General features: G+C 70.4%; 53 protein-coding genes and 1 tRNA gene (2 of these 54 only partly in view). 30 read left to right on the top strand and 24 right to left on the bottom strand.

The window, feature by feature from the left end; all coding sequences use genetic code 11:
• Positions 1 to 259, top strand: the 3' end of a protein-coding gene (locus B4V04_RS11040) for a glycerophosphodiester phosphodiesterase (RefSeq protein ID WP_498231611.1). 656 nt of this gene lie to the left of the window's left edge; only the last 259 of its 915 coding nucleotides appear in the window; the start codon falls outside the window, past its left edge; it ends in the stop codon at positions 257 to 259.
• Between the two features lie 57 nt (positions 260 to 316).
• Here B4V04_RS11040 and B4V04_RS11035 read toward each other — a convergent pair whose 3' ends face one another.
• Entirely contained in the window at positions 317 to 1,672 is a 1,356-nt protein-coding gene (locus B4V04_RS11035; protein ID WP_498231609.1) for a sodium-dependent transporter, read from the bottom strand.
• A 193-nt stretch (positions 1,673 to 1,865) separates the two neighbouring features.
• Between B4V04_RS11035 and B4V04_RS11030 the strand changes: the two genes are divergently transcribed.
• Positions 1,866 to 3,254: an NAD(P)/FAD-dependent oxidoreductase gene (locus tag B4V04_RS11030; protein ID WP_498231607.1), complete on the top strand. Its 1,389-nt coding sequence runs from the start codon at positions 1,866 to 1,868 to the stop codon at positions 3,252 to 3,254.
• 25 nt (positions 3,255 to 3,279) lie between these two features.
• Here the strand turns inward: B4V04_RS11030 and B4V04_RS11025 are convergent, their stop codons facing one another.
• Positions 3,280 to 4,413, bottom strand: a complete 1,134-nt coding sequence (locus B4V04_RS11025) for a M24 family metallopeptidase (protein ID WP_498231605.1) — start codon at positions 4,411 to 4,413, stop codon at positions 3,280 to 3,282.
• 204 nt (positions 4,414 to 4,617) lie between these two features.
• Here B4V04_RS11025 and B4V04_RS11020 point away from each other — a divergent pair.
• From B4V04_RS11020 to B4V04_RS11000, 5 genes are all read left to right on the top strand, one after another.
• Positions 4,618 to 4,692 (top strand) — tRNA-Val (locus B4V04_RS11020).
• 95 nt (positions 4,693 to 4,787) lie between these two features.
• Complete coding sequence (locus B4V04_RS11015; protein WP_498231603.1) at positions 4,788 to 5,405, top strand: LysE family translocator; 618 nt, start codon at positions 4,788 to 4,790, stop codon at positions 5,403 to 5,405.
• Between the two features lie 135 nt (positions 5,406 to 5,540).
• On the top strand, positions 5,541 to 6,272 hold the full coding sequence (locus tag B4V04_RS11010; RefSeq protein WP_498231601.1) for a haloacid dehalogenase type II: 732 nt from the start codon (positions 5,541 to 5,543) through the stop codon (positions 6,270 to 6,272).
• Between the two features lie 76 nt (positions 6,273 to 6,348).
• Complete coding sequence (locus B4V04_RS11005; protein WP_498231599.1) at positions 6,349 to 7,428, top strand: aminopeptidase; 1,080 nt, start codon at positions 6,349 to 6,351, stop codon at positions 7,426 to 7,428.
• Positions 7,429 to 7,506: 78 nt separating this feature from the next.
• The gene (locus tag B4V04_RS11000) at positions 7,507 to 7,791 is read left to right on the top strand and encodes an amphi-Trp domain-containing protein (protein WP_498231597.1); all 285 of its coding nucleotides are present in this window, start codon (positions 7,507 to 7,509) and stop codon (positions 7,789 to 7,791) included.
• A 39-nt stretch (positions 7,792 to 7,830) separates the two neighbouring features.
• Here the strand turns inward: B4V04_RS11000 and B4V04_RS10995 are convergent, their stop codons facing one another.
• A complete protein-coding gene (locus B4V04_RS10995; RefSeq protein WP_498231595.1) occupies positions 7,831 to 8,388 on the bottom strand; it encodes a response regulator in 558 nt (185 codons plus the stop codon).
• Between the two features lie 195 nt (positions 8,389 to 8,583).
• Between B4V04_RS10995 and pan2 the strand changes: the two genes are divergently transcribed.
• From pan2 to B4V04_RS10980, 3 genes are all read left to right on the top strand, one after another.
• Positions 8,584 to 9,807, top strand: a complete 1,224-nt coding sequence (pan2, locus tag B4V04_RS10990; protein ID WP_498231593.1) for a proteasome-activating nucleotidase Pan2 — start codon at positions 8,584 to 8,586, stop codon at positions 9,805 to 9,807.
• Positions 9,808 to 10,102: 295 nt separating this feature from the next.
• Positions 10,103 to 10,648 (top strand): pyruvoyl-dependent arginine decarboxylase, encoded by a 546-nt coding sequence (locus B4V04_RS10985; RefSeq protein WP_498231591.1) that lies wholly within the window; start codon positions 10,103 to 10,105, stop codon positions 10,646 to 10,648.
• A gap of 126 nt (positions 10,649 to 10,774) precedes the next feature.
• Positions 10,775 to 11,152: a DUF5811 family protein gene (locus B4V04_RS10980; RefSeq protein WP_008007407.1), complete on the top strand. Its 378-nt coding sequence runs from the start codon at positions 10,775 to 10,777 to the stop codon at positions 11,150 to 11,152.
• A gap of 7 nt (positions 11,153 to 11,159) precedes the next feature.
• Here the strand turns inward: B4V04_RS10980 and B4V04_RS10975 are convergent, their stop codons facing one another.
• The 3 genes from B4V04_RS10975 to B4V04_RS10965 form a co-directional block, all read right to left on the bottom strand.
• A complete protein-coding gene (locus tag B4V04_RS10975; protein ID WP_498231589.1) occupies positions 11,160 to 12,023 on the bottom strand; it encodes a M14 family metallopeptidase in 864 nt (287 codons plus the stop codon).
• Positions 12,024 to 12,097: 74 nt separating this feature from the next.
• Entirely contained in the window at positions 12,098 to 13,684 is a 1,587-nt protein-coding gene (locus B4V04_RS10970; RefSeq protein WP_498231587.1) for a lipopolysaccharide biosynthesis protein, read from the bottom strand.
• 67 nt (positions 13,685 to 13,751) lie between these two features.
• Positions 13,752 to 14,771, bottom strand: a complete 1,020-nt coding sequence (locus B4V04_RS10965; protein ID WP_498231586.1) for an aldo/keto reductase — start codon at positions 14,769 to 14,771, stop codon at positions 13,752 to 13,754.
• A gap of 473 nt (positions 14,772 to 15,244) precedes the next feature.
• On the opposite strand from B4V04_RS10965, the gene B4V04_RS10960 reads away from it, so the two are divergent.
• Positions 15,245 to 15,793, top strand: a complete 549-nt coding sequence (locus B4V04_RS10960) for a DUF8130 domain-containing protein (RefSeq protein WP_498231584.1) — start codon at positions 15,245 to 15,247, stop codon at positions 15,791 to 15,793.
• A 118-nt stretch (positions 15,794 to 15,911) separates the two neighbouring features.
• Here the strand turns inward: B4V04_RS10960 and B4V04_RS10955 are convergent, their stop codons facing one another.
• Positions 15,912 to 17,030 carry a pyridoxal-phosphate-dependent aminotransferase family protein gene (locus B4V04_RS10955; protein WP_498231582.1) on the bottom strand — a complete coding sequence of 373 codons (1,119 nt, stop codon included), beginning with the start codon at positions 17,028 to 17,030 and terminating at the stop codon, positions 15,912 to 15,914.
• 186 nt (positions 17,031 to 17,216) lie between these two features.
• Here B4V04_RS10955 and B4V04_RS10950 point away from each other — a divergent pair, with 186 nt between their 5' ends.
• The 4 genes from B4V04_RS10950 to B4V04_RS10935 all read left to right on the top strand — a co-directional run bounded on the left by B4V04_RS10950 (position 17,217) and on the right by B4V04_RS10935 (position 21,313).
• Positions 17,217 to 18,815 carry a COG1361 S-layer family protein gene (locus tag B4V04_RS10950; RefSeq protein ID WP_498231580.1) on the top strand — a complete coding sequence of 533 codons (1,599 nt, stop codon included), beginning with the start codon at positions 17,217 to 17,219 and terminating at the stop codon, positions 18,813 to 18,815.
• A complete protein-coding gene (locus B4V04_RS10945; RefSeq protein WP_498231578.1) occupies positions 18,805 to 19,800 on the top strand; it encodes an ABC transporter ATP-binding protein in 996 nt (331 codons plus the stop codon). Before B4V04_RS10950 ends, B4V04_RS10945 begins: the two co-directional genes overlap by 11 nt.
• Complete coding sequence (locus B4V04_RS10940) at positions 19,793 to 20,578, top strand: ABC transporter permease subunit (RefSeq protein ID WP_498231577.1); 786 nt, start codon at positions 19,793 to 19,795, stop codon at positions 20,576 to 20,578. The genes B4V04_RS10945 and B4V04_RS10940 overlap by 8 nt, the downstream gene beginning before the upstream one ends.
• 117 nt (positions 20,579 to 20,695) lie before the next feature.
• Positions 20,696 to 21,313 carry a metal-dependent hydrolase gene (locus tag B4V04_RS10935; protein WP_498231575.1) on the top strand — a complete coding sequence of 206 codons (618 nt, stop codon included), beginning with the start codon at positions 20,696 to 20,698 and terminating at the stop codon, positions 21,311 to 21,313.
• Positions 21,314 to 21,326: 13 nt separating this feature from the next.
• Here B4V04_RS10935 and B4V04_RS10930 read toward each other — a convergent pair whose 3' ends face one another.
• A complete protein-coding gene (locus tag B4V04_RS10930; protein WP_498231573.1) occupies positions 21,327 to 22,631 on the bottom strand; it encodes an AGE family epimerase/isomerase in 1,305 nt (434 codons plus the stop codon).
• 182 nt (positions 22,632 to 22,813) lie between these two features.
• On the opposite strand from B4V04_RS10930, the gene trxA reads away from it, so the two are divergent.
• From trxA to B4V04_RS10900, 6 genes are all read left to right on the top strand, one after another.
• Entirely contained in the window at positions 22,814 to 23,155 is a 342-nt protein-coding gene (gene trxA, locus B4V04_RS10925; RefSeq protein ID WP_144797902.1) for a thioredoxin, read from the top strand.
• Positions 23,156 to 24,328, top strand: coding sequence for an aminotransferase class V-fold PLP-dependent enzyme (locus tag B4V04_RS10920; protein WP_498231571.1), 1,173 nt, complete (start codon positions 23,156 to 23,158; stop codon positions 24,326 to 24,328). It abuts the gene before it with no gap.
• 84 nt (positions 24,329 to 24,412) lie between these two features.
• Positions 24,413 to 24,973, top strand: a complete 561-nt coding sequence (locus B4V04_RS10915; protein ID WP_498231569.1) for a class I SAM-dependent methyltransferase — start codon at positions 24,413 to 24,415, stop codon at positions 24,971 to 24,973.
• A gap of 97 nt (positions 24,974 to 25,070) precedes the next feature.
• Positions 25,071 to 26,171 carry a DoxX family protein gene (locus B4V04_RS10910; protein WP_498231567.1) on the top strand — a complete coding sequence of 367 codons (1,101 nt, stop codon included), beginning with the start codon at positions 25,071 to 25,073 and terminating at the stop codon, positions 26,169 to 26,171.
• An 89-nt stretch (positions 26,172 to 26,260) separates the two neighbouring features.
• Entirely contained in the window at positions 26,261 to 27,550 is a 1,290-nt protein-coding gene (locus tag B4V04_RS10905; RefSeq protein WP_498231566.1) for a phosphoglucose isomerase-related protein, read from the top strand.
• Between the two features lie 85 nt (positions 27,551 to 27,635).
• Complete coding sequence (locus B4V04_RS10900) at positions 27,636 to 28,364, top strand: CPBP family intramembrane glutamic endopeptidase (RefSeq protein WP_498231564.1); 729 nt, start codon at positions 27,636 to 27,638, stop codon at positions 28,362 to 28,364.
• Positions 28,365 to 28,773: 409 nt separating this feature from the next.
• On the opposite strand, the gene B4V04_RS10895 is transcribed toward B4V04_RS10900, so the two are convergent.
• Together B4V04_RS10895 and B4V04_RS10890 are read right to left on the bottom strand one after the other, a co-directional pair.
• Complete coding sequence (locus tag B4V04_RS10895; RefSeq protein WP_498231562.1) at positions 28,774 to 30,081, bottom strand: DNA double-strand break repair nuclease NurA; 1,308 nt, start codon at positions 30,079 to 30,081, stop codon at positions 28,774 to 28,776.
• A gap of 92 nt (positions 30,082 to 30,173) precedes the next feature.
• Entirely contained in the window at positions 30,174 to 30,425 is a 252-nt protein-coding gene (locus tag B4V04_RS10890; RefSeq protein ID WP_241662523.1) for a hypothetical protein, read from the bottom strand.
• A 239-nt stretch (positions 30,426 to 30,664) separates the two neighbouring features.
• Here B4V04_RS10890 and B4V04_RS10885 point away from each other — a divergent pair, with 239 nt between their 5' ends.
• Entirely contained in the window at positions 30,665 to 32,578 is a 1,914-nt protein-coding gene (locus B4V04_RS10885) for a methyl-accepting chemotaxis protein (protein WP_498231561.1), read from the top strand.
• A gap of 34 nt (positions 32,579 to 32,612) precedes the next feature.
• Here the strand turns inward: B4V04_RS10885 and B4V04_RS10880 are convergent, their stop codons facing one another.
• Both B4V04_RS10880 and B4V04_RS10875 read right to left on the bottom strand, forming a co-directional pair.
• Positions 32,613 to 33,029, bottom strand: a complete 417-nt coding sequence (locus tag B4V04_RS10880) for a DUF7993 family protein (protein WP_498231559.1) — start codon at positions 33,027 to 33,029, stop codon at positions 32,613 to 32,615.
• The gene (locus B4V04_RS10875) at positions 33,029 to 33,541 is read right to left on the bottom strand and encodes a DUF2240 family protein (protein ID WP_498231557.1); all 513 of its coding nucleotides are present in this window, start codon (positions 33,539 to 33,541) and stop codon (positions 33,029 to 33,031) included. Before B4V04_RS10875 ends, B4V04_RS10880 begins: the two co-directional genes overlap by 1 nt.
• 131 nt (positions 33,542 to 33,672) lie before the next feature.
• Between B4V04_RS10875 and B4V04_RS10870 the strand changes: the two genes are divergently transcribed.
• The 3 genes from B4V04_RS10870 (at position 33,673) to B4V04_RS10860 (ending at position 36,270) form a co-directional block, all read left to right on the top strand.
• Positions 33,673 to 34,557, top strand: a complete 885-nt coding sequence (locus B4V04_RS10870) for an aldo/keto reductase (RefSeq protein ID WP_498231555.1) — start codon at positions 33,673 to 33,675, stop codon at positions 34,555 to 34,557.
• An 8-nt stretch (positions 34,558 to 34,565) separates the two neighbouring features.
• Positions 34,566 to 35,363 carry a class I SAM-dependent methyltransferase gene (locus B4V04_RS10865; protein WP_498231553.1) on the top strand — a complete coding sequence of 266 codons (798 nt, stop codon included), beginning with the start codon at positions 34,566 to 34,568 and terminating at the stop codon, positions 35,361 to 35,363.
• A gap of 457 nt (positions 35,364 to 35,820) precedes the next feature.
• The gene (locus B4V04_RS10860; protein WP_498231552.1) at positions 35,821 to 36,270 is read left to right on the top strand and encodes a DUF4112 domain-containing protein; all 450 of its coding nucleotides are present in this window, start codon (positions 35,821 to 35,823) and stop codon (positions 36,268 to 36,270) included.
• Positions 36,271 to 36,540: 270 nt separating this feature from the next.
• Here the strand turns inward: B4V04_RS10860 and arcD are convergent, their stop codons facing one another.
• The gene (arcD, locus tag B4V04_RS10855) at positions 36,541 to 38,010 is read right to left on the bottom strand and encodes an arginine/ornithine antiporter ArcD (RefSeq protein ID WP_498231550.1); all 1,470 of its coding nucleotides are present in this window, start codon (positions 38,008 to 38,010) and stop codon (positions 36,541 to 36,543) included.
• 203 nt (positions 38,011 to 38,213) lie between these two features.
• Here arcD and B4V04_RS10850 point away from each other — a divergent pair, with 203 nt between their 5' ends.
• From B4V04_RS10850 to B4V04_RS10840, 3 genes are all read left to right on the top strand, one after another.
• Entirely contained in the window at positions 38,214 to 39,200 is a 987-nt protein-coding gene (locus B4V04_RS10850) for an NOG1 family protein (RefSeq protein ID WP_498231549.1), read from the top strand.
• 111 nt (positions 39,201 to 39,311) lie between these two features.
• Positions 39,312 to 40,628: a histidine--tRNA ligase gene (hisS, locus tag B4V04_RS10845; RefSeq protein ID WP_498231548.1), complete on the top strand. Its 1,317-nt coding sequence runs from the start codon at positions 39,312 to 39,314 to the stop codon at positions 40,626 to 40,628.
• Between the two features lie 79 nt (positions 40,629 to 40,707).
• Positions 40,708 to 41,784, top strand: a complete 1,077-nt coding sequence (locus B4V04_RS10840) for a CNNM domain-containing protein (protein WP_498231546.1) — start codon at positions 40,708 to 40,710, stop codon at positions 41,782 to 41,784.
• Between the two features lie 104 nt (positions 41,785 to 41,888).
• Here the strand turns inward: B4V04_RS10840 and B4V04_RS10835 are convergent, their stop codons facing one another.
• The 9 genes from B4V04_RS10835 to B4V04_RS10795 all read right to left on the bottom strand — a co-directional run bounded on the left by B4V04_RS10835 (position 41,889) and on the right by B4V04_RS10795 (position 49,587).
• Positions 41,889 to 42,224 (bottom strand): DUF7344 domain-containing protein, encoded by a 336-nt coding sequence (locus tag B4V04_RS10835; protein ID WP_498231544.1) that lies wholly within the window; start codon positions 42,222 to 42,224, stop codon positions 41,889 to 41,891.
• A gap of 193 nt (positions 42,225 to 42,417) precedes the next feature.
• Positions 42,418 to 42,864, bottom strand: coding sequence for a DoxX family protein (locus B4V04_RS10830; RefSeq protein ID WP_498231543.1), 447 nt, complete (start codon positions 42,862 to 42,864; stop codon positions 42,418 to 42,420).
• 105 nt (positions 42,865 to 42,969) lie between these two features.
• A complete protein-coding gene (locus B4V04_RS10825) occupies positions 42,970 to 43,749 on the bottom strand; it encodes an ABC transporter permease (RefSeq protein WP_498231541.1) in 780 nt (259 codons plus the stop codon).
• Positions 43,715 to 45,025 (bottom strand): ABC transporter substrate-binding protein, encoded by a 1,311-nt coding sequence (locus B4V04_RS10820; protein WP_498231539.1) that lies wholly within the window; start codon positions 45,023 to 45,025, stop codon positions 43,715 to 43,717. The genes B4V04_RS10825 and B4V04_RS10820 overlap by 35 nt, the downstream gene beginning before the upstream one ends.
• The gene (locus tag B4V04_RS10815; protein ID WP_498231537.1) at positions 45,022 to 45,873 is read right to left on the bottom strand and encodes an ABC transporter ATP-binding protein; all 852 of its coding nucleotides are present in this window, start codon (positions 45,871 to 45,873) and stop codon (positions 45,022 to 45,024) included. Before B4V04_RS10815 ends, B4V04_RS10820 begins: the two co-directional genes overlap by 4 nt.
• Positions 45,874 to 45,876: 3 nt before the next feature.
• A complete protein-coding gene (locus B4V04_RS10810) occupies positions 45,877 to 46,830 on the bottom strand; it encodes an ABC transporter substrate-binding protein (protein ID WP_498231535.1) in 954 nt (317 codons plus the stop codon).
• Positions 46,831 to 47,075: 245 nt separating this feature from the next.
• Positions 47,076 to 47,882 carry an Nmad3 family putative nucleotide modification protein gene (locus B4V04_RS10805; protein ID WP_498231533.1) on the bottom strand — a complete coding sequence of 269 codons (807 nt, stop codon included), beginning with the start codon at positions 47,880 to 47,882 and terminating at the stop codon, positions 47,076 to 47,078.
• 22 nt (positions 47,883 to 47,904) lie between these two features.
• Complete coding sequence (locus B4V04_RS10800) at positions 47,905 to 48,498, bottom strand: DJ-1/PfpI family protein (RefSeq protein ID WP_498231531.1); 594 nt, start codon at positions 48,496 to 48,498, stop codon at positions 47,905 to 47,907.
• A gap of 186 nt (positions 48,499 to 48,684) precedes the next feature.
• Positions 48,685 to 49,587: an acyltransferase gene (locus B4V04_RS10795; protein ID WP_498231529.1), complete on the bottom strand. Its 903-nt coding sequence runs from the start codon at positions 49,585 to 49,587 to the stop codon at positions 48,685 to 48,687.
• Positions 49,588 to 49,754: 167 nt separating this feature from the next.
• Between B4V04_RS10795 and B4V04_RS10790 the strand changes: the two genes are divergently transcribed.
• Positions 49,755 to 50,828, top strand: coding sequence for an aldo/keto reductase (locus B4V04_RS10790; RefSeq protein ID WP_498231527.1), 1,074 nt, complete (start codon positions 49,755 to 49,757; stop codon positions 50,826 to 50,828).
• A 362-nt stretch (positions 50,829 to 51,190) separates the two neighbouring features.
• On the opposite strand, the gene B4V04_RS10785 is transcribed toward B4V04_RS10790, so the two are convergent.
• The gene (locus tag B4V04_RS10785; RefSeq protein ID WP_498231525.1) at positions 51,191 to 53,140 is read right to left on the bottom strand and encodes an autotransporter outer membrane beta-barrel domain-containing protein; all 1,950 of its coding nucleotides are present in this window, start codon (positions 53,138 to 53,140) and stop codon (positions 51,191 to 51,193) included.
• Positions 53,137 to 54,384: a right-handed parallel beta-helix repeat-containing protein gene (locus B4V04_RS10780; RefSeq protein ID WP_498231523.1), complete on the bottom strand. Its 1,248-nt coding sequence runs from the start codon at positions 54,382 to 54,384 to the stop codon at positions 53,137 to 53,139. Before B4V04_RS10780 ends, B4V04_RS10785 begins: the two co-directional genes overlap by 4 nt.
• A gap of 295 nt (positions 54,385 to 54,679) precedes the next feature.
• On the opposite strand from B4V04_RS10780, the gene B4V04_RS10775 reads away from it, so the two are divergent.
• Positions 54,680 to 55,622: the 5' portion of a GNAT family N-acetyltransferase gene (locus tag B4V04_RS10775; protein ID WP_498231521.1), read on the top strand. Its footprint extends 281 nt past the window's final position; 943 of the gene's 1,224 nt are visible here — the first part of the coding sequence; its start codon is at positions 54,680 to 54,682; its stop codon lies off the right edge, out of view.

Raw genomic sequence — 55,622 nt, 5'->3', positions numbered from 1 at the left:
CGGGCTCGCGATCGCCCGCGAGCACGACGCGGCCGCGATACACCCGCCGATCGACGCGGTCCGAGGGACGCCGTTCTTCGACGCCGAGCGGTTCGGCGAGTCACCCGAGAACGGAGCGCCGGACCTCCTCGCGGCCGCGCACGACGAGGGACGCGCCGTGAACGCCTGGACCGTCGAGACGTGGTATCAGGCCGACCGGCTCGCCGCGGCGGGCGTCGACGGGATCATCGCGGACTACTCGACGCTGTTGCGCGACTGAGAGAGCCGCTCGCGACGAGAGAACTGAAAAGTGGATCCGCCGTTCGGCGCGGATCGCTTATCGCGCCGCCAGCCACTCCGCGAAGGAGCCAGTGAGGAACCCGGCGTAGTCGACGAGCCCGAGGTACAGCGAGACGAGGACGACTATCACGATCGGGATCCGGACCGCCCAGATCCACGCGTCGCCGAGCCAGCCGAGGTCGCCGATCCCCTTCGACAGCTCTTCGCGGGCGACGGCGGGAACCGCCCAGCCGACGAACAGCGCGAGCAGCAGCGAACCGAGCACGAGCAGGATGCCGTCGGCCAGCTTGTCGTACAGGTCGAGGAAGATCAGGTCGATCGTCACCGGGACGCCGAGCAGGAAGACGGCGACGCCGAGCGCGACCGACGCCGGGAGCCGAGCGACGCCGAGCTCGTCGATCAGGTAGGAGACGAGCACCTCGAGGATGCTGATCGCCGAGGAGAGCGCCGCGATCCCGACCATCGCGAAGAAGACGACACCGATGACTCGGCCGCCGGGGATCCCGGCGAACGCCGAGGTGAGGCTGACGAAGATCGCGCCTGGCCCGCCCGTGCCCGGCTCGATCCCGACCGTGAAGAGGACGGGGAAGACGACGAACCCGACGAGGACGGCGACGAGCGTGTCGAGCGCGGCGATGATGCCGGCGTCTGCCGCCAGATTCCGGTCCTCGCCGAGGTAGGAGGCGTAGGTGATCATCACGCCCATCCCGAGCGAGAGGGTGAAGAAGGCCTGTCCGGCGGCGGCGGGCAGGATCTCGGTCCAGTTCGCCGCGATCGTTCCGAAGTCCGGCGAGAGGTAGTACCCGTACGCCGCGCTCGCGCCGTCGAGGGTGAATCCGTAGGCGGCCAGCCCCAGCAGCAACACCAGGATGGCGGGCACCATGACCTTCACGCTCAGCTCGATGCCGCGCCTGACGCCGGCGGCGATGATGCCGATGACGAGCGCCATGAACACGGCGTGAAAGAGGAGCGTGTCGAGGCCGGTCGAGACCGTGCCGAACAGCGCCTCCGCCTCGGCCGGGTCGGTGATAGTGAACCCCTCGGTGAGTCCGATGAGAGTGTACCGGAGGAACCAGCCGGCGACGACGCTGTAGTACGAGAGGATGATGAAGCCGGTGACGACGAACAGCCAGCCGGCGTACGACCACGCGCCGCTGCCGAGTTCCCGGAGCGCGCCGACGGGATTCCGGTCGGTCCGACGACCGATCACGAACTCGACGAGGATCGCCGGGAACCCGATCAGCGCGACGAACGCCAGGTAGGTGATCAGAAACGACGATCCGCCGTACTGGCCGGTGATGAACGGGAACCGCCAGATGTTCCCGAGCCCGACGGCGCTGCCGACCGCGGCGAGGATGAACCCCGCCCGCGTCGCCCACGTCTCTCGTGCCATTGGTATCGGAGGAATTCCGTTGCGGGCTAAAAACGTGTCTCTCCGGCGCTGAGACTCTTATTAACATCCGTGAACGATCGCGTCGCAATCGACTGGAGCGTCGGCCTCGTCCGACCCGCCACCGAGGGCGAGGCGTTCGGTTCGTCCGGTCGGGGACCGTGAATTTAATAGCCGGAGGGTTACCTCACGGGGTATGGAACGCGTAGACGTCGCTATCGTGGGAGGCGGTCCGGCCGGCGCCTCCGCAGCGCACGCGGCCGCGACCGGCGGCGCCGACGCCCTCGTCTTAGAGAAGGGGGTGCCGCGGGCCGACCGCGACCGGCTCGGCCCCGACTCGACGGACGCCGCGGGAATCCTGGACTACTGGGTCGACATCATGGGGATTCACCCCGACGAGTTCGACGACGGCGTCGTCCAGCGGGAGCTGACCCGCGCGGAGTTCCGCGGGCCGGACGAGGCGGCGACGCTCACCTCCACCGGCATCGACTCGTCGTACGACAAGTTCGGCTACACCTTCCACCGCGCCCGCTTCGACGACTGGCTCCGCGACCGCGCCGAGGAGGCCGGGGCGGAGTACCGCGCGGGCGTCTCCGTCCGCGGCGTCGACACCGACCTCTCGGTGGGCCCGAGAGACGAGGGCCCTCGGCACACGCTCGAACTCGCCTCCGGCGAGTCGGTCGGGGCCGACTTCCTCGTGCTCGCCGACGGCCCGCAGCGCACCGTGACGAACCGCGTGCTCGACGAGTACCTCCCCGCGGACGCGGCCGCCTCCGACCGCCTCGCGTCGCGGACGGCGAACCACATCGCCTACCAGGAGTACCGGCGGGTGCCCGAGGCGGTGTACGAGGAGGTGAACGACGCGCTCGTCTTCTGGTGGGGCGTGATGCCCGGCGAGACGGCGTACCCGTGGATCTTCCCGAACGCCGACCGCGTCTGCCGGATCGGGCTGACGATGCCGATCGGCCTCGATATCGACGAGTTCGACCGGGACGCCTACACCCTGTTGGACCCCGACGACGAGTCGATCCCACAGGGCGGCGAGTACGTCCGACGCCTGCTGGAGTGGCAGTACGGCGACGAGTACGACGTCGAGGAGGACTTCCCGCTCGTCGAGGACGCGGGCAAGCGGAACGGGACGGAGACGTACCCCATCTCCTCGACGCGCCCGATCGACTCGCCGACTGACGCCGGCGTCGCGGTCGTCGGCGGCGCGATGGGGACGACCTCCGCCTTCCACGAGGGCGGCGACCACGTCGCGGTCCGGACCGGCGCCATCGCCGGCGAGCTGGCCGCCGCGGGCGACATGGCCCCCTACAACCGGCGCTGGAAGGAGGCGATCGGCAACGAGATCGTCCGCAACGTGACGATGGCCGACATGGTCGCCGACTACGAGCCGGACGACTGGAACCGGATCATCGGCGCCGCCGACGCCATGCTGGCGGCCGAGGCGGGCGACGGCCTGCTCGCGCAGCCGTACCGCTCGGGCTGGGAGTCGGTGAAGCTCATTCTCGGCTACAAGTGGAACAAGCGGCGCGTCAGGAAGGACTACGTCGGCATCGACGAGAGCGAGTACGTCTACTGAGGACCGCGCGTCGAAGGAGGGCGCCTCAGCGGATCACCGGCGCCGACAGCTCCCGCGGCTCGGTCGAGACCCCGTCGACGTCGACCGGTTCGACCTCGTGAGTCGGCCACTGGCCCGTCTTCGTCAGGGTCTCGGTGAAGTCGGGCGCGACGAGGTGGGTGTCCTCGCTCTTCGCGCCCCGCACGGTGGGATTCCACGCGTAGCCCATCGGCCGGCGGACCGGTTCGTCGCTCCCGGGCGCGGCGAACCACTCGCGGCCCGCGAACCCCGCGGCGCCGCCCTGGTGGTGCTCCCGCCACTCGTCCGGAAAGCCGACGGCGTCGTACGCCTCGCGGATCGCGTCGAAGACGTCGCCGGCGGTGTCGGGGGCGTCCGCGCCGTCCCCGCCGTCCGTGAGGTCGCCCGCGGCCGCGGCCTCGGTCGCCGCGAGCGCGGTCGCCTCGACGCGGGCCGCGGCGCGGTGGCGCTCCTCCAGCCAGTCGGGGGCGTCGAAGGCGACCGTTCGGGTCAGGGAGGCGTAGAGCCCGGCCCGCTCGGCGGTGACGGAGACGAGCGCGTAGTCGCCGAGCGCCGCGTCGCTCGGGGTGTAGTGTCGATACGCCTGCGCGCGCTCTGCGCCGCCGACGAGCACCACGGGGGTGTCGACGTCGCGGGAGGCGAGCGAGATGTCGATGCCGGCGGCGACCTCGTACTCCGGGTCTTCCGGTTCGAGGTTGCGGCAGACGGTCTCGACCGCGGCGGCGGCCTCGCGACCCAGCTCCCGGTAGCGCTCGACGTCGTCGTCGGTGAGCGGCTGGCGCAGCCGGCTCCCGTCAACGCGCTCGAATCCCGGCACGTCGAAGTCGGCGGCGGCGGGGGAAGGCGAGCGCTCGGCGACGGCCGCGGCCAGCGAGTCGGCGTGCCACGGGAACGACTCGACGGCGACCGCGTCGGGGACCTCCTCGTCGGCGAGTCGATCCGCCTCGATGTTGTCCGTGATCACGCGGAGCGCGCCGTCGTAGCCGGCGGCCGCGACCCCGACGTCGGCGTCGTCGTCGACGACGTTGTCGCCGCCGGTGAGCCACGCGAACCCGTTCGGCTTGGCGAACCAGACCGCTTCGAGCCCCCGGTCGTCGAGATACGCGTCGAGCCTGTCGGTGCGGGCGGCGAGGTCGACCATACCGACCGACTCTCCCCGATCCAGTAAAAGCGGTCGAAAGCCGGTCGCGGGGGCGCGGCCCGGCCCGGAGATCCCGTTACCGCGGCTTCGACCGCCGCACGCGAGCGGTGCCGGATCGGGGGACCGCGCCACGCCGTCGCCGTTCGAAACGAAAGGTTCAATTACGTCCCCCGGATACGACGAAACGCGTCAGTAAGCCCCCTCGGGTTGGTAGTCTAGTCCGGTTATGACACCTCCTTGACATGGAGGAGGCCGGCGGTTCAAATCCGCCCCAACCCATTTCTGTCGACGCCGCAACCGCGAGCGTAGCGGAGGGTCCGTCGCCCACGGCCAGGCCGGTCGATTTTTCTCCGCGGAGTCCGCTCTCCGAGGTAATGACCGTCGTCGCCGTCGACCCTCCCACGTACGCCCTGTTCGTGCTGGCGGCGGCGACGCTCGTCGTGACGCCGGGGCCCGACACGCTGTACGTGCTCTCCCGCGGGATAGAAGACCGGACGGCCGGCCTGCACGCCGCGCTCGGCGTCACGACGGGGATCCTGTTCCACACTGCGCTCGTCGCGGTCGGCGTCGCGGCGATCTATCGGACCATTCCGGGCGCCGAGCGGGCCGTTCAGGTCCTCGGCGGGCTCTTCCTCCTCTACCTCGGCGTCGACACCCTGCGGTCGGCCGAGAGCGACCGGCCGTCGCCGACGGGCGGCGGCGTTCGGGAGGGGTTCCTCATCAACGCCCTCAACCCGCAGGTCGCGCTGTTCTTCCTCGCGTTCCTCCCCGGATTCGCGGCGGGAAGCGCCGGCGGGGACGCCGACGGCGGCACGTCGATCGCGGTCCTCGGCGCCACCTACGCCGCGCTCACGGCCTGCTACCTCGGCGTCGTGGCCGTCGCCGCCGACGGGGCCGCGGACGTGCTCCGGTCCGAGCGGACCGGCCGCTGGCTGGACCGGGTCGCGGGCGGGATCCTGCTCCTGATCGGCGCGTGGGCGCTGACCGGGTGACCGCCGACGCCGACCGGGCGACGCCTCCGGTCTTCGGACGTTCGGTTCCGGCCCTCGCTCTCGGTCGTGAGGCTCGCGCAGCCGTTCCGCGACGCGTAGATTGATAACGCATACTCGCAGTGTGACAGCCGCCATATGTCTGCAATCGCTGCGGAGACGCTCCGCGAGGAGACCGAAGTGCTCGCGTTCGACCTCTGGGACACGCTGCTCGACCGCGAGTCGACGCTGGTCCCCGCGTTGAGCGCGCTGCTCGACGACCACGGGAGCGACTACGACCCCGAGATCCTGCTCCGGCGGTACCTGGCGATGCACTTCCGGGACTCGATGATCGACTCGCTGATTCCGGGACCCCACACGCCGTTCAAGGAGATCAGCCGCCGCGCGCTCGCGTACCGGCTCGAACAGATCGGCCTCGACGTCCCCGACGAGGAGGTCCGCGCCGTCATCCGGCAGTGGAAGACCCTCCAGCCGTACCCGGACGTCGACGCGGCGCTGGACCGACTGGGCGAGGACTACAAGCTGGTCGGTCTCTCGAACGGCGACCCCGACATGCTCGACGCGGTCCGTCCCAACTTCGAGACCGAACTGGACGGCGTCGTGTCGGTCGCGGACGCGGGCGCGTACAAGCCGCATCGGGCGTCGTACGACCTGACCTGCGAGGCGTTCGACGTCGCCCCTCACGAGGTCGCCTTCGTGACCGCGCACACGTTCGACCTCGTCGGCGCGAAGGCGGTCGGCATGCGCGGCGCGTTCCTCAACAGGCACGAGAACCCGTACGGGGGGTGGATCCACGAGCCGGACCTCACCGTTCCCGACACCGAGGCGCTGGCCGACGCGCTCGCGCCCCGCGGAAGCTCGGGCGAGTAGCGCCGCGGGCGAGTAGCGCTCCCGCGCCGACGACCGCTTCCAAAACCCGTAATTCCCCGCGGCGAGAGGGTGTCGTATGGACGCACGCATCCGCGAGCACGCCGAGATCATCGCCGACCACTCGACCGGCATCGAGTCCGGGGACGACGTCGTCATCCAGCTGCCGGCCGAGGCCGAGGACCTCGCGGTGGCCCTCCACGAGATCTGCGGGGACCGCGGCGCCAACCCCGTCTACCTCAACTACTCGAAGCGCGCCCAGCGCGCGTTCAAGCGCAACTCGGACGAGTTCACCGAGCCGGATCACCGGCTCGCGCTGTACCGAGAGGCCGACGTGTTCGTCATCGCGCGCGGCGGATCGAACGCGACCGAGGACGCCGACGTCGACCCCGAGACGAACGCCGCCTACAACCGCGCGATGGAGGACGTCAAGCGGACGCGCCTCTCGAAGACGTGGTGTCTCACGCAGTTCCCGACCGCGAGCCACGCCCAGCTCGCCGGGATGAGCACCCAGGCCTACGAGGACTTCGTCTGGGACGCCGTCTCGCTCGACTGGGAGGAGCAGCGCGCGTTCCAGGAGGAGATGGTCGCGATCCTCGACGACGCCGAGGAGGTCCGGATCCGCTCGGGCGAGGAGACCGATCTCACGCTGGACGTCGCCGGCAACGCGACGCTCAACGACTACGGCGAGGCGAACCTCCCCGGCGGCGAGGTGTTCACGGCGCCCGTCCGCGACGGCGTCGACGGCGAGGTCCACTTCGACCTCCCCCTCTACCGCTACGGCCGCGAGATCGACGGGGTCCGGCTCCGGTTCGAGGACGGGGAGGTAGTCTCGCACTCCGCCGAGCGCAACGAGGACCTGTTGACCGGGATCCTCGACACCGACGAGGGGTCGCGCCGGCTCGGCGAGCTGGGCATCGGGATGAACCGCCAGATCGACCGGTTCACCTACAACATGCTGTTCGACGAGAAGATGGGCGACACGGTCCACATGGCGGTCGGCTCCGCGTATCCGGAGACCGTGGGCGAGGAGAACGAGGTCAACGAGTCGGCCGAGCACGTCGACATGATCGTCGACATGAGCGAGGACTCCGTCATCGAGGTCGACGGCGAGGTCGTCCAGCGCGACGGGACGTTCGTGTTCGAGGACGGGTTCTGAGGGCGGTCGTCGCTCTCGGTCGGTGGGCGTTCGCTTTCGGCGTGCGGGTTTATACCTCGGTGTGACGTACGTTCGGCCATGCCCGAAGAAGTCCTCTTCGAGTCGGAGAGCCGCCGGAGTCGCGAGGAGATCGCCGCGTACCTCCGGACCGTGGTCGAGTCGCTGGAGTCCGGGAGCGGGATCACGCTCACGCGCGGCGAGGAGTCGGTGACGATGGAGCCGCCGGCCCGGCCGACGTTCGAGGTGAAGGTGGAGCGCGAGGGGCCGGCCGACGGCCCCGGCGAGCTGAGCGTCGAGTTCGAGCTGGAGTGGAACGAGGACGGCGAGACCGGCGGCTCCGGCGGGGAGTTGGAGATCGAGTAGCGGGTTGGCGATCGAGTAGACGGCCGAGGCGCCCCCGGTCTACGGGACGTTGCCCGGGACCTCGACGAACGCGTCGCGCGCGGAGAGGTGATCGAGCGTGTCGTCGACGCGGTCGCGGACCGACTCCATCCGCTCGACGAGCTCCTCGTACTCGTCGGTTCCCGTCGTGCCGGCGGCCTCCAGCGCGGCCTTCTTCGAGGCCAGCGCGAAGAACTCCTGACTGTGCTCGTCGTACTCCGTGCGGTGGAGCAGCACCTCCACGAGCGTCAGCAGGTCCTCCTTCGTCACCGGCTTCGTCTTGTAGTCGTCGAACGGCATATCGACGATGTCGACGTCGGGCTCGACCGCGGTCAGCATTGCGACCCGGGCGTCGTAGCCCGCCTCGCGCATGGCCGAGAGCACCTCGTGGCCGGACATGTCGGGCATCCGCCGGTCGAGGAGGACGACGTCGACCGAGTCGTCCATCTCCGCCATCGCCGCCTCGCCGCCGGTCGCGATCCGGACGTCGTACGCCGAGTCGAGGTACACCCGGTACAGCTCGGCGAGGTCGGGCTCGTCGTCGACCGCGAGGACCGTCGCCGGGGTCTCGTCTCTCATGGGGCGAGCTACGCACGCGGCATGTTAAAGCGTTGACCCGTAGTTATCGCGGCTGATACTTCAACGGGCGAGCGGCCCCATTCGGGCGTCGTCGACCCGGCCCGAGCGTGAGGGTGCTTGATCCCCGCGGTCGGGACGGGGAACCACCGTGACCCAAAGGCACATTTACGCGCGCTCCGTATCGGCACACAACGAATGTCTCATAGCCCCTCACTGCCCGACCGCCCCCGTCTCGAGCTCGATCCGGAGATGAGCGAGACGGAGCGGCTCGAAGCGATCCGCCAGCACTACCGGCGGATCCTGCAGGTGAACGAAGAGCTTGAGCAGCGGCTGGACGACGCGCAGGGCCGCCGCGGCGAGCTGAAGGCCGACGTCGACGAGCTGAAACGCGAGAACGAGGTGCTGAAGACCTCCTCGCTGTACATCGCGTCGGTCGAGGAGATCACCGACGACGGCGTCGTGATCAAACAGCACGGCAACAACCAGGAGGTGCTGACGCAGGCGTCCACCCGGCTCGACGAGGACCTCCGCCCGGGCGACCGCGTCGCGATCAACGACTCGTTCGCGGTCCAGCAGGTGCTCGACGACGAGACCGACTCCCGCGCGCAGGCGATGGAAGTCACCGAGTCCCCGGACGTCGAGTACGACGACATCGGCGGCATCGACGAGCAGATCCGGGAGGTCCGCGAGGCCGTCGAGGACCCGTTGGAGAACCCCGAGCAGTTCGAGGCCGTCGGCGTCGAACCGCCGAGCGGCGTCCTGCTCCACGGCCCGCCGGGGACGGGGAAGACGATGCTCGCGAAGGCCGTCGCCAACGAGTCGGACGCGACGTTCATCAAGATGGCCGGCTCCGAGCTCGTCCGGAAGTTCATCGGCGAGGGGTCGCGGCTCGTCCGCGACCTGTTCGAGTTGGCGGCCGAGCGCGAGCCCGCCGTCATCTTCATCGACGAGATCGACGCCGTCGCCTCGAAGCGGACGGACTCGAAGACCTCCGGCGACGCCGAGGTCCAGCGGACGATGATGCAGCTGCTCTCCGAGATGGACGGCTTCGACGACCGCGGCGAGGTGCGGATCATGGCCGCGACCAACCGCTTCGACATGCTCGACGAGGCCATTCTGCGCCCCGGCCGGTTCGACCGCCTCATCGAGGTGCCCGAGCCCGACGCCGAGGGGCGCGCGCGCATCCTCGAGATCCACACGCAGGACATGAACGTCGCCGAGGGGACGGACGTCTCCGCGGTCGCCGCGGACCTGGAGGGGTACAGCGGGGCCGACATCGCCTCACTGGCGACCGAGGCCGGCATGTTCGCGATCCGCGACGGGCGCACCGAGGTCACGCAGGCCGACTTCGAGTCGGCCCGCGAGAAGCTGCAGGACGCGGAACAGACCGAAGAGCAGGTCATCAACTACCAGTACTAGAGCTCCGGGGCGGCGACTGTTTTCGGGGGCTTTGAGAGTGAAGACGGCGGATCGGCGGTAAATGTCTCCAAAGTCCCAGCCAGCGGTAGAGCCGCCGGCGACTGTCCCTTTGAGCCCCGTCCGGCACGGCGACCACAGCCTCACGCCTCCCCAACCTCGTCGGTGGTCCTCCGCTCCGCTCCGGACCACCGACTCCCTCGCGCGTGCTGTCTCGCGCCCTTCCGGGCGCTCGCAGGCACGCGCCAACGCGGTCGGTTCGTAACCTCTTACCTCCCGCACCATCGATTTCCCCCCGATGAACACCATCCACGTCGCCGGCGGCGTCGGCGTCGCCGACACGGCGATGGCCTCCTACGACGCCGCTCTTGCGGACGCGAACCTCCACAACTACAACCTCGTGGCGGTCTCCTCCGTGGTCCCCGCAGAGGCGACCGTCGAGGCGGTCGAGGAGGCGCCCGACCTCGGCCCCGCCGGCAACCGGCTCACCGTGGTGGAGGCGCGTCGCACCGTCGGTCCGGACGACGAGGTGGACTTCCGCGAGGGCGGCCGCGCCGGCGCGGAGGACGCCGAGTCGAAGCGCGCCCCCCGCCGCCGCCCCGACGTGGCCGCCGGGCTCGGCTGGGCGACCGGCCCCGGCCCCGGCCTCTTCTACGAGGTGACCGGCGAGGACCCGGGCGACGTCCGCGAGCGGATCGAGGCCGGGTTGGACGCCGGCGGCGAACTGCGGGACTGGGTGCTGCCGGATCGGGAGGTGCGCGTGGAGACGGCGGCCTCGGCGCCCGGGCGGTACACGACCGCGGTCGTGATCGCGGCGTACGGCGAGTCGGAGCCGATCCTGTGACGAACGGCGACGACCGCCGCCGCGGGCGCGCGTCCGCCGATGGGGTTCCGGCGGCCATTGGCCTCCGGACGGATCGCCCCCGCCGACGCCTTTTTGACCCGGCTCCGCGTACCGAACGTGTCTTCGATGAACGGCAATAACCCGTACGCCGGGGCACCGGGTGTGACGAACGCGGGCGAGCCCGCGGCCGTCGACCTATCCCCCGATCAGGAACGGCGCCTCCGGCGCGCGGTCGCCGGAATCGTCTCGCGAACCGAATCGTATCTCCCGAACAGCTACGCCGTCGGCTCGGAGCTGTCGGTCGGCGCGAACGGGCCGCAGGCGACCGTCGCGGTCAACCCGCCCGCCGGCCACCCCGTCTCGGCCGGCTTCACGCCGGACCCCGACGAGCTGGAGGCCGGCATCGCCGACGCCGACACCGACGAAGTCGCCCGCGGGCTGGCCGCCAGCGCCGCGATGCAGGTGATGGACGCCGTCGGCGACGTCACGCCGACCGCGAAGTGAGTACCGGCTACTCCGCCGTCTCTTCCGCCGAATCCTCCGCCGCGGCCGTTCCGTCGACCGCCGACGCCGGCGGCTCCATGGTCCCCGTCACGCGGCCGTAGATCCCGAATATCTCCTCGTAGCCGTGCTCGCTCGCGAGGATCGGGACGACTCCCTCCTCCTCGACGCGGTGGGTGTACACGTCGTCCTCGGCGAACACCGCCCCCGGCGGTATCGCCTCGAAGTTCGCGAAGTGGACGCGCGGCTCCCCGCCGCCCTTCGGCACCTCCTCGTCGCCCGCGACGACCGTCGTCTCGGTGAACGCCGCCGGCTCGTCGTCGAGCGCGCCGTGCGCCCGGAGGAACGCCAGACACGCCTCGTAGCCGAACGCGATCGCCTCCTCGCTCCCCTGTCTCCCGACCTCGATCGAGACGGTGTGGGGGACGACGGAGTCGAGCGTCGTCGACCGCAGCCCGCCGGAGTCGACGACGAACTCCACGGGCATCCCGGTGACGCTCCGGCGCACCGACTCGGTCGGGTCGCTGTAGATCGCGAACGGCGGCGGCGCGCTGTGCGAGGTGTGGATCGCGAGCACCGCGTCCATCCCCTCCAGCTCGGCCGCGAGCCGCGGCGCGAGCGCCCGTTCGTACTCGTCGCTGTCGGGGTCGCCCGGGAAGACCCGGTTCAGGTCGGCGTCCGTGTACCGCGTCCCGGCCGCCAGCGCCGGCTCGTTGGCGACGATCAGTCGAACGCAGCCGCTCCCCGCGCCCGTCTCGTCGAGCTCGTCGGCGAGCCGTCTGACGATCCGTTCGCCGGCGGGCTCGTCGCCGTGGATCCCGCCGACGATCGCGACGCGGGCGGAGCCGGCCGACCCGCGCTCGAACGTTTCCATGGGACACCGTACGCGACGGTCGGATGATAAAGGGTCGACCTTCGGCCGCGCGGTTTCGACCGGCCGAAGCCGGCTTACCGCCCGAATTTACGGACGACCGCGGCTCGGTACCGCGCCGCCAGGTGGCGAGCGACGAGACGATCCCGGGGGTCGACGCCGAGGTAACGAAGCGTCGCCGCGTACGCCGCGAGGCCGACAGCGGCGCCGACGACGACCGCGGCCCGACCGGGGACGAGCGCGCGGATCATCCGCATCGCGAGGAGGGCCACGCCCCCGGCCGCGAGCGGCGTGAGGAAGGTGCGGTCGAACGGCCACAGCCCCTCGAACCGCCGGAGCAGCAGCACCTGGATCGCGTTCTGCGCGGCGATCGCGAGCGACGTGCCGAGCGCGGCGCCGACGAGCCCGAACCGGACGACGAAAGCGTACGTCAGCCCCACGTTGAGGACCGCGAGCAGCCAGTCGAGCGCCATCCGGGCGTACTGGTGGTCGGTCATCATCAGGAGCCAGCCGGTCGCGCCGACGGCGCTGCCGACGAACACCCCGCCGAGGTAGACGACGAGCGGGAGGTAGCCCGCGACGTACGGGTCGCCGAACAGCCCGAGCAGCTCGCGGCCGTACACCGCGAGGACGGCGATGATCGGGACGACCGCCGTGACGATCTGGCGGGTCACCGACGTGTACACCGCGTTCAGCGTCGCCGTCCGGTCGTTCCCGTACAGCTCCGAGGCGACCGGCGGGAGGAGCTGGTTGAACGACATGAGCGGGATCCACGCGATCGCGATCAGCACGAGCACGACGTTGTACACCCCCGCCGCGGTCGCGGTCAGGAGCGCCCCGACCAGCAGCACGTCGACGCGGTTCTGGAACACCTTCCCGAGGCTGCTCATCGCGACCGGCGCCGCGTGGTCGTAGAAGCGCCGCGCCTCTCGCCGGGCGCCGCGCAGCGACGGAACGATCCCAGTCACCCGCGCGGCGAGCGGGACGGCGACCGCGGCGAGCAGCGCGGTCGCGGCGACGATGCCGACGGCGACGCCGCCGATCGAGTACCCCAGCGCGAGCGCCGCGACCGCGGCGGCGAGCCGGACGCCCGGCCGGAGCAGCTTGTTGAAGGCGATCTCGCCGCGGGCCGACCCGACGGCGCGGAAGGTCGCCGACGCGACCATCACGACGCCGAGGAGGCCGACGAGGAACCCGAACGCCCGCATCGCGCCCGGGAAGGCCGCCTCGCCGACGGTGAGGTCGTTGATCCGCGGCGCGGCCAGCCAGACGCCCGCGGCGATGGCGGCGCCGAAGCCCAGCGTCGTCGCGTACGCGAGCCCGGCGACGACGCCCCGTCGCGGCGGGTCGTCCGCGTACTCGGGGAGGTACCGCTGGAGCGCCGGGACGCTCCCGAAGGTGACGAGCCGCGACAGGAGCTGGGCGATCCGCCACGCCAGCGCGTAGACGCCGTACGCCGTCGGGCCGAGCCCGCGAGCGAGGACGAACTCGGTCGCCGCCGTCAGCGCCCGCTGCCCGGAGACGCCGCCGGAGGTGACCACGGCGCCGTGAGCGATGGTCACGAGCGCCTCCCGCTCGTCGTCGGGGACGGAATCGGTATCGGCGTCGCTCGCGGGCTCGCCCGGAGGGCTGTCGTCGTCGTCTGCGCCGGCTCCGTCGACCACGGATCGATCTACCCGACCTGTCTCGGCTCGGGAGAAAAGCGACTCGTTCCGTCGCCGTCCCGCCCCGCTACCAGCGGTGGTGGACGTGCTCGCGGACGAACTCGTCGTACACCTCGCGAACCGTCTCGTGGGCGGCCTCGTCGAGCGGGGGAATATCGCTGACGGCCGCGTTCGCGCGGATATGCGCGGGCGTCGTCGACCCCGGAATGACGGTCGTGACGGCGTCGTGGTCGAGGATCCACCGGAGCGAGAGCTGCGCGAGCGAGACGCCGTCGCCGCTCGCGTCGGTCGGGTCGTCGGCGACCGCGTCGACGCGGTCCGCGAGCGCGTCGGCCGCGTCGAGGCCGGTCTCGTAGGGGATCCCCGCGAACGTCTCGCCCACGTCGAAGGCGTCGCCGTCGCGGTTGTAGTTGCGGTGGTCGTCCGCCGGGAACTCGGCGTCCCGCGAGAGCGCGCCGGTCAGCAGGCCGGAGGCGAGCGGCACTCGGCAGATCACGCCCACGTCGCGCTCGGCGGCCCGGTCGAGGAACAGTTCGGCCGGGCGCTGGCGGAACGGGTTGAAGATGATCTGGACCGACTCGACGCCGGGGTACTCGACCGCCTTGAGCCCTTCCTCGACGCGCTCGACGCTGACGCCGTAGTCCGCGATCCGCCCCTCGTCGGCGAGCGTCGCGAGCGCGTCGAACGTCTCCGGTCGGTAGTAGACGTCCGTCGGCGGGCAGTGGAGCTGGACCAGGTCCAGCGTCTCCACGTCGAGGTTCTCGCGCGACCGGTCCACGAACCGCCGGAGGTTCGCCTCGGCGTAGCCGTCGGCGACGTGGGGGTCGAGCCGGCGGCCGGCCTTCGTCGCGACGGTCACGTCGCCGCGCGCGATGTCGTCTTCGAGCACGTCGCCGAGGATCTGCTCCGAGCGCCCGTCGCCGTACACGTCGGCGGTGTCGAAGAAGTCGATCCCGGCGTCGCGGGCGGCCTCGACGGCCTCCACGGCTTCGGCCTCGCTCACGTCGCCCCAGTCGCTCCCGATCTGCCACGAACCGTAGCCGACCTCGCTGACCGCGCCGACGTCGCCGAGTTCCCGGTGGTTCATGTTCACTCCCACCTGATCGGGGCGACGGCAAGGGCGTTCCGGAGGCGGAACCGCGGACTACGAAACCGGCTACGGAGCCGACGATTTATAACTGAATAGCGGCGGCGTCGCCGGCGCGTAGCGCCGGCTGCAAGCGAGAGCTTTGCTCTCGCCCTGCGTGCCGGTGAGCGGCCCCCCGGCCGCGAACAGCGAGGGACCGGAGGTCCCTCTGGCAGCCGGACGTAGTCCGGCGACCGCACGCGTGAGGGACGCGGTGAGCGCTCGAAGAGCGCGAACCGCGAGGCTGGGGCTTTGGAGGCGTTCACCGCCGCGTCGTCGTCGATACTCACAGACGACTCACCGGCCTCGTTGAAATCCGTTCGGCAGACGGCTTCCCGTCTGAAACGGTCGGTCTCAGAGGCCTGCAAACGGAGTCTCATACTACCGTTTGTGTTATCAACAAAATTATTCATAACTGGACACCAGTCGGAGACATGAAGCGGAGACGTGCCCTCGCGGTGGTCGGACTGTCTGCTCTTCCCCTTTCGGGGTGTATAGACAGCGTCGGTATGGACGGGACGACCGGAGAGCCAGGGTCGGGTGACGAGCGTTCGATCGCGGTGTCTATCACGCGCGTGGCCGGCGACGGAGCCATCGGCTTCGGTTGCGACGTTCACCGCTCCGAAATCAGTGAGGGTTCTCCGGCAGTCGTCGAACTGACGGCGAGAAACGAAACGGAGAGTGAGATCGAGTACGTGACCGGCGCTCCGGAACCGTTCGGAGCGCTCTACGACCCCGATTCGCCCGACGCGATCTTGTGGACTGACAGATACGTCGAGAGTCAGTACGTGGAGACGGAGGGGCGTCGGGTAACCGGCGGGGAAGACGTCGGGATCAGCGTCACGCTCTCCCCCGGAGGCTCTCGGTCTGAAACCTATGAGTTTGCCGCCCCTCCGGGAAGCTATTCGATACAGCGGACCGGGAATCCGCTCACGCTCGGAGACGAGACATACGAATTGATCATCGACGTTTCGGAGGCCTAATCGCTCCGTCGATGCTTTGTGGTGACCGGAACCGGAGCAGAGTGTCGCACCCTCTACCGATTTCGGCGAAATAGGCTCACCAGGACCTCGGAAATCCCCCGACTACTCCTCTTCCGAGTTATAAAACGCCCTCTAGCGCGTCCATCGTCTCGTCCACGCGCTCGACCCGCGCGTTGTGGCCCATATGCCCGACGCGCAGGATGTCCCCCGCCAGCTCCCCGAGCCCGGTCGCGACGAGCACGTCGCGCTCCTCGCGCAGGCGCTCCTGCAGTTCCTCGGCCCGCCCGGGAACCTCGAACGCGGTCACCGTCGGCGAACTGCGATCCGGGCTCGGATACGGCTCTAACCCCAGCTCCGCGCCGCGCTCGCGACACCGCGCCGCGGCCTCCGTATGCCGCTCCCGGACCGCGTCGAGCCCCTCCTCCAGCCACAGCCCGAGCGCCGCGTCGAGCGCGACGACCTCGGTCGTGAGGTGGGTGTACGGGAATCCCCCGGAGGTGTCACGCCACGGCAGGAAGTTCGTGTACAGCGAGTGCGGCTCCCGCTCCTCCATCGCGGCCCACGCGCGGTCGCTGATCGCGGCCGTGGTGAGCCCCGGCGGCGCGCTGAAGCACTTCTGGGAGGCGCCCAGACAGACGTCGATCCGCTCGGTCGGCACCTGCACCCCGCCGAGCGAGGAGACCGCGTCGACGACGGTGAGGGTCTCGCCGTCGGTCCCCGCCAGCAGGTCGAGCGCGGGCTCGAGGTCGTTGAGCGTCCCCGTGGGCGTCTCGCAGTGGACCATCGTCGCGACGTCGAACTCGGTGTCCCCGTCCGCGAGCGCCGACTCCAGCTCCGCGAGCGGGAGCGCCTCGTCGTAGTCGGCCGAGACCAGCGTCGCCTCGCCCCCGTACGACTCGACGAAGTCGGCGAACCCGTCGCCGTAGAGCCCGTTCGAGAGACACAACACCTCCGTCCCGGGCTCGACGAGCGAGGCGATCGCGGCCTCCAGCCCGAGGATCCCCTCCCCGCCGGGGACGACGACGTCGCGGGCCGGGCCGTCGCCCTCGCCGCCCTCGCCCGGCGCGTCGCCCCCGCCGCTCTCGCCCGACCCGACGCCGTACACCGTCGCCAGCCGGTCGGTGAGCCGGTCGTAGATCCGCCGAAACTCGGGGTCCACGTCGGGGTTGATCAGCTCGCGACTCATCGCCTCGCGGACGGGGTCGGGGACCGCGGTCGGTCCCGGCGTCATGAGCATACCTCGACACTCGGTTCCAGCGGAATAAGCGCCCCGTACCGGCCGCCGTCGGGACGGTCCGTCACCACGCGTAACCATATATGACCGGCGGGCGGAGTTGGACGTATGACACGTGGCCTCCGCTCGCGACCGGGCCGGGTTCGTTCGGCCGAGAGACGCACCGCAGCCGCCGGGTCGGTGAGCTGAGTGTCCCGACGAGCCCTCCCGGCCCTCGCCGTCGTCGCCGTCGTCGCGCTCCTCGTCGGGGCGTTCGGCGGACTCGCCGTCGCGCAGGAGGAGCCGCCGTTCGTCCGCGGCGAGCCCGACTTGGAGGTTTACGTCCCCGATTCGACGGTGACGCCGGGAACGGCGACGGAGCTCACGCTACAGATCGCGAACGACGGCGAGGTGGACGCCGGATCGGACGCCCGGCGGGCCACAGTCACGACCGCGCGGGCGGTCGTGGTCGCCGTTCGGAGCGACGACTCACCGCTCGTCGTCGAGACGGGGCGGTTCGCCGTCGGAACGATCGGCGAGGGCGCGGTCCGCGAGGTGCCTGTCTCGGTCAGGGTCCCGGCCGACGCGGAGCCGGGGCGGTACTCGCTCGACGTGCGGCTCCGGTACTCGCACACGTTCCTCTCGGCGCCGCGGAGCGGGGTCGTCCAGGACCGGACGCGGACGCGGACCGAGTCGGTATCGGTGACCGTCGACGACGCGCCCCGGTTCGCGATGCGGACGGTCGACGCGGACGTCCAGGTCGGCGGCTCCGGAACGCTCGCGGTGAACGTGACCAACGTCGGCGGCGAGCTCGCGCGCGACCTCTCGGTCGATCTCGCCGCGAACGGCCCCGATCTCGCGCTCGGCGAGACGGACCGGAACGCCGCTCGGGTCGATCGGCTCGCCCCCGGGGAGAACGCGACGGTCAGGTTCCCGGCGAGCGTCCGCGCGGACGCGGCCGCGGAGTCGCTCGGCCTCACCGGCACCGTGCGGTACACCGGCGTCGACGGCGTCCGCGACGCCCACGAGGGGATCCCGGTCGGGCTCCGACCGCGCGCCGAGCAGTCCTTCTCGGTCGAGGTCGACGACTCGACGCTCCGCGTCGGCGAGAACGGAACCGTCAGCGGGACGGTCCGCAACGACGGGCCGGCCGACGTTCGAGGCGTCGTCCTCGCGGTCGGCGACGGGGCGTTCGTCCCCCGCAGTCCGCGGTACGCAGTCGGCGACCTCGCCGCCGGCGAGAGCGCCGCCTTCCGGTTCCGCGGCGCGGTCCCGGCGAACGCGGACTCGGTCCCCCAGCAGCTGGTCCTCTCGACGAGCTACCGGAACGCCGCCGACGCCGAACGGACGGCCCGGGAGGCGGTGCGCGTTCCCGTCGCCGAGCGACGGGACGCGGTGACGGTGTCCGCGGTCGACCCACGGTTCGCGGCCGGTGAGGAGGGCGTGTTGCGGCTCGACGTGACGAACCGCCGCGACGTGGAGCTCCGGGACGTCGAACTGCGCCTCGCCGTCGACGCGCCGCTGGAGAGCGAGTTCCGGACGACCGTGATCCCGTCGCTGGCGGCCGGAGAGACGGGGCGAGTCGCGTTCGACCTCGCCGTCGACGCCGACGCGCCGGCGACCCGGTACCCGGCGAGCGTCGAAGTCGCCTACACCGACCCCGAGGGGAGTCGCGTCGACGGCGACGCCCGGACGGTGGCCGCCTCGGTCGTCGAACCGTCCGGCGGCGAGCTCCCCATCGAGGTCGGCGTGCTGATCGTCCTCCTGGTCCTCGTCGTCGCCGGCGCGTGGTGGTTCTATGTCCGGTGACGCCGCTCGCTCCGACGAGGCCGACCGCCCCCTCGTCGTCGAGGGGCTCACGAAGGAGTTCGGGAGCGTGGTCGCGAACGACGCCGTGTCGTTCGCCGTGAACGAGGGGGAGGTGTTCGGCTTCCTCGGCCCCAACGGCGCCGGGAAGTCGACGACGATACGGCTGCTGTTGGGGCTGTTGAAGCCCACCTCGGGGACGGCGACCGTGCTCGGCGCCGACGTCCGCGACGAGGCCGCGCTGACCGAAGCCAAGCGGCGGGTCGGGTACCTCCCGGCGCACCTCGGGTTCACCGAGGAGGCGACCGGGGAGGCGGTGCTCGACTACCACGGCGCGATGAAGGGCGACGGTCGCCGCGAGGAGCTGTTGGAGCTGTTCACCCCGCCGGTCGACCGACCGATACGCGAGTACTCGACCGGGAACAAGCGGATGCTCGGACTGGTGCAGGCGTTCATGCACGACCCCGACCTCGTGATCATGGACGAGCCCACCGCCGGGCTCGACCCGCTCAAGCAGGAGGCGTTCAACGAGTTCGTCCGGAGCGAGCGCGACCGCGGCACGACCGTGTTCTTCTCCTCGCACGTCCTGAGCGAGGTCCGGCGCGTCTGCGACCGCGTCGGCATCCTCCGCGGCGGGTCGCTCGTCGAACTCGAGAACGTCGAGGCGCTGCTCCACCGCGGCGGGAAACACGTGCGGGTCCACGCGAGCGACGCGGCGATCGCGGCGATAGCCGACCTCGACGGCGTCGTCGACCCCGAGCGGTTCGCCGAAGGCGCCCAGTTCATCTACGCCGGCGACGTCAACGCGCTCCTCCGCGAGCTCGCGGCCCACGACGTCCGCGACGTGGAGATCGGGGAACCACCGATCGAGGACGTGTTCGCGCACTACTACGGCGGCGAGGGAACGACGAACGAGAGGGACGTGGCGGCGAACGAGAGCGACGGAGCGGCGGGCGCGAGCGACGGGGCGGGGGCGACGGATGTTTGAGACGGCCCGGTACGAGGGGAGGCGGCGGCTCCGCGGCGCCGCGATTCTCTCGGCCGGCGTCGGGGCGTACGCCGGGTTCATCGTCTGGTACTTCACCGTCTTGGAGGGCGTCGACTACGAGGACGTCTTCGAGGACCTGCCGCCGGCGATGCTGGACGCGTTCGGCATCCAGAGCCTGTCGACGATCGAGGGGTTCCTCGGCGCGCAGCTGTTCAGCTTCGTCTGGCTGCTCGGGCTGGGGCTGTACTTCGCGTACGTCGCCGGCGGCCTCGTCGCGCGCGACGTCGAGACGGAGCGGATGGACCTCCTCCTGTCGTTCCCCGTCACGCGCTCCCGGCTCCTCGTCGAGAAGTTCGCGGCCCTGCTCGTCCCCATGGTCGCCGTCAACGCCATCGGCGGCGCGGCGATCTACCTGTTCGTCGTCGCCGTCGGGGAGACGATCGCCGTCGATCACCTCGTCTTGGCGCACCTGCTATCGGTCCCGTTCCTCCTCGTCTGCGCGGGGATCGGCCTCGCGTTCTCCGTCGCCGTCGACCGCGCGGCGATCGCCGAGCGGGGCGCCGTCGGCGCCGTCTTCGTCCTCTACCTCGTCGAGTCCGTCGTCGGAGGCGCCGAGGGGTACGACTGGATACAGTACCTGAGCCCGACGCAGTACTACGAGCCGACGCCGATCCTGATAGACGGGTCGTTCGAACCGATCGACTCGGCCATCCTCCTCGTCGCGTTCGTCGGCCTGCTGATCCTCTCGCAGGCGCTGTTCGAGCGTCGAGACATCTGAATCGAGGCCACTCAGGCGCGATACGCATCCGTCTGAGTGATTCGGCCGACAACTATGGTAACAGTTACCCACCCGCCCGACACGTTCAAATATTTCTGTCGCTTTCGTTCCGCCACGATGATGCTCCCGACCCACGTGCTCGCCGGGATGCTGCTCGCCGCGCCGCTCGTGCGCCTGGCGCCGGAGCTGGCGGCCGTGGGGTTCGCCGCGGGCTTCCTCGGCGGCCTGTTCCCGGACCTCGACATGTACACCGGTCACCGGAAGACGCTCCACTACCCCGTCTACTACTCGGCGGCCGCCGGCGTCGCCCTCGTCGTCGCCCTGGCGGCCCCCTCGGCGGTCACCGTCGCCGCGGCCCTGTTCCTCCTCGGGGCGGCGCTCCACAGCGTCTCGGACATGTACGGCGGCGGGCTGGAGCTGCGACCGTGGGAGGGGAACTCCGATCGCGCGGTGTACGACCACTACCGGAGACGCTGGATCGCGCCGCGCCCCGGCGTCAGGTACGACGGCGCGGCCGAGGACCTCGCCCTCTCCGTCGGGCTGTCGCTCCCGCTCCTCTACCTGCTCGACGGCCACCTCCGGCTGGCCGTGCTCGGGACGCTGCTCGTCGCCGCCGTGTACACGGTCCTCCGCCGACACCTCGCGGAGCTCGCCGCCCTCGCCATCCCGCTCGTGCCGGCGGCGCTGACCTCGTACCTGCCGGACCGGTACGCCGACGAGGGCCCCTGCGAGTAGCGGCTCGGCGAGCTCAGTCCGCTCCGCCCTCGGTCCCGGCCCCTCCCTCGACCTCCGCGAGCGCCGAGCGGCGGCTCTCGAAGTACGCGCCGGCCGGGTGGTAGTCGGGCTCGACGCCCGGCGGCTCCGGCGCGACGAGGTCGCCGTCGGCGGCGGCCGGGAGCCGCTTCTCGTACCAGACGCCGGCCGGTCCGCGGAACAGGTCGGTCCGGACCAGAAAGCGGCGGTGCCACCGCCGGAACCGCGCCGCGGCGTCCGCGTCGCCGCGCGCCGCCGCCCGCTCCGCGAGCGCCGCCGCCGCCCCGAGCCCCTCCGCGAGCGCCCAGCCGTAGCGGTCCTCGACGAGCGGGGTCCCGTCGGCCGCGTGGGTGTAGACGAACCCGTTCTCCGTCCAGCCGCGGTCGACGGCGGCGTCGAACAGCTCGGCGGCGCGCTCGTACCAGCTGACCTCGGAACCGGTGGAGGACCCCTCCGGACCGTCCGCGTCGTACCGGTCGAGGAGCGCGAGGAGCTTCGCCCACTCGACGTGATGGCCCGGCTGGTACCCCGGCGGGCGGAACTGATGGCGGGGCTCGTCGGCGTTGTACCCGAAGTCGTGCTCCCACTCGGCCGTGTAATGCTCCCAGAGGAGGCCGTCCGTCTCGACCGCGAGGTCGACCGCGACCGCCTCGGCGACGTGGCGCGCCCGGTCGAGATAGCGGCCCTCGCCCGTCGCCTCGTGGGCGGCGAGGTACGCCTCGCAGGCGTGCATGTTCGCGTTCTGGCCGCGATACGGCTCCAGCTCGGTCCACTCCGCGTCGCAGTCGCTCCGGAGCAGCCCGGCGTCGTCGCGGAGCCGGTCCTCGATCAGCGCGTGGGTCGCCGCGAGGTCCTCGCGGGCGCCGTCGAGCCCGGCGTCCGCGGCGCGGGCGTACGCCAGCAGGACGAACGCGTGACCGTACGCCGACCGGGTGCGGTCGACCGGCGTGCCGTCGGCCGCGACGACGAGCCGGTAGCCGCCGTCCTCGCTCCGATGCGCCTCGCGGAGGAACCGCAGCCCGTGTTCGGCGGCGGGGCGACACCAGTCCGGGCCGTCGGCGAGGGCGCCGAGCGCGAAGTTTGCGACCGACCGGCAGGTCGCGACCAGGTGTCGGCGGTCGTCGGTGTAGTGGTCTCCCGTCTCCGGGTGGAGGAGGCGGTAGCCGCGGTCGGCGAGCGCGTCCGGGTACTGGACGCGCAGCGTCGCGAGCAGCCGCGCCCGGCTCGAACGAGCCCGGTAGCGGGCGGCCGGTGGCGTCGCGTCGGTCGGCGTCGCGTCGGTCGGCGTCGCGTCGGTCATCGGTTTCAACGGGGACGCCTCGGCGACTAATGCCTGTCGGCGGGCGCGCTGGCCCCGAGCGGCAGGCCTCCCGTGCGAGCGCGACCGCCGAGGAGGCCCCCGGCGCGCCAGTGACACTCGTCCACACGGTATTGTGTGATTTGCCCAAAACTATTATCAGCGCAGGGGGCGTAGAGAGCGATATGAGTTCACCCGAATCCGTTCCCGCGGAACCGATCCAGCTGTCCGACCCCGACGACTTCGACGACCTCGTCGCCGCCCACGACGTGGTCCTCGTCGACTTCCACGCCGACTGGTGCGGCCCGTGTCAGATGATGGAGCCCGCCGTGGAGGCGGTCGCCGCGGAGACCGACGCCGCCGTCGTGAAGGTCGACGTCGACGTCCACCAGTCGCTCGCGGCCGAGTACGGCGTCCAGAGCATCCCGACGCTGCTGGTGTTCGCCGGCGGCGAGCTCGTCGACCGAAGGGTCGGCGCGCAGAGCGAGGACGCCCTGACGGACGCCGTCGCGGAGCACGGCGCCTGAATGGCCGACCGCGACGGCGACGCCGCGGCGTTCCGAGACGCGGCGACCTCCGGTGACGCGATGACGCCCCGAGAGCTGCGCGCGGACGTGCCGGCGCTCGGCGAGGCGGCGTACTTCAACTTCGGCGCGCACGGGCCGAGCCCCGAGTACGTCGTCGAGGCAGCCGGCGAGTTCGTCGCCGACCACGAGTACGGCTCGGCGACGACCGACCCCTACGGGTACGCCTTCGAGACGTACGAGTCGGTCCGCGAGCGGATCGCCGCGTTCGTCGGCGCCGACGCCGACGAGATCGCCCTCACCGAGAGCACGACCGACGGGATCACCCGGATCGCCGGCGCGATCGACTGGGAGCCCGGCGACGTGGTCGTCCGGACCGACCTGGAGCACCCGGCCGGAATCCTCCCGTGGAAGCGGCTCGAACGCGAGGGCGTCGAGGTCCGTATCCTCGAGACCGAGGACGGCCGCGTCGACCGCGACGAGTACGCCGAGGCGGTCGCCGACGCGCGGCTCGTCTGCTTCAGTGCGATCACGTGGACCCACGGGACGCGGCTCCCGGTCGCCGACCTCGTCGAGGTCGCGAACGACGCCGGCGCGTTCACCCTCGTCGACGCCGTCCAGTCGCCCGGCCAAGTCCCGCTCGACGTGTCGGCGTGGGGCGCCGACGCGGTCGCCGCCGCGGGTCACAAGTGGGTCCTCGGCCCCTGGGGCGCCGGCTTCCTCTACGTCGACCGCGAGGCCGCCGCCGAGCTGGCGCCCCGCGCCGTCGGCTACCGCGGCGTGGAGGACCCGAGCGCGTCCGAGATCGAGTACAAGGAGGGCGCGAAGCGGTTCGAGGTTGGCTCGACGACCGCGGCCGCCCACGTCGGCCTCGTCGAGGCGCTCGACGCGATCGAGGCGGTCGGCCTCGACGCGATCGAGTCCCGGATCGAGACGCTCACCGACCGGCTCAAGGCGGGCGTCCCCGAGGAACGGCTCCTGAGCCCCCGCGAGTTCGAGAGCGGGCTCGTCACGGTCGACGTCGACGACCCCGAGGCGACCGTCGAGCGCCTCGCGGAGCGGGACATCGTCGTCCGCGCGCTGCCGTATCCCAACGCGATCCGCGCCTCGATTCACGCCGTCTCGACCGAGTCCGAGGTCGACCGGCTGGTCGACGCGCTCGCCGCGGAGTGGTGAGGGCACCGGACCGCGCGACCGCCCGCCGGCGCTCGCGGTCCGGCCGACCGGACGCGTTTTCACACTCGACGCTCAAGACTTCGCATGGGTTTTCACACGTTCGACGCCGACCGGGCGGCGGAGCTTGAGCGTCCCGAGGTCCGCTACCGCTGGGTGTCCGCCGAGGAGCTGATCGGCCCCCTCGCGGCCGCCGACGTCGAGGTCGTCGCCGACCTCGGCAGCGGCACCGGGTTCTACACCGACGACGTCGCCCCGCACGCCGAGACCGTCTACGGCGTCGACGTGCAGCCGGAGATGCACGACCTGTACCGCGAGAAGGGCGTGCCGGAGAACGTCGAGCTCGTCGCGAGCGACGTGGCGGACCTCCCGTTCGCGGACGGCGAGCTCGACGCCGCTTTCTCGACGATGACGTACCACGAGTTCGCGAGCGACGCCGCGATCGCGGAGCTCGCGCGAACGATCCGGTCCGGCGGGCCCCTCGTCACCTTCGACTGGACCGCCGAGGGCGACGGCGCCGACGGCCCGCCGACCGACGAGCGGTTCGCCGCCGGCGACGCGGTCGCGGCGCTGGAGGCGGCCGGGTTCGAGGTCGTCTCCGAGTCGACGCGCACGGAGACGTTCGCCGTCGTCGCCCGGGCGCCGTAGGCGGCGGTCGTCGCAGCCACGAAATCGCCGTCTCGCGGTCGCTCTCGAACGTCCGTGAAGAAATACCGTTAGGTGCGTTCGGACCCTAGACGCGGTTATGTCCGTTCGCTCCCGATCGGTCGCGCTCGCCGCGCTCGCCCTGTTCGCGACGCTCGCCGCGCGGCCGGTCGCGGCCCACGTCGACTACGTCACCGAGGACTCGGGCGACCCGCTCGACGCGGTCGCGTTCACCGCCGAGGTGCTCTCCGACCCGTTCAACGCGGCTCTGTTCGCGGGCTCCGGCCTCGTCGCGGTCGCCGGGATCGCCGCGTACCTGTGGGTGCGTCCGACGATCGTTGACGTCGTGGTCCTCCGCGAGACGCTCGTCGGCTACGGGGACCTCGTGCCGTGGATGCTGCGGCTCGCCGTCGGCCTCCCCCTCGTCGGCGCCGGCTTCCAGGGATACCTGTTCGCGCCGACGCTCTCGTTCGACCCCGGGGCGAGCCCGCTCCTCCGGGTGCTGTTTATCGGCCTCGGCTTCTGTCTCCTCTTCGGGCTCGCGACCCGGATCGCCTCGGCGGCCGGGCTGCTGACGTACGCCTGGGTCCTCGTCGCCGTCGACCCCGGCGCCGTCATCGCGATGGAGTACGTCCCTGTCCTGATCGCGCTGGCGGTCCTCGGCGGCGGGCGCCCGAGCGCCGACGATATGCTCTTGGAGGTCGCGAGCACCCCGGGCTCGTACTACGGCCGGGTCGACCCCGTCCACCACCTGAAGGCCTTCTTGGACGAGTCGACGGCCCCCCTGCGGCGGTACGTCCCGACGGTCCTCCGGGTCGGGATGGGCGTCACGTTCGTCTACCTCGGCCTGATCCAGAAGCTCGCGGACCCCGGCAGCGCGCTGCAGGTCGTCGAGAAGTACGACCTCACGTCGGTCGTCCCCGTCGACCCCGGGCTGTGGGTGGTCGGCGCCGGAGTCACCGAGATGGCGGTGGGGCTGGCGCTGATCTTCGGCTTCTTCACCCGCGGGGCGGCTGCGCTCTCGTTCGTGCTGTTCACGACGACGCTGTTCGGGCTCCCGGACGACCCCGTGCTCGCCCACGTCGCGCTGTTCGGCATGGCCTCGGCGGTCTTCACGCTCGGCTCCGGGCCGCTCGCGTTCGACCGGTGGGTCGGCCGCCCCGCGCTCGCCGACGGCGAGTCGGTCATTCCGGCCGACTGAGCGGGTCGCCGCGAGCGCCGCCCGCTCGTCGGCAGCCAAGCTCCGCCACACCGACCGGTTTTAAGCCGCGCTCGCCCGCGTGGTGGGGTATGAACGTGGACCTCGGCAACGCACTGGAGACGACGCCCGGACTCACCCGGGAGACGCTGGAACGCCTCGACGAGCGCGTGGCGGACGCGCACGACCGGATCGCCGCCGGCATGGCCGACGACGAGTTCGGCTACGCCGCCTTGACGCTCCCCGAGACGGCCGATCCGGACGCGATCCGCGCGGCGACCGACCGCTTCGACCGCCCGGAGGCCGTCCTGACGGTCGGGATCGGCGGGAGCGCGCTCGGCGCGGCGACGATCGCGAACGCCCTCGACAGCGACGTGGACGCCTACTTCCTCGACAACGTCGACCCCGACGCGGTCGACGCCCTGCTCGACGACCTCCCGCTCGCCGACACCGTCGTCAACGTCGTCTCGCGGTCCGGGACGACCGCGGAGACGCTCGCGAACTTCCTCGTCGTGCGCGAGGCGATGGACGACGCGGGCGTCGACTGGACCGAGCGCACCCTCGTGACGACCGGGGAGGAGGGGAACCTCCGCGCGCTCGCCGACGACCACGACCTCCCCGCGCTCGACGTGCCGGACGGGGTGCCGGGGCGCTTCACCGCGCTCTCGACCGTCGGGCTCGCGGTGCCGGCGCTGCAGGGCCACGACATCGAGGCCGTGCTGGCGGGCGGGCGCGACGGGATGGAGAGCCTCTCGGGCTCGCTGTTCGCGACGCCCGCGTACGCCTACGGCGCGGCGACGTACGCGCTCGCGGAGCGCGGCGCGCTCACGAACGCCGTGATGCCGTACGCGGAGTCGCTGGAGACGTTCGCGGAGTGGTTCGCGCAGCTGTGGGCCGAGAGCCTCGGCAAGGACGGGCTCGGCCAGACCCCGGCGCGGGCGCTCGGCGCGACCGACCAGCACTCGCAGCTCCAGCTGTACCGCGCCGGCCCGCCGGACAAGCTCGTCTCGCTGATCCGGCCGACGGAGCGCGCCGAGACCGGGATCCCCGAGACCGACCTCGACGGGCTCGCCTACCTCGGTGGCTCGTCGCTCGGCGAGCTGTTGGACGCCGAGTTCGAGGCGACCGAAGCGAGCCTCGCGGCCGCGGGCGTGCCGAACCTGCGCGTCGAGATCGACCGCGTCGACGAGCGGAGCCTCGGCGAGCTCCTCTACGGGATGGAGGCGGCCTGCGTGCTGTACGGCGAGCTCGCGAGCGTCTCGACGTTCACGCAGCCCGCGGTCGAGTGGGGGAAGAAGGCGGCCCGCGGGCTGCTCGGCGGCGGCGACTTCCCCGAGGCCGACGCCGTCGCCGACAAGCGCGAACTGCGGATCGAGCAGTGAGCCGTCGGCGAGCCGTGCGCGATCCCCGGCGCGAGTCCCGTCGCCTTCCGGTGCCGATAAACCGCCGCAAGTCGTACGGCCGCCGATGAGCGAGACGCCGCCCGAGCCGATGAACCGTGTCCTCCGCGTCGCCAGCGCGGCGTTCGCCGTCCTCCTCGCGCTGTTCGTCGCCAGCGCGGTGACCGCGCCCCTCTCCGAGTTCGCCGTCTCGCTCGGGCTGGTGGGCCAGGGGACGACCGGCCTGCAGGTGCTTCGGACCCTGCTCCAGTTCGCCGGGTTCCTGGCCGCGGTCGTCGGCTACCTCGCGATCACCGACCAGTGGGGGCTCGTCGGCGTCTCCCGACCGACGCTCCGGGACGCCGGGCTCGTCCTCGGCGGCGGCGTCGCCCTGTTCGCGTTCCAGTACGGCGCGCTGCTCGTGCTCGGCGAGATCGGGCTCACGACCGGGCGGAACCAGGCGGTCGTGCCCGACGGCGACCCGGTGACGTACTACCTCGTCATGGTCGCCGTGTCGCTGTTCGTCGTCGGTCCGGTCGAGGAGGCGCTGTTCCGGGGGGTCGTTCAGGGCGGCCTTCGGCGCGCGTTCGGCGCGGCCCCGGCGATCCTGCTCGCGAGCCTCGCGTTCGGGCTGGTCCACCTCCCCTCGGTCTCGGGGAGTCCCGGCCAGCGATGGGCGTACGTCACCGTCGTCCTCGTGCTCGGCTCGGTGCTCGGAGTGCTCTACGAGCACACGGAGAACGTGATCGTGCCCGGGCTCGCGCACGGCGTGTACAACGCCGTCATCTACGTGGTGTTGCTCGCGCAGTCGCTGTAAATAGTTGATCGCGGATCAGCGGTGACCACCTCCAAAGCCCCAGCCGCTCGGCTGTACGTGAACGACGACTCCGCGGTGACCACCTCCAAAGCCCCAGCCGCTCGGCTGTACGTGAACGACGACTCCGCGGTGACCACCTCCAAAGCCCCAGCCGCGAGGTGGGCGCACGCTCGCTGCGCTCCTCAGTCGCTCACTTCGTTCGCTCCCTGCGGTGCTTGCGTCGCCTGTGCCCACCTCGCGACTGCCCCTTTGAGTCCCACCCCGCCCCGCACAGCACCGCACCTCACGCCTCCCCAGCCTCGCGGCTCACGCTTCGCGGCTTCGCCGCTCGCGTTCGCCGCGTCCCTCGCGCGTGCTCCTCGCGCCCTGTGGGCGCTCGGAGGCACGCGCCGGCCGCGTTTACGAGGAGTTAGAACTGCGCCTTCCCCCACCGCAGGTCGTCGTACGTCGCCTGCTGGTCGCTGTCGAACCGCTCCTCGAACTTCCGGCGGAGCGCGGCCTTCTCCGTGGCGGCGATCCGCGCCAGCTCGTCGGCCTTCGCGACCGCCTCGGGCGGCCCCCGCGTCGTCGCCACCTCGGCGAGGACCTGTCGGGTGAGCCGGTCGCGGGTCTCGGCGTCGCGGGCGAACGCGTACGGCGCCTCCAGCTTGTACGTCACGTCGGTCCGGGGGTCGTAGGCGATCATGAACGTCGGCTCGTACAGCTCGGGGTCCAGCTCGCGGTCGATCCCGAGCGCGTCGCCGTCGGCGGCCATCGTCGCGTCGGCGCCCCCGCGGCTGCGGAACCACGTGGTGAACGTGAGCGCGTCGTCGAGGCGGTCGCCGCGCCGGCTCTCGCCCTCCCGACTCGCGCTGCCCCGACCGAACGCCTCGTCGGCCGGTCGGTCGGGGTCCTCCCGCCGCTCCAGCAGTCGGGTGAACAGCGCGGTGTCGTCGGGCCACGGCGGCTCGACGCCCTTCCGCGCCAGCGCGCGGACGATCGTCCCGCTGGAGGGGTTCTTCACGAAGCCGGCGAGGGGCACGTCGCGCTCGACGAACCGCTCGACCAGCCGGACGTACTTCTCGACGACCGCGCGGGGCTTCGCCTCGCGGGCGAGCGCGCCGAGCTCGGGGTTGCGGTCGTCCCACGTGAACAGCTCCTTCGGGTAGATGGGCCCGTCGAGGACGAGCAGGTCGTCGACCTCGTCGGCGTGGGCGAGCGCGTGGGTGCCCTCGGCGAGGTAGAGGGCGAGCGCGTGGACGACCCCCTCCGCGTACCGGTTCACCCGCGGCGCGTGGAGCACGCGCTGGCGGGTGTGGCCGTCGTCGCGCTTCCGCCAGTCGTCGTCGAAGTCGGCGGTGGAGTCGCCGGCGTGCACGGTGGCGACGATCGTGCGGTCACGGTGGAGCTCCAGGTCCGTCGGGTCGCTCGCCATCGCGGCGTGCGCCACGTCGACGACGAGCCCGTTCTTGAACGTGGTCGGGTTGATCGTGCCGGAGTCGAGCCCGTGGACCGTCTCGAACGGGCGCTCGGCGAGGGCGGCGTCGTCGATGGGGGCCAGTCGGCGCTCGTGCTCGCCGACGGGCTCGATCACGACGCGGCCGTCGCGGCGGAGTTCGGGGAGCCAGTCGCGCCACACCCGCCCCGCGAGGTCGTCGTGGTCGGTCGTGTCCACGTCGCTCGCGATCCCGTACGCGAGCCGCGCGATGTTCTCGACGTGGATCGGATCGAGCGTCACGGCCGTACCGCCGTTCGGAGGGATATAAAACGCGTCGGCTCCGGCGGGCGAGCCGCGCCGTTCCGAGACCTCGGAGGGCCGAGCGCGGAGCGCTACTCTCCTCCTCTCTCCTCGCTCGCCCGTCGGGTCACGGCCCTGTTATGCAATCGGTCGAGCCCGAGCGTGAGCACGAAGAAGCTCCCGCCGACGTAGAGGAGCGACTGCGGCTCGGCGACGAGCCGACTTATCAGTCCGTTCCCGTAGCCGATCACGGTGCTCAGATACCCCAGTACCGACGCCGTCCACCCGAGCCCCGTGAGGCCGGTGAGCTGGTTAAGCAGATCTTTATCGGTGTCCCGTATCACTCTCAGCGACATGATGGTCGTAACATCACCTTAACCCGACTACTCGGTGATGGTACATAAATTATTTTCACAATATTGAGAATGTACTTATCTTGTGATTGTCCGGGATTCGATACTCTTCGTCTCGCGAACTCGAGCGCGTCCGACTCCCGTCCGGCGAACGCTCTGCCATCGATCGACAGTATCAGACGTAATATTCGGAGGACGTGAATTTTTAACCGGTACGACGATGACCGACCATGACCGAATCAGCGACCGGTACAGCGGCGGACGCGTCGGGAGCGTCCGGAGTGGCTAAAATCCGCGAGATTATCAGATACATCCCGGACGGCACGACGATACCGGAGGAGATGTGGAGCGGCCGCCACCGGAGCATCCTGATCGGGATCGCGGTGCAGGTGCCGCTTCTGATCGCGCTGGGGCTGTACTCGGGGACCGAGTCGTTCACCGGCGCGGAGATCCCCGCGGTGCCCGCGTGGATGCTCGGCGGGTTCACAGCACTCATCCTCGGTACGGCGGCGCTGGCGAACTGGTCGCGGCTCGGCCGCCGCCAGCGGACGGTGCTCGCGGCGTTCAGCGCGATGACGGTGTCGATGGCGCTCGTGAAGCTCTCCGGGGGCTACATCGAGGCGCACTTCCACTTCTTCGTGTTCATCGCGGTGCTCGCGCTGTACGAGGACTGGCTCCCGTTCGCCGTCGGCATGCTGTACGTCGCGATCGGCCACGGCGCGTTCAGCCTCATCGACTCCAGCCTCGTCTACAACCACCCGGCCGCGATCGCCAACCCGATCGTCTGGGGCGGGATCCACGCCGTCTTTATCACGGCGCTTGCGACGGCGCTGATGGTGAACTGGTACTCCATCGAGAAGTCGCGCGAGGAGGCGCAGCGCCAGCTCGACCTCGTCTCCCAGCAGAAGTCGGAGATACAGGACGTCGAGGAGGCGAAGGCGGAGGTGGAGCAGCGCCGCGAGGAGGTCGAGTGGCTGAACCAGCACCTCGAGGCGAAGGCCGACGACTACAGCGCGACGATGGACCTGGCGGCCGACGGCGACCTCACGGTCCGGCTCGACGCCGACAGCGAGAGCGAGGCGATGGAGCAGATCGGCGCCGCGTTCAACGAGATGATGGACGACATCGAGTCGACGATGCGGGACGTCCAGTCGTTCGCCGGCGAGGTGTCCGCGGCCAGCGAGAAGACGGTCGAGGGCGTCGACACCGCCGAGGCGCGCAGCGAGGACGTGCGCCGGTCGATCGAGGAGATCGCCGAGGGCGCGGACGACCAGCGCGAGATGCTCGAACAGGTCTCCGGCGAGATGAACAACCTCTCGGCGACGATCGAGGAGGTCGCCTCCTCGACGGAAACGGTCGCGGACGCGGCCCAGCAGACGGCGTCGATCGCCGACGAGGGGCAGGACACCGCGGGCGAGGCGATAGACAGCGTCCGGGATTCGCGGGAGTCGATCGGCGCGACCGCGGAGAAGGTCAGGGTCCTCGACGAGCGGATGGAGGACATCGGCGAGATCGTCGACCTCATAAGCGACATCGCGGAGCAGACGAACCTGCTCGCCTTGAACGCCAACATCGAGGCCGCGCGGGCGGGCGGGGGAAGCGGCGGGAGCGACGGGTTCGCGGTCGTCGCCGACGAGGTGAAACAGCTCGCCGAGGAGACCCAGGAGGCGGCCCAAGAGATCGAGGAGCTCATCGCCGGCACGCAGGCGCAGACGCAGGCGACCGTCGAGGAGGTCCGGACCGCGGAAGAGCATATGGAGGCCAGCGCCGAGGCGGTCAGCGACGCCGCCGACGCGTTCGCCGAGGTGGCGGACAACGCCGCGGAGACCGACGACGGGATCCGCGAGATCAGCAAGGCGACCGACGACCAGGCCGCGAGCACCGAGGAGACGGTGTCGATGGCGGAGGAGGTGGCGGGGATCAGTAAGTCGACCGCCGACGAGGCCGACGAGGTGGGCGAGGCGGCCGACGAGCAGCTCGCCGCGATGTCGCAGGCGACCGACGAGGCCGGCTCGCTCGCCGACCAGGCCGAGCGGCTCCGCGCGCTGCTCCGGAAGTTCGAGGTCGGCGGGGAGTCGCCCGACGACCCGTCGGCGTCGGGGGCGCGTACCGTCGCGATGGGCGACGGCGGGCAGTCGGACTGAGACGGCGGCCTCGGACCGCCCGCCGACCGGACTTTTATTCCGCGTCGACCGCGGCCGCCAGCACCGACAGCGCGCGCTTCACCTGCGCGCCGTCCTCGACGAAGACCAGCGTCCGGGGCGGTCGCACCGCCTTCGGCCTGACGCGGAGTCCCGCCTCGTCGGACGCGTCGGCGACGACCTCGGGGAACGCGGATTCGTCGCCGTCGCCCCCGCCGACGAACTCGATCCGGACGCGGTCGGGCAGGACGTACGCCTCGGCGACGGGGACGGTCTCTGCGTCGCCCTCGACCGCGCGAACGATCCGGTACGCGAGCGCGCCGTCGGGCGTCGGCTCAGCGTCGGGGTCGGCGTCGGCGAGCGCGAGGTCGCGCAGTCTCCCTTCGTTCCCGGAGACCTCCGAGGCGAGCAGCTGTCCGATCCGGACGCCGTCGGTCAGGCGGTCCGCGACCATCAGGCGTCACCCGCGGCGTCGGCCGCCGCGTCGTCGGTGTCGGCGCCCTCCTCGCTCCCGTCGCCGCCGGCCGCGAGCTCCTCGCGCACGTCGGCCGCGAGGTGGTCGACCGCGGCGCCGTGCTCCTTCGCGACGAGGACCGCGGCCGCCTCGATGGTGACCGCGAGCGCGCGCTGGCGCTCGTTGATCGCGGCGACGGCGCGCTGCTTCTCGACGCCGGCCGCGACGATGGCGTCGAGGGCGGTCTCGAAGGTGGACTGCTCGCGGAGGATCGACTCGTCGGGCGCGAACCCCTCGGGGACGAGCACCTCGTCGGGGTCGAACCGCGCGACGAGGTCGCCGTCCTCCTCGGCCACCAGCCCGCGGCCGACGGCGACGTCGACCAGCCGCTTCGCCTGGTCCGGCGAGAACCAGTCGCGGTCGAGCGACAGCGCGACGACGAACTCGCCCTCGCCGAGCCGCTCCTTCGCGCGGTGTTTGAACGGGACGGCGACGGCGACCTCCAGGCTCATGTTCGATGGGCGGGGCGTCGACGGCGGTAAACCTACCGGACCGCGGGGCGCGTTCGGAGCGGTCGCGGCGTCCGACCCCGGCTCGCCGGGCGCCGCCAACCGTTATGCCACGCGGGCGTGATGACGAACGCATGGAGACCCGCCCGCTCGGCGACACCGGTCACGACAGCACCGTCATGACGTTCGGCGCCATCGCGCTCAACTGGCTCGAACAGGAGGGCGCGGACCAGCTGGTCGAACACGTCCTCGACTACGGCGTCAATCACTTCGACGTGGCGCCGGAGTACGGCGACGCGGAGCTGAAGCTCGGCCCGAAGCTCCGACAGCACCGAGAGGAGATCTTCCTCGGCTGTAAGACCCAAGAGCGGACGTACGAGGGCGCGTGGCGCAAGCTCGAACGATCGCTGAACCGCCTCGGCGTCGACAAAATCGATCTGTATCAGGTGCACGGGCTCGAGTACGACGAGGAGCTCGACTCGATCACGGGCGACGACGGCGCGCTCGCGGCGTTTCGCGAGGCGAAAGCGGAGGGGCTGATCGACCACATCGGCCTGACGAGCCACGGCGACCCCGGCCTCGTCCTCGACGCGCTCGACCGCATCGACGACCTCGACTCGGTGATGTTCCCGCTGAACCCCGTCGTCGCCGGCAAGGACGACGACGAGTACGACTACGAGGCGGTCCTCGCCCGCGCCGACGAGAAGGACGTCGGGACGCTCGGGATCAAGGCGTTCGCGGCCGGCTCGTGGCCGTCGACTGACGAGCTCCCCGAGGCGGACCGGCCGTTCGCGAACTGGTACCGTCCGGTCACCGCGCCGGACGAGATCCGGGAGCGGTTCGACTTCGCCGCCGCGCGGGGACTCACTAGCGTCGTCAGCGCCGGCGATCCGAAACTCGTCACCATGATCCTGGAGGCCGCAGCGGAGTACGACGGGATGGACGAGGCCGCCCAGCGGTCGCTGATCGAGCGAGTGCGCCACGACGACAGCCCGGTCCCGGAGCAGCTGCACCACTGAGACGGCCGATGGACGTTCCAAGGACGGTCGCGACAGCGCTCGAAGATCGACCGGTGGCCGGGAAGCGCTGTCTGGAGGCCGGCGCGGGCGCCGGGAACGCGACCGCCGGGCTGCTCGCGAACGGCGCCGAACGGGTCTACGCCGTGACGAACGACGGAGACCACGCGCGGACGACGCGCCGACGCGTCGGCGCCGGCGGGGACGGCGGAGGCGACACCGACAGCGACGGGAACGGCGACAGCGACGGCGACAACGGGGCCGTCGGCGACCGACTGGCGGTGCTGGAAGCCGACCTCCGGTCCGTCCCGCTCCCCGACGACTCCGTCGACCTGATCACCGCCCACGGGCTCTGTAACGTCCTCGAACCCGCGGCGCTGTCGGCGGTCGCCGAGGAGCTCTCGCGAGTCGCCGCCCCGGGTGCGGGGCTCGTCGTCGACGACTACGACCCGCTGCCCGACGGCGCCGCCGTCCGCGAGCTGTTCGCCGTCGAGAACGCCGCGTCGGAGCTGGCCCGCGGTCGCCCGGCGCTCACCTTCTACCCGGCGGCGTTCCTGCGGCGGTTATTCGCGGGGCACGGCTGGGAGTTCGAGCGGGAGCGGACGCTTCTGGAGCCGGTGCCCTGGACCGAGAGCCACGTCTCCGCACACGCCGACCGGGCGGCGTCCATGGCCGCGGAGTACCCCGGTGACGCGGGCGGCGCGCTGTCGGCGACCGCTCGCCGGCTCGCGAGCGAGATCGGATCGGAATCGGTCGGGCGGATGTACGGTCTCGCGTTCCGGCTTCCGGACGGAACACGTCGCAAGTAGCGGCGCCGTTGAAATTCTCCGCAGTTGGCGGAAACGCCGTGCTGAATACAGAGCAGGTATCTGGCGATCTTCGGAATGCCGTTAGGTGACCTGCTCCGTTTCGAGCCACTGTTTAAACTCCCAGAAACAATCCGGACGCAGACGCCCCTCCAGCGTCTCGACCGAATCTGATACGTGCTCGATTTGGTGTTGGTGGTGGCGGGTCAGCGATGGGTCAGGTTCAGTCCCCCACTTGTCACAGTGTTCAGCCGTGCTACAGGGTCGTCGCCGACGAGGGGAATGTCTGAGGCTTTCCACCTCTCAGAATCACCCACTATGGCCGCTTCAGACTCGAACTGCTAGATACAGCCGATAGACGGCTCATCCTGAGAAGATAGTAACGCACGACCGAACTCCCACTCGTGTCGCACGACATCCACCACGCAGGTTTTCCGTCTCCCACTCGAAATATCGCTCCATGCCCGCGGCCTTCGAATCGCGGTTCGACATCGACTACGATGGTGAACTACCGGAAAACGTCGACGAGGCCGCGCTCAAGCGGATGGAGACGGTCGCGTATGTACTCGACGAGAGCGTGCGCATTCCCGGCATCGGTTTCCGGATCGGAATCGACCCCGTTCTGGGGGCACTCCCCGTCGCTGGCGATCTAGTGAGTGGCGCCTTCTCCCTGTATATCGTCGCCGAGTCGGCATATCTCGGAGTCTCCTTCACGACGTTGGTGGAGATGCTCGCCAACATCACTATCGACGTGGCGGGGGGGTCCATCCCTTACATTGGTACTGTGGTCGACGCGCTCTGGAAGGCGAACAAGCGCAACGTCGCGCTCGCACTGGAAGACCTCGCCGAGGCGGTGGAGACAGATGGGACAGACGGCGGCGTCGACGTCCCTATCGAACCTGACGACTGAGGTGAATCGCTGAAATCAACGTGATCGTCGAGGAAATACGACCTGCGTGTGAATCTTGATGCGGCCGATATTGGTGGCGTGTTGGGGAATTCAATCTAGCAGCTCAGCGGTGAAGCGGCATTAGGGCAACCTCGTACTGTATTCGCGCCCTGTATTCGGCACGGCTTCTGAGAGACGTCACTGTCCGATAACATCTACCAAGTCCACACAGCTGGAACACGTCGTCTGACCGCCTCGACGAGATAGTGGTCGGTCGTCGCAGGCGGCTCGTCAGTCGTCGTCGGTCGCCGCGGACGCCGTCGCCGCGGCGTCGACGTCGTCGACGGCCGCCGCGGGCGTCGCGTTCAGGTCGAAGCCGGTCGCGGCCATGGCGAACAGCACGAGCGGCGAGAGGAACGCGAACAGGTAGTACGGTGCGTACTCGAGCGTCGGTACGCCGGTGACGCCCGCCATGTAGACGGCGCCCGCGTGCCACGGGAACAGCGCGCCGGTCGGCGTCCCCGCGGCCTCGACGGCGCGGGAGAGCTGGTCGGTGTCCATCCCGAACTCCTCGTACGTGTTCCGGAGGGTGACGCTCGGGAGCACGATGCTCATGTACTGCTGGGCGGTGAGCGCGTTGATGACGATCGCCGAGACGCCGGTCCCGGCGACCAGCGCGCCCGGGCTCTTCACGGACGAGGTGAACGCGTGTGCGATCACGGCCAGCACGCCGGTCCGCTCGAGGATGCCGCCGAGCGAGAGGGCCGCGACGACGACCGTGATCGTCCACGCGGAGCCGGTGAGGCCGCCGGTCGCGAGCAGCTCGTTCACGAGGTCGGAGCCCGACTCGGGCGCGGTCCCGTACATGAACGTGTCCCACGCGGCGACGAAGCCGGCGCCCTGCACGAACACGGTCGTGAGCACCCCGGCGAAGACGCCGGCGACGAGGGTCGGGAGGGGGGCGTACCCGCGCAGCGCCAGCCCGAAGGTGACGGCGAGCGGGACGAACGCGAGGAGCGTGATCGCGTAGGTCCCGGCGAGCGCGCCCTGTATCTCGGCGATCCGCCCCGCGGGGATGGCGCCGCTGGTGCGGAGCCCGAGCGCGAGGAAGCCGAGCACCGCGAGCCCGAACGCGAGCAGCGTGCCGGTCCGCATTCGGCGGATGTGCGCGTACAGGTCGGTGTTCGCCACCCCGGCGGCGAGGTTCGTCGTGTCGGAGAGCGGCGACTGCTTGTCGCCGGCGTACGCCCCCGAGAGGACGGCCCCGACCGTCATCGGGTCCGGGACGCCGAGGCCCGCGCCGATGCCGACGAAGGCGACGCCGAGCGTCCCGACGGTGGTCCACGAGGAGCCGATGGCGAAGGCGACGACCGCCGCGACGACCGCGGCGGCGGGGAGGAACGTCGCGGGCGTGAGCGTCTCCAGCCCGAAGTACATGAGCCCCGGAATCGTCCCGGCGCTCACCCACGTCGCGATGAGCCCGTAGATGGTGAAGATGATCAGCAGCGCCTGGAGCCCCATCACGAGGCCGTTCGCGATCCCGTCGAACAGGTCGTCCCAGTCGTAGCCGAGCCGGAGGCCGAAGGCGCCGACGAAGGCGATACTCCAGAGGAGCGGGGCGTGCGGGTCGAGGCCGAGGACGGCCGAGCCGACGCCGAGGAACGCCACGACGGCGAGGACCGGGACCAGCGCCGCCGCGAGGCTCGGGCGGCGGTCCGGGTCGATGTCCTCGTACGTCGTGGGCGTGAACGAGCGTGCCATGAGCGGTGTATTTCCCTGAAGCATAAATATGGCTCGAAATATGCGCAAGAAAGATAACGATCGTTCATCGGCGGCGGCGGAGCTTCGTCGGCGAGCGAGCGTCGGTGCCGCCCGCGTCCCTCCGTGAGCGACCGTGTGCCGCCGTGTCGCGCGGGTCCCCGAACGGACGGTCTTATACGCGTCGGTGGCCAAGCACGGCCAACATGATATTTGAGGGCCTCCCGACGACCCCCCGATCGGAGGAACTCGTCGACAAGGCGTTCTCGCGGGCGGCCCGCGCGGGACGCGCCAAGCGCGGCCACGAGGCACAGGAGTCGATGTTACGCACCGCGGGCAACGTGCTCTCGGACAACCTGGAGAACGTCGTCGTCTCGTGGCCGGACTTCGGCTTCGACGTCGACCCGTTCTACTACGAGCTCGCCGACGCCATCGTCGACGTCGACCGCCTCCGGCAGGCGCTCTCGCAGGTGATGTGGGCCAGCCGGCAGATCGAAGACCTGCGCGACGAGTACACCACGAAGATCCGCAACTCCGACGTCGACACCGCGCGCAAACACCGGAAGCAGGCATTCGCGCGCATGGCCGACGTGATGGACCAGATCGAAGACGACCTGCGGTACATCGGCGACTCGCGCGACCAGCTGAAGGTGCTCCCCGACATCCGGCCCGACGAGCCCGCCATCGTGATCGCCGGCTACCCGAACGTCGGGAAGTCGTCGTTCGTCAACCGGGTGACCCGCGCCTCCAACGAGATCGCGGAGTACCCGTTCACCACCCGCGGCGTTCAGATCGGTCACTTCGAGAGAGACCACGTCCGGTACCAGATCGTCGACACCCCCGGACTGCTCGACCGTCCCGAGGAGGAGCGCAACGACATCGAGCGGCAGGCGGTCAGCGCCCTCGAACACCTCGCGGACGTCGTCGTGTTCGTGCTCGACCCCTCCGGCGACTGCGGCTACCCCCTCGACGTCCAGCTGGAGCTGCGCGAGGAGGTCCGCGAGCTGTTCGGCGACGCGGTCCCGTTCCTCACCGTGGCGAACAAACACGACCGCTTCGAGGCGGTGCGGGCGGAGTCCGTCGACGCGACGATGAGCGTCACCGAGGACGAGAACGTCGAGGACGTCCTCGACATGGCCGTCGAGGCGGCCGCGTTCGAGCCCGACCTCCCGACGCGCGACGGCGGGGAGTAGGGGAAGCGGTCGGGGCGGCGAGGGAGTCGACGGAGTGTCCGAGTGGGTCGCCGGACCGCCCGGCGGCCCCGAAAGGATGCTTTCAAGCGGGCGGTCGCCGAACCGACGCGTATGTACGACGGTCTCAAGGGATTCCGCGACTTCTACCCCGGCGAGCAGTCAGCCCGCCGGGAGGTGACCGACGCGATCGAGGACGCCGCGAGCCGGTACGGCTTCCGCGAGATCGCCACCCCCGCCTTGGAACGGACGGAGATGTACGTCGACAAGTCCGGCGAGGAGATCGTCGAGGAGCTGTACGCCTTCGAGGACAAGGGCGGCCGCGGCGTCTCCATGACGCCCGAGCTCACCCCGACCGTCGCCCGGATGGTCGTCGCGAAGGGGCAGGAGCTGTCGAAGCCGATCAAGTGGGTCTCCACCCGGCCGTTCTGGCGCTACGAGCAGGTCCAGCAGGGCCGCTTCCGCGAGTTCTATCAGACGAACATCGACGTGTTCGGCTCGTCGGCGCCGGAGGCCGACGCCGAGGTGCTGGCGGTCGCCGCCGACGCGCTCACCGACCTGGGGCTCACGGGCGACGACTTCGAGTTCCGCGTCTCGCACCGCGACATCCTCGGCGGGCTCGTCCGGGCGCTCGCCGACGACCCCGACGCCGTCGACGCGGCGGCCGCGATCCGCGCCGTCGACAAGCGCGCGAAGGTCGACGACGGCGAGTACCTCGGGCTCCTCTCGGACGCCGGGCTCGACCGCGCGACCGCCCGCGAGTTCGACGACCTCATCTCGGACGTCGACGCCCCCGACGACCTCGACGCGGTCGCCGAGGCCGGCGGCGAGGAGGTCGAGGCGGCGGTCGAGAACCTGCGGAACGTGCTCGCCGCGGCCGACGACTTCGGCGCGGGCGAGTTCTGCGAGGTCTCGCTGACGACCGCCCGCGGGCTCGACTACTACACCGGCGTCGTCTTCGAGTGCTTCGACTCCACCGGCGAGGTGTCCCGCTCCGTCTTCGGAGGCGGGCGCTACGACGACCTGATCGAGAGCTTCGGGGGCCAGCCGACGCCCGCGGTCGGGGTCGCGCCCGGTCACGCCACCCTCAAGCTCCTCTGTCAGCGCGCCGGCGTCTGGCCCGATGAGGAGCTCTCGACCGACTACTACGTGCTCAGCGTGGGAGACACGCGCGCGAAGGCGGCCGAGATCGCCCGCGGGCTCCGCGAGCTGGGCCACGTCGTCGAGAGCGACGTGTCGGACCGGTCGTTCGGCGCGCAGCTGGGGTACGCCGACTCGATCAACGCGGAGACGGTGGTCGTCGTCGGCGAGCGCGACCTCGCCAACGGCGAGGTGACGGTGAAGGACATGGCGAGCGGCGACGAGACGACCGCGCCGGTCGACGACTTCCCGCCGGAGTCGGGTCGGCCGACGTACGAGGACTACGAGTAGCGGCGGGAGGACTACGGGTAGCGACGAGAGGGCGCGATCCCTGAACTCTTTTGCCGGTCGCGCCGGGACCGTGGGAACGATGATCCCGCTCGCGACAGCGATGCCGCCGACCGAGATCGCCCTCCGCGTGGCGGCGGGCGCCTTCCTCATCCTGATCAACGCGTACTTCGTCGCCGTCGAGTTCGCCCTCACGCGGCTCCGGCAGTATCCGGAGTCCGAGATCGACACCCCGGGACTGCGGCGCGCCTGGGAGATGACGGACGACCTGGAGTTCTACCTCACCACCTGTCAGGTGTGGATCTCCGGGACGAGCATCGCGCTCGGAATCGTCGCCGAGCCGGGGCTCGCGGCGCTGTTCGCGCCGCTGTTCGAGAACACGGCGCTCGCGTCCGCCGGCGCCGGCTCGCTCCTGGGCTTTTTCATCATCAACATGGTGCACCTGACGCACGGCGAGCAGACGCCGACCTACCTCGGCGTCGAGCGCTCCAAGCAGGTCGCGGGGTACGGCGCGCGCCCGCTGTACTGGTTCGCGTGGCTCATCTCGCCGCTGATCAAGATCGGCGACTGGGTCGCGAAGGCGACGCTGGGGCTGTTCGGCGTCGAGATGACCGGGTCGTGGACCGAGACCGAAAGCGAGGTGTTAGAGACGCGAGCGGAACTCCGCAACCGCCTCGGGTCGATGATGGAGGAGGTCGAGCTCCCCGAGGAGCGCCGCGAGGAGGTCCTCAACGCGCTCGCCGTCGACGAGCTCGACGTGGGGGACCTGATGACGCCGGCCGACGAGGTCGTCTCGCTGTCGACCGAGGCGTCGATCGAGGAGAACCTCGATCGGATTCGCGACACGCCGCACACGCGGTTCCCGCTCGTGGGCGACGGTCCGAACGACTTCGAGGGGATCGTGTACGCGCCCTCGATCGTGAGCCGCTTCGAGGAGCTCCGGTCGGGCGCGGTGACGTTCGCGGAGATCGCCGCCCCGCCGGTGACGGTCTCGCCGGAGACGAGCATCAGCGACGCCTACGACCAGTTTCAGGCCGAGTCTCAAGAGCTCGCGCTCGTCATCGAGGACGGCGAGATCGTCGGACTCCTCACCGCGACCGACGCGCTGGAGGCGGTGATGGGACAGCTCGAGGACCCGCTCGACGCGGGCGAGTTATAACGAAGTTGGTCGCGTCGGTCGTTCGCGTTCGGCGGTCGTTCGCGTTCGTTGTTCGGCCGACAGCGGGCCAGCGAGACCGCCACAACGGAATAGAGCGAAATCGCTCAGCGGTCGGAACAGGGTGACCCTTCTTCACCCACTTTCTCTAAGAAGCGAATGAGCGTCCCGAAGTTCCGCTCGGGGCGGACCGTCCCCTCACTCTCGTCGTACGCCACGACAGCGGCTTCTTCGAGCTTGGGAAGGTGGGCGTGGCGGAGACTCAGCCGAATCGACACCAAATCGCTTGACGCGGGCTCGTCGCACTCGCAGTCTCGGATGCGTTCGGCCAACTCGGTCGTCGGTAGCGGTGTGCCAGCGTCCCGCAACAGTTGTAGTAGTAGCCGCCGTCGTCGTTTGGCAAGTAGCGTAAGAACGTCGGACGTACTGAGGTCGTTCGGCATCTCACCGCTCGGTCACGAGACGTGTTGGTATATAACAGTGTAATGGTGAGATCGGCTTTCACCCGATTAAGTCGGATTAAGCCGAGAGCGTCTCACGGACGGGCGAGGCGGAACTCCGCGACTTCATTCGAGAGTTACCGACGACGCACCCACCGCCCCGGATTCCCGACCGCGTTGACTTCGCGTCCCGCGTTCAGTCGAACGCCTCTCGCAGGAACACGAGCGCCCCGCCCAGCATCGCGAGGTTGCCGAAGAAGGCGAGCCGCTCGCCGCTCTTGTCGTCCTCGTCGGCGTTCCAGAAGTCGTGCATCGTCGCGGTCACGACCGTGAGGAACGTCACGGCCGCGCCGGTCGTGATCCGAGGGGCTCGCCACAGCGCGATCCCGATCCCCGAGACGAGCATCATCCCCGAGGCGAACGGGGCGGCGAGGTCGGGGGCGGGGACGCCCGCCGACTCCGCGTACTCGATCGTCTCGTCCATGTCGCGGAAGTCCTCGGAGGCCTGCGCCGCGAGGCCGACCCCGAGCAGCACGCGGCCGAGCCGCGAGGGCGCGCCGCGACCGGTGGCCGCCCCCTCGTCGCCCGTCGTCGTCTCGACCGCCTCGGTGTCGTCGGCGTCGTCGGTGTCGTCCTCGGTCATACGTGGATGCACGGTAGCGTGCCACATAAATCGACGTGCGGGATGACACGGAAATCGACGTGCGAGAGGGCGCGGAACGCGCGCCGGCGTCGGGCGGAGGGCCGGCTATCCCCAGTTCCACCGGGCGTGAAGCCGGCGGACGGAGAGGTCGAGCCAGAAGCCGATGAAGCCGATCACCAGCATGACCGCGGGTATCTCCGCGTAGGAGAACCGGTCGCGGGCGTCTAAGATGAGGTATCCCAGCCCTGTGTTGACCCCGAGCATCTCCGCGGGGACGAGGATGATCCATAAGATTCCGATCGACAGGCGGATCCCCGTGAGCATGTCCGGGATCACCGCGGGGACGACGACCCGGCGAAGCAGGGCGCGCGTGTCGCCGCCGAGCGACTCGCCGACCGTGAGCCAGTCGTCGTCGATGGTCGCGATCCCGTGGGCCGTGTTCAACACGATCGGCCAGAGGCCGGCCATGAACATCACGAACACAGCCGACTGCGTCCCGACGCCGAAGACGATGATGGCGATCGGGAACCACGCCAGCGGCGAGATCATCCGCATGAACTGGAAGAGGACCGTCGTCGCGCGCTCGGCCGCCTTGAAGTAACCGACCACGATCCCGATCGGGAGCCCGACAGCCAGGCAGAGCCCGAGCGCGACCGCGAACCGGTAGACGCTGACGAACACGTGGTCGTAGAACGCGGGCGAGACGACGAGCTCCGCGAGGACGGCGAACGTCGCCGCCGGCGCGAAGTTGGTGATGATACCGCTGCCGAACGCCGTCACCGCCCACCAGACGGCGAGGCCGCCGAGGAGCCCGACCGCCGGCAGCAGGCGGCCGCTCTCCCCGAGCAGCTCAGAACCGTATCGTCTCCTGTCTCTCGTAGCCATTGTCCTCGGATACGTCGAACGCCGGCGGGCCGCCGGCCTCTTCTAACGCTGTGCGAACGGGGTCGTACGCGACGAGGTCGTCGGCGACCTCGGCGGGGTCTAAGTCGTCGAGGAACGCGTCCTCGCCCTCCACGCGGGTCTCACGCATGCGACGGATCAGCTCCTCCGTGTACGACGGGTACGGGTACGGGTAGAAGCCGATCCGCTCGATGTCCCACTCCTCGTTCCGGATCGCGCCCGACTCGAGGTACGGCTCGTGCTCGTCGTAGTGGGTGAGCGCGCGGTCGATCGGCTCCGGTCCCTGCGGGAGCAGCCCGCTCCCCGCCGAGGAAAGCAGCCGCGACGCCTCCGACCGGTTCCCGCGCAGGTACTGCTGCGCGTCGACGAGCCCGCCCATCACGTCGGTCGTCCACTCCGGCTGCGACTCCACCAGCTCCTCGCGCATCACGACGACGCAGCAGGCGTGCTCGCGCCAGACGTCGCCGGTGAACCGCAATATCTTCCCGCCGGCGTCGAGCTCGCCGATCGCGTTGAACGGCTCGGCGACGATGTACCCCTGGATGGAGCCGTTCTCGAGCGCCGCGGGCATGTCCGGCGGCGGCGTCACGACGAGGTTCACCTCGTCGTCGGCCACCTCGTCGGCCGAGGAGTCCGTCCGGGGCGTGAGCCCGTGCTCGCGGAGCCCCATCTGGAGGATGACGTTGTGGATCGAGTACCAGAACGGGACGGCGACGGTGCCGCCGCCGAGGTCCGCCCACTCGTCGACGTCCTGCTGGACCGTCAGCGCGGAGCCGTCCGTGTGGTCCCACGCGACGACCTGCACGTTCGCGTCCAGCTCGTCGCCGTAGCGCATCCACACCGTCATCGGCATCAGGAAGTGCGCGACGTTGACCTCGCCCGAGAGGAACGCCTCCGCGAGGTCCGACCAGCCGCGGAACAGTTTCGGCTCCGCGGCGTCGACGCCGTGGTCGGCGAAGTGGTCGTTGGCGTACCCCGTCAGCAGGGGCGCCGCGTCCGTGATCGGGAGGTAACCGATCTCCGCGGTCGGCGGGCCGTCGTCCCCGCCCCCGCCGCCGAGACAGCCGGCCGTCGAGCCGACGCCGGCCGCGGCGAGCGACGCCAGACCGGACTCCTTCATGAACTCCCGTCGGGAGAGCCCGCTCTTCCGCGCCTTCTCCGAGGGGTCCCGCCAGCCGGCGCCGCCGATGAGCTCGCGCGCGCTCGCGGCGACGTCGGGGTCGGCGTCGTCGTGGTTCGTGTGATGTTCGTGCGTCATTCGAGTCCCACCGCTTCGAGGCGTTCGAAGACCGCCGCCCGCTCCGCGAGGAACGCCTCGTCGTCGCGCGAGCGCGTCTCGCTGTCGATCCGCTCGACGTGTTCGATGCCAGCGGGGACCGGCCCCATGACGGCGACGCGGTCGCCGAGGTACACCGCCTCGTCGATGTCGTGCGTGACGAACACGGCGGTGACGCCGAGCTCGTCGACGATCCGCAACAGCTCGTCTTGCAGCTCCATCTTCGTCAGCTGGTCGAGCGCCGAGAACGGCTCGTCGAGGAGCAGCACCTCGGGCTCGTTCGCCAGCGTCCGCGCGAGCGACGCGCGCTGCGCCATCCCGCCGGACAGGTCGGACGTGTCGGCGTCGGCGAAGCCGTCGAGCCCGACCAGCTCGAGCAGCTCGTCGATCAGGTCGGGGTCGGGCTCCTCGCCGCGGAGCCTCGGGCCGATCTCGACGTTCTCGCGCACCGAGAGCCACGGGTAGAGGAGCGGGTCTTGGAAGACGACGCCCCACCGGTAGTCGGGGCCCGTCACCCGTTCGCCGTCGATCTCGACGCGGCCGCCGGTCGGGTCTTCGAGTCCCGCGAGCAGGTGCAGCAGGGTCGTCTTGCCGCAGCCGGACGGGCCGAGCAGACAGCAGACCTCGCCGGGGTCGACCGACAGGTCGAGCCCGTCGAAGACGAGGGTCTCGTCGTACCGCTTCGTGAGGTCGCTGGCGACGACCGGCGCCGCGTCGGTCGCGCGACGGCCGGCGCCCTCGACGTCGGCTCCAATAACGGACGCGGGTTCGGACCGAGTCTCGGACTCCTCGACGTCGTCTTCGGTCGCCGCGCGGGACTCGAGGGACATCGATCAGTCCGCCGTCGCCTCGGGCTCGTCCTCCTCGGACTCCGCCTCGTCGTCCGGGAGCACGCCCTCGTTATCGAGCTCCTCGGCGGTCCCGATGTCAGCGTCGTCCGGGACGAACCCCTTCTCGCGCATCCAGTCCGTGGTCGCGTCGATCCGCTTCTCGTCGGGGGCGCGCACGGGGAGGAACTCGCGGAGCTCGAACTCCTCGCGGAGCCGCTCGAAGTTCACGTCGTCGAAGGCGGGCTTGTCGGCGGCCTCGTCTTCGAGCAGCTCGACGTAGCGGTCGGTGTACCCCTCGAGATCGGCGTTGATGTCGGCGACCGCGCGGTTCAGCGCCGCGAGGAACCCCTCCAGCTTCTCCGGCTCGGGCTGCTCGCGCGTCGTGATAGCGGCGCGGCACGGTCCGTCGAACACCTCCTTCAGCTCCTCGTCGTAGCGACCGAGCGTGACGAACGGCTCCAGCACCGCGATGGAGTCGACCTCGCCGTTCTTCACGGCGTCGAAGCGCTCCTCCGCCTCGCCGACGTGCTCTAAGACGATCTCGTCGTCCTCAAACCCCTCGTTCTCGAGCATCTCGCGCATCGAGTAGAATGAGGTGGCGTACTTGTTGATCCCGACGCTGCGACCGCGCAGGTCGTCGATGGTCTCGGCGTCGTCGTCCGCGTCGACGAAGACGACGCGGTCCCACTCGCTGTAGGAGCCGACGATGTCGCGGTCGGTCTCGGAGACCTCCTGGACCGCGTTCCACTCGCAGACGCCGTGGGTGCCGCCGTCCTCGTCCATGTCGTCCCACCAGTCGGCGTCGAAGGCGTTCTCGCCCTCGAAGTCCTGCGTTCCGGGCGCGAAGTACGAGAGGTCGGCGTCGACTCCCTCGTCCTCGAAGTACCCGTTCTCCTCTGCCACGTCCTGCACCAGTCTCCACGTGAAGTATTCGTGGGAGACATTGAGATCTGACATCGAATGCTTCTTGGTTTTATTGTAAGGTATAGCTCCGGAAACCGACAAGCATGAGCGGTGAAACCGTTTTCGCGCAAATATTGCGACTGGCGAACGGGTTCGGTCGTCTGTCCGGTTGGAAAACGGCCGCAGGCCGGTGCGAGATCCCGTCTAAGGGAGCTTCTCGGTCGATAGTGCGAACAGTTCGCATCCGAGATACCCACAATATTTGTTCGTTCCTCCGTCGCCGTCGCCATCCCGGCGTTTCAGGCCCGCTCGATGCGTGTCAGAAGGGTCTCCGTCGCGTCGTCGTCGAACGCCATCGGCCGGCGCCACCACGGCCCCCTCCCCGAGTCGCTGGACAGCGCCGTGACGAGGCGGTTCGCGTCCGCGCCCGCTTCCGGGGTGCTGAGGGGGACGACGCACTCGAAGAGCCCCGACGCCGACGCGTCGCCGGCGACGACGACCCGAGCGTCGAACGGGTCGCGCTTCAGGTGGGCGTTGGTCGGCGCGAGCGCGGCCGCCGCATCGCGGTCGAGTGAGCTGTCGTCCCCCGTCCCGCCGTCGCCGACCGCGAGCACCCGCTCGACGCGGGTCCCCGCGAAGAGGTACGCGCCCCAGTCTGGCGCGAGGTCGTCGTCGCGGTCGGCGAGCGCCGCCCGTTCGGTCTCGCCCGCGGGGGCGCTCGCGCCCGGCCCCGCCCAGCCGTGCGGGCGCAGCGACAGCGTCGCGTAGAACAGCAGCCAGTCGCCCGGATCGAGGCCGGCGATCCGCCCGGCCTTCACGCCGTGGGGATCGCCGTACGTCGCGCGGTCGCGCCCGTGGACACCGGGGAACTCCGGGTCGAGGTGGACCGGCGTCTCGCGCAGGTCCGGCGGCACCGCGAAGGGGAGGTCGAGGTCGGCGTACGTCGGGAGCGGCTCGTCGACCGGGAACCGCTCGCGCGGGAGCGTCGCCGCCGACTCGGGGATCGGCACGTACGCGAACGATCCGTCCGGGTAGACTGGCCCGCGGAAGCCGGGCCGGTTCGTGTTGGCGGCGACGTTGACGGCGACGGCGCGGGGGTCGGCCATTAAAAAGGGAAGTTCGGGCGGGTCACTCCGCCGCGGCGGCGGGCGCGTCGTGGTCGATCTCGGTGCCGAGCAGGTCGAGGAACCCCGCGATCCACTCGGGATGGTCCGGCCACGCCTGCCCGGTGACGAGGTTGCCGTCGGTCGTCACGCCGTCGACCCACGAGCAGCCGGCGGCCTCGACTTCGGGCCGGACCGCAGGGTACGCCGTGATCTCGTAGCCGTCGAGCACGCCCGCGGCCGCGAGGATCTGCGGGCCGTGGCAGATCGACGCGACGGGCTTGTCCGCCTCGAAGAAGTGGCGCACCGCGTCGAGCACCTCGTCGTAGCCGCGCAGGTACTCGGGCGCGCGCCCGCCGGGCACGACCAGCGCGTCGTAGTCGGCCGGGTCGATCTCGTCGAACCCGTGGGTGAGCTCGAAGTCGTGCCCGCGGGTCTCGAGATAGGTCTGGTCGCCGCGGAAGTCGTGGACCGCGGTCTTGACGCTGTCTCCGCCCTCCTTCTCCGGGCAGACGGCGTGGACCTCGTGGCCGACCGCCCGCAGCGCCTGGAACGGCACCATTATCTCGTAATCCTCGCCGAAGTCGCCGACGATCATCAGAATCCGTTGTCCTGTCATGTGTGTAACACCACACGGACGTAGGCGCTCCTTCCAAATAACGATACTGGCGAGCGGTGGCACGCCTCAATGGCGAGCGGTGGCACGCCGCAAGTGAGACTGAACGGCGGAATCGCGACCGGGCCGGCCGCGCGCGAACGACGCCGCAGAGGAGTGTCGACAGACGACCCGCGGAGGTTCCCCGAGTCAGTTCGGCGGCCGGAGGTCCCGCTGGAACTCGTCGAACTGATCGAGGTCGTCGGGCAGTTCGTACTCGATCTCGCGCTCGTCCTGGTTGTCGGGGAGCCGGCCGTCCTCCAGGTCGTCGGCGACCTCCTCCCAGCCCGGTTTCACGCGGACGCTCCGGGCGGGGGAGCCGACGACGACGTGGTGGTCGGGCACGTCGCCCTGCACGACCGAGCGCGCGCCGACGACGCTGTTCTCGCCGATCCGGCAGCCGGCGCGCACCATCGCGTCGTAGGTGACGCGCGCGTCGTCCTCGACGATCGTGTGGAAGTTTCGGACCTCGGTCTGGTCGACGAGGTCGTGATCGTGGCTGTAGAGGTGGACACCGTCGGAGACCGACGCGCGGTCGCCGATCGTCAGCTTCCCGCGGTCGTCGAGGTGGACGTCGTCGTGGATCACGACGTTGTCGCCGACCTCGATGTTGTGGCCGTAGGTGACGGATATCCCCTTGAAGAAGCGGCAGTCGTCCCCGCACTCGGCGAACAGGTGGTTCCCGAGCATCTGGCGGAACCGGAGCGCGAACTCGACGTTGTCGGCCATCGGGGTGGCGTCGAACTGGCGCCAGAGCCACTGGAGGTGTTTCGACCGCTGGAAGCGGTCCTCGTCCTTCTCGGCGTAGTACTCCGACTCCAGCGTGGCGTTGCACGGGTCGTACCCCTGGAGGCGAACGCGCTCGGCTCGCGACACCGACTCCCCGTCCCGCCACGCCTCCCACCGCTCGCGGTCGCCGTGGAGGTCGATCAGGACGTCGCGAACGACGTCGCAGGTGTCCTCGTCCGAGGAGAGCCGATCGTCCACCTCGTCGATTAACCCTCGGACCCCTGCCTCTGCGCCGTCGGGGAGGGACACGTGTCGCTTTGTCATCGGGTCCCCTTCGTCGCCGTCCCTCAAAGGGATTCGGTTGTGCAGCGTCTCGACCGAGGGGCGCGGCGACGCCGGGCGACGGCCGCCGGTGTATATAAATCGGCGTCGCGGTCCCATCGACTGACGGAGACCGCACTCGCTAAGTGTCCCGATCCCCAATTCGGGGTATGCAGCACCGCGAACTCGGGAACTCCGGCGTCGAGGTCTCTGAGATCGGTTTCGGCGCGTGGGTCGTCGGCACCGACTGGTGGGGCGACCGCTCGGACGAACAGGCGGTCGAGATGGTCGAGGCGGCGCTCGACGCGGGCGTCACCTACGTCGACACGGGCGACGTGTACGGCCACGGCGACAGCGAGGAGATCGTCGGGCGGGCGATCGACGGGCGCCGCGACGAGGTGACGCTCGCGACGAAGATCGGCTACGACTTCTACAACAACCCGCAGGCGGGCCACGGCGAGCTCCCGAAGGAGCTGGACCGCGACTACCTCGAGACCGCGTTCGAGCGCTCGCTCGACCGGCTCGACACCGACCACGTCGACCTGCTCCAGCTCCACAACGCCAACGTCGACGACGTCACGCCCGAGGTGCGCGACCTCCTCGCCGAGTGGAAGGCCGACGGTCGCGTCCGCGCGCTCGGCTGGGCGCTCGGCCCCTCGATCGGCTGGCTCGCCGAGGGCGACGCCGCGGTCGAGTACGAGGAGTTCGACGCGGTCCAGACCGTCTTCAACCTCTTCGAACAGGAGCCCGGGCGCCACTTCGTCGACTCGATCCGCGAGACGGGGTCGGACACGTCGGTCATCGCCCGCGTCCCGCACTCCTCCGGCCTGCTCAACGAGCAGGTGACGCCCGACACCGTCCTCGAAGACGGCGACCACCGCTCGCACCGCCCGAAAGAGTGGTACGAAACGGGCTGGGAGAAAGTCGAGGCGATCCGCTTCCTCGAGGAGCCCGACGGCGCCGAGGGCACCCGAACGATGGCGCAGGCGGCGATCCGCTGGCTGCTCGCGCACGACGAGGTCGCCTCCGTGACGCCCACCTTCCGCGACGCCGACGACATCGCGGAGTGGAGCGCCGCGAGCGACGTGCCGCCGCTCTCCGCGGCGGAGTACGAGCGCGTCGACGAGCTGTACGCGCGGAACTTCGACGTCGACCGCGACGACGGGATGGACGTCCTCCGGACCTCCGTCGACGGCGATGACATCGAGGCCGCCGGCCTCGACAAGCGCGCCGCGTCGTACTGACCTCGGACCGACCCGGAGTCCCGGCGGACCGCCGCGGACCTGCACCCACCCTTTTCGCGTCGAGACCGCGGGACTGCGAGTCGTCGATCCCGCTCACGACCACTTCCGCCGCGCTTCCGTCGGAAACTCCGCTTCCGCCGCGCTCCCGGCCGAACGGCGGTCGCTCGCGGGCGAGAGCCGCGGCTCGGCGCGTCGAACGTGGTGGCTCGGTGGGAAACCCTCGTCACAAGGGGCTCAGTGGGGGTAACACGTCGTCACGGCCACCACGGTCGGTCCTTACTCGCTGGATCGTATAAACTCCCCGCGACGCCGACGACCGCGAGCCGGTTCGGGGGTTCGCACGGAAAACGGTGGCCGCGGACCTACTCGTTCTCGCCGTCGCCGAACTGCGCGTCGTAGTCGTTCTGGATCTCTATCTTCGTCTCGCGGCTGATGTCGTCGTAGTCGAACTCTATTCCGTATCGGTCCTCGGTGATCTCGTCGCGGGTCCTGATCTCGCCGGGAGCCGCGTCGTCGGGGAACGGCTGCCGGTTGTAGATCGCCTGCACCTCCCACGCCCGCTCGGCGTCGAGGTCCGCGAAGTCGGCGTCGTACTTCGCCCGACTGATGTTGTCCCGGCTGTGAGCCGGATCCGACGGGAGCGGCCCGAACTGCGCGTCATACGCGTTCTGGACTTCGATCGCGGCGTCGCGATCGAGCTCGGAGAGCGACGCGTCGTACCGGTCGCTGCTTATCTCGTCCCGGGTGTCGACCGCCGCGGGCTCGGAGTCGCCGGGGAACGGCTGCCGGTTGTAGATCGCCTGCACTTCACCGACCGATTTGCTACTGAGGTCCTCGAAGGCGACGCCGTACTTCGCCCGGCTGATTTCGTCACGAGTGGTCGGCCCGTCATCGGAGGCGTCTCCGTCGTCGGTCGACGTCGACCCCCCGTCATAGTCGCTCTCGACCGTGATCGAGGCGCCGCTCGTCGCCGTGACGTTGTAGGCGGTCCCGGCCTCGGTGCCGAGGACGTCGACGCGCAGGCCGATGTCGGTCGTACCGACCGCGTGGCCGCTGATCGTGACCGTCGCGATCGCGACGCTGCCGTTGTCCGCGGTGTCCGTCGGCGCGGCCGTGACGTTCACCGCCTTCCCGTCCTCGATGACGGTGATCGCCGTCGTCGCGTCGGACGCGCCGCCCCCCACGGAGACGTCCGTCACCGTGGCGTGGGTGACGTCGTTCGAGACGACGCGGAAGTCGAGGGCGCCGACCCCGCCGGACGCGTTCGCGACGACCACGTCGTAGGTCGTCTCGTCGCCGGCGTCGACCGTCACGTCGGCGTCGCTCGGATCGCCGGTGCCGCTCGGCTCACCCGCCTCGTCGTTCGGGCGGAGCAGCACCGCGGTCTCGGGGGCCGGAGCCGATTCCGCCGCCCCCTCGACGTCGACGATCCCGGTCGCGGAGTCGTTCCCGGTGAAGACGCCGTGGACGTGCGATCCGGGGTCGACCCCGGTCACGTTCACGCCGCTGAACGCGACGGTCTCGCGGTCGTGGCCCGCGAGCGTCACCTCCCGCGAGGCCGCCGTCTCGTCGGCGTCGAGGGCGCCGTCGCCGTCGAGGTCGAGCCCGTACCGGACCGTCCGGGTCGCCTCCAGATCGCCGTCGTTGGTGACCGAGACGGAGACGTTGAACGGCTCTCCCTGCGTCACGTCGCGGGACGCGTTCAGGTTCGACACCCGGAACGCCGCCGGGTCCGGATTCGGCTCGACGGCGATCGCGGCGCCGCTCGCGGCGGTGACGTCGTACGCGTCGCCGGCGTCGGTGCCGATCCCGTCGACGCGCAGTCCGAGATCGGTGGTGCCGGGGGCGTCGCCGCGGACCGTGACGGTCGCGACGGCGACGCTGCCGTTGTCCGCGGTGTCCGTCGGCGCGGCCGTCAGGTTCGCCGACGAGCCGTCGGCGGCGATCGAGACCCCGGCCGCCTCGTCGGACTGAGCCCCTCGCAGGGTGACGTCCGTTATCGTGGCCACGCTCGGATCGCCGACGCTGACGACGGCGGCGAGGTCGCCGACGCCGCCGGACGCGTTCGCGACGACCACGTCGTGGGTCGCGGTCTCGCCGACGCGGACCGTCGCGTCGCTCGGCCCGAGGTGGACCGCGGTCTCGGGGGCCGGGGCCGGGTCCTCCTGCTGCGCGAACGGGAAGTCGAGACCGCCGGCGGGGCCGACGCCCGCGACCGCCCCGCCGATGCCGCCGATGCCGACCACTGCGATCGCCACGAGGACGGCGACGCCCTTCGCGTTCAGCGTCGCGGAGAGTGCGCCGAGGTTCATCGGCCCGACACCTCGTTGAACAGCGCCCGGACGTCGAGGGCGTCCACGTCACCGTCGCCGTTGAAGTCGAACGCGTCCGGGTGACTCCGGACCAGCTCGTCGTCCCGGTTCGCGAACATGGCCTCCACGTCGTCGGCGTCGACGTCGCCGTCGCCGTCGACGTCCTCGTAGCGACCGTCACCGTCCGGGTCGGTCGGCTGACTCTCGAAGTCGCCTATCGCCTGTCCACCGAAACAGACGGGGTCGCCGCCGCGGACCGGCTCGACGGACCACGGGACGAACTCGACGTCGCCGTCGATCCCGTCGCCCTTCGGGGCCTCTGCCGGGGTCTCCTCCGCGGCGGGGCCGGTCGGATCGCCCCAGTAGTTACAGGACGCGACCGCGGTCTGCTCCGACGCGTTCCGGACCCCGAACTCGTCGTTGCCCGCGATGTCGTTCCCGGTGAACGCGTACTCGGGGACGGAATCGCCGAAGCTCTCCGTCACGCCCGACAGTTGGATCCCGACCCGGTTGTCGACGATGACGTTCTCTCGAACCTCGCCGCCACAGGAGGTGAACTCGATTCCCGGCCCGGCGTTGTTCGGGATGTCGTTTCCGGCGATCGTTGCGGAGCCCAGGTTCGTCGGCCCGACGAACCCGATCAGCCGGAGACCGAACCCGTCGTTGTCGGCGATGGTGTTGTCGACGAACGTCCCCTCTCCGGCCTCGACGCCGGTACCGTTGTCCCTGACGGTGCTGCGCCGCAGTTCCATGGAGTGACCCAGGTCCGTGGACACCGCCGCGTCGCGGTTCCCGCTCAGCGTGCTCTCCGTTATCGACAGTCGGGCACCCTCGCCGGGACCGACGCCCAGGTCGTTGTCGGCGACGACGGAGTCGCGGATCGCGATGAGCCCCTTCGGTGCGCCGCGAACTCCGACGGCGCTGTCCGTGACAGAGACCCCTTCGAGCGCGATCTCGCCGCCCGGGAAGCTGACGGAGGCTCCCGCGCCGAAGTTCACTATCCGCAGGTCGCGGACGACCGCGCTCTCGTCAAAATCGAGGTCGAAGGTGAGTCCGATCCCCGAGCCGTCGCCGGAGATCGCGTGCCCGTTTCCGTCGAGCGTGACGCCCGGGCCGAGGGTGAGACAGTCACCGTCCGTCTCGAGGTCGTCGGTGAGGACGTACTCGCCCGGCTCGGTCAGCGACGCGCAGCGGTCGACCTCCGTCGGCTCGGCGGCCGTCGTGGAGATCGACGAAAGCCCCACGAGAGCTCCCCCTGCCACGAGACCACCCCTCTGAAGTGCTGTTCGGCGCGATATCTTCTCGTCTGGTTCACCGGTTACCATGGGGGAGCATGGTCGATGACACCGATTGTTATTAGCTTACTTATAAGAATAACAGAGTCTATAACAATATCTCGGGGATTCGAACCGGGGACGCAATGCCAGACACCGGCGACGGAAATCTTGGCGGTCCGTGTCGCCGGAAGCGGAACACGGGGAGGCGAGCGATGACACGACAGGCCTTCGATCAGCGGTCGCCGACAGACCCGAAATTCGGATGACCGACGGGTACAATATCGTTCGCGGACTTCCGGACGAGAAGGCACTCCTCGACCTGTTACACGAGGCGTTCGGGACCTGGGGAGACGAGGCGTTCCTGCGGTGGAAATACGATCGGCCGGGCATCGAGCCCGCCGAGGGATACCACATTGTTCGAGACGGCGAGCTCGCGGCGTTCCGCGGCATGTTCGAGCGCACCATCGAGGGGCCGGGCGGCGGCTACGACTGCCACGTCTGCGGCGACGCCTGCGTCGCCGAGGCCCACCGCGGCGAGGGGCTCTACTCGCGGATCCGTGACGCGACGGAGTCCGACATCGAGCGGAGCGGGAGCGACTTCTGCGGGATCTTCACCCGGAAGGGCCACATCCCGTTCGAGGTCGGGCTCGACCGGGGGTGGAGCTACCGCACGCTGCCGCTGTACCTGCGCGTGCTCTCGCCCGCGAACGTGATACCCCACTACGCGGGGCTCGTCCTCGACGACGACGGGACTGCGGCCGACCTCCTCGACCGCCTCGGCGGGAGAGTCACGCTCAGGTCGGGCGGCGAGTCGCTCCGGCTCGACCGCCTGCTCGGCGAGCCGACGACCGAGCCGGGGTGGTCCGTTCCGGTCCTCTTCCCCGAGTGGGCGACCACGGCCGCGGTCGAGGCGGCGGGAACCGACTCGCTCCGCGACAGCGTCCGCCGTCGGATACCATCCGGTCGAGCGAAGCGGGGTGGTTCCGCGGGCTTCCCGTCCGGGAACGCGGGCGGCGCCAACGTCGACGTGCGCGTCGAGCGATCGGTCGGAGACGACCTCGTCGAATCGGTAACGCCATTGTACGATCGGGCGACGGCCGAGTACGACCTCGCCTTTCGGCGCGAGGCCGACGACCTCCGTCACCTGCTCGCCCACCCGCGGCTGCTCGGCGTCGTCACGGCGAGGCGGGACGGGACCGTCGTCG

The sequence above is a fragment of the Halorubrum sp. B52 genome (genome assembly GCF_059752555.1).
The sequence above is the reverse complement of the archived record's forward strand: the minus strand, read 5'-3'. Positions and strand labels throughout refer to the sequence as shown.

Coding starts and splice junctions, on each gene's coding strand:
- B4V04_RS11035 (WP_498231609.1), bottom strand. CDS start 1,672: ATGGCACGAGAGACGTGGGCGACGCGGGCGGGGTTCATCCTCGCCGCG.
- B4V04_RS11030 (WP_498231607.1), top strand. CDS start 1,866: ATGGAACGCGTAGACGTCGCTATCGTGGGAGGCGGTCCGGCCGGCGCC.
- B4V04_RS11025 (WP_498231605.1), bottom strand. CDS start 4,413: ATGGTCGACCTCGCCGCCCGCACCGACAGGCTCGACGCGTATCTCGAC.
- B4V04_RS11015 (WP_498231603.1), top strand. CDS start 4,788: ATGACCGTCGTCGCCGTCGACCCTCCCACGTACGCCCTGTTCGTGCTG.
- B4V04_RS11010 (WP_498231601.1), top strand. CDS start 5,541: ATGTCTGCAATCGCTGCGGAGACGCTCCGCGAGGAGACCGAAGTGCTC.
- B4V04_RS11005 (WP_498231599.1), top strand. CDS start 6,349: ATGGACGCACGCATCCGCGAGCACGCCGAGATCATCGCCGACCACTCG.
- B4V04_RS11000 (WP_498231597.1), top strand. CDS start 7,507: ATGCCCGAAGAAGTCCTCTTCGAGTCGGAGAGCCGCCGGAGTCGCGAG.
- B4V04_RS10995 (WP_498231595.1), bottom strand. CDS start 8,388: ATGAGAGACGAGACCCCGGCGACGGTCCTCGCGGTCGACGACGAGCCC.
- pan2 (WP_498231593.1), top strand. CDS start 8,584: ATGTCTCATAGCCCCTCACTGCCCGACCGCCCCCGTCTCGAGCTCGAT.
- B4V04_RS10985 (WP_498231591.1), top strand. CDS start 10,103: ATGAACACCATCCACGTCGCCGGCGGCGTCGGCGTCGCCGACACGGCG.
- B4V04_RS10980 (WP_008007407.1), top strand. CDS start 10,775: ATGAACGGCAATAACCCGTACGCCGGGGCACCGGGTGTGACGAACGCG.
- B4V04_RS10975 (WP_498231589.1), bottom strand. CDS start 12,023: ATGGAAACGTTCGAGCGCGGGTCGGCCGGCTCCGCCCGCGTCGCGATC.
- B4V04_RS10965 (WP_498231586.1), bottom strand. CDS start 14,771: ATGAACCACCGGGAACTCGGCGACGTCGGCGCGGTCAGCGAGGTCGGC.
- B4V04_RS10960 (WP_498231584.1), top strand. CDS start 15,245: ATGAAGCGGAGACGTGCCCTCGCGGTGGTCGGACTGTCTGCTCTTCCC.
- B4V04_RS10955 (WP_498231582.1), bottom strand. CDS start 17,030: ATGCTCATGACGCCGGGACCGACCGCGGTCCCCGACCCCGTCCGCGAG.
- B4V04_RS10945 (WP_498231578.1), top strand. CDS start 18,805: ATGTCCGGTGACGCCGCTCGCTCCGACGAGGCCGACCGCCCCCTCGTC.
- B4V04_RS10940 (WP_498231577.1), top strand. CDS start 19,793: ATGTTTGAGACGGCCCGGTACGAGGGGAGGCGGCGGCTCCGCGGCGCC.
- B4V04_RS10935 (WP_498231575.1), top strand. CDS start 20,696: ATGATGCTCCCGACCCACGTGCTCGCCGGGATGCTGCTCGCCGCGCCG.
- B4V04_RS10930 (WP_498231573.1), bottom strand. CDS start 22,631: ATGACCGACGCGACGCCGACCGACGCGACGCCGACCGACGCGACGCCA.
- trxA (WP_144797902.1), top strand. CDS start 22,814: ATGAGTTCACCCGAATCCGTTCCCGCGGAACCGATCCAGCTGTCCGAC.
- B4V04_RS10920 (WP_498231571.1), top strand. CDS start 23,156: ATGGCCGACCGCGACGGCGACGCCGCGGCGTTCCGAGACGCGGCGACC.
- B4V04_RS10915 (WP_498231569.1), top strand. CDS start 24,413: ATGGGTTTTCACACGTTCGACGCCGACCGGGCGGCGGAGCTTGAGCGT.
- B4V04_RS10910 (WP_498231567.1), top strand. CDS start 25,071: ATGTCCGTTCGCTCCCGATCGGTCGCGCTCGCCGCGCTCGCCCTGTTC.
- B4V04_RS10905 (WP_498231566.1), top strand. CDS start 26,261: ATGAACGTGGACCTCGGCAACGCACTGGAGACGACGCCCGGACTCACC.
- B4V04_RS10900 (WP_498231564.1), top strand. CDS start 27,636: ATGAGCGAGACGCCGCCCGAGCCGATGAACCGTGTCCTCCGCGTCGCC.
- B4V04_RS10885 (WP_498231561.1), top strand. CDS start 30,665: ATGACCGAATCAGCGACCGGTACAGCGGCGGACGCGTCGGGAGCGTCC.
- B4V04_RS10880 (WP_498231559.1), bottom strand. CDS start 33,029: ATGGTCGCGGACCGCCTGACCGACGGCGTCCGGATCGGACAGCTGCTC.
- B4V04_RS10875 (WP_498231557.1), bottom strand. CDS start 33,541: ATGAGCCTGGAGGTCGCCGTCGCCGTCCCGTTCAAACACCGCGCGAAG.
- B4V04_RS10870 (WP_498231555.1), top strand. CDS start 33,673: ATGGAGACCCGCCCGCTCGGCGACACCGGTCACGACAGCACCGTCATG.
- B4V04_RS10865 (WP_498231553.1), top strand. CDS start 34,566: ATGGACGTTCCAAGGACGGTCGCGACAGCGCTCGAAGATCGACCGGTG.
- B4V04_RS10860 (WP_498231552.1), top strand. CDS start 35,821: ATGCCCGCGGCCTTCGAATCGCGGTTCGACATCGACTACGATGGTGAA.
- arcD (WP_498231550.1), bottom strand. CDS start 38,010: ATGGCACGCTCGTTCACGCCCACGACGTACGAGGACATCGACCCGGAC.
- B4V04_RS10850 (WP_498231549.1), top strand. CDS start 38,214: ATGATATTTGAGGGCCTCCCGACGACCCCCCGATCGGAGGAACTCGTC.
- hisS (WP_498231548.1), top strand. CDS start 39,312: ATGTACGACGGTCTCAAGGGATTCCGCGACTTCTACCCCGGCGAGCAG.
- B4V04_RS10840 (WP_498231546.1), top strand. CDS start 40,708: ATGATCCCGCTCGCGACAGCGATGCCGCCGACCGAGATCGCCCTCCGC.
- B4V04_RS10835 (WP_498231544.1), bottom strand. CDS start 42,224: ATGCCGAACGACCTCAGTACGTCCGACGTTCTTACGCTACTTGCCAAA.
- B4V04_RS10830 (WP_498231543.1), bottom strand. CDS start 42,864: ATGACCGAGGACGACACCGACGACGCCGACGACACCGAGGCGGTCGAG.
- B4V04_RS10825 (WP_498231541.1), bottom strand. CDS start 43,749: ATGGCTACGAGAGACAGGAGACGATACGGTTCTGAGCTGCTCGGGGAG.
- B4V04_RS10820 (WP_498231539.1), bottom strand. CDS start 45,025: ATGACGCACGAACATCACACGAACCACGACGACGCCGACCCCGACGTC.
- B4V04_RS10815 (WP_498231537.1), bottom strand. CDS start 45,873: ATGTCCCTCGAGTCCCGCGCGGCGACCGAAGACGACGTCGAGGAGTCC.
- B4V04_RS10810 (WP_498231535.1), bottom strand. CDS start 46,830: ATGTCAGATCTCAATGTCTCCCACGAATACTTCACGTGGAGACTGGTG.
- B4V04_RS10805 (WP_498231533.1), bottom strand. CDS start 47,882: ATGGCCGACCCCCGCGCCGTCGCCGTCAACGTCGCCGCCAACACGAAC.
- B4V04_RS10800 (WP_498231531.1), bottom strand. CDS start 48,498: ATGACAGGACAACGGATTCTGATGATCGTCGGCGACTTCGGCGAGGAT.
- B4V04_RS10795 (WP_498231529.1), bottom strand. CDS start 49,587: ATGACAAAGCGACACGTGTCCCTCCCCGACGGCGCAGAGGCAGGGGTC.
- B4V04_RS10790 (WP_498231527.1), top strand. CDS start 49,755: ATGCAGCACCGCGAACTCGGGAACTCCGGCGTCGAGGTCTCTGAGATC.
- B4V04_RS10785 (WP_498231525.1), bottom strand. CDS start 53,140: ATGAACCTCGGCGCACTCTCCGCGACGCTGAACGCGAAGGGCGTCGCC.